The following is a 56,981-nucleotide window of genomic DNA, read 5'->3' as shown; positions in this document are numbered from 1 at the left end:
TTTTCTCATTTACTCAAGCTAAATATCAATTCAATTGATGACAGAATTGCTCTCGCCTTGTAGTTCATCATCTCGGCTTAACTTCTCATGCAAGGCGGTTATTTTCTCCTAGTTTCTCACAATTACCTCCTTTCGCTCAAATTTTTCAATAAAAAAGAATTAAGGAAAACATTTTTCACTCAAATAGAGATTAAAAGTTCTTCTTAATTCTATAGTTCCAAACTAGGATTGTTTTGTTTTGAAATGGTAATATGCACCGAGCATCCCTGCTGTATTTTGGTGATGGGCAAATTCCAATCGTGTTTTTTCAGCTAGACTTGGTACCAAGGCCGCCTTCAAGGCTGTGCGGATCTTTGGTTTGAGGATAGCCTCTTGCCCCATGATACCACCACCTAGAATGACCACCTCTGGATTGGCAACGTAGCAAATATTTGCCAGACCTTTTCCTAGATAGTCTACCATTCGGTCAATGCCAGCCATACAGATCTTGTTTCCTTCAGTAGCTTCCTTAAAGATGCGTCGGCCATTCCACTGGTCAACTGAATCTCCATGAGCTGCTGCCACATATTCTACCAAGGCTGTCGTAGAAGCTAAGTCTTGGAAAGCTCCATCCTGCATGTGCATATAACCGACTTCACAGGCTGAATTGCTAAAACCATGGAAGACTTTCCCATCCATAATCAAGCAACCACCGATACCTGTTCCAATGGTCAAGCAAAGTGTCACACTCGCTCCCTTTCCTGAACCAGATACTGCCTCAGCAAGACCTGCACAGTTGACATCATTTTCAATTTCGCAAGGAATCGAAAAGTTCGTCTCGATTTCCTTCTTGAACTGGGTTCCTGCGTAGTTAGGAATTTGTGGGCCGGCATAGAAAATCTCACCCTTATCAGGATCCACCATTCCCGCTGAAGAAATGGCAACACCTGCTACTGGGCCTTTTTCTAAATAGCTGGCTACGATATCTTTGGTCTTTTGCAAGATATGAGGGCCGCCCTTATGCGCCTCTGTTGGCATTTCATGCGATTCAACAAGTTGGCCTTCTTGGTCAATCAAACCATATTTGATGTTGGTTCCACCAATATCAATTGCAACGTAGTGTGTCATAAATACCTCCTTATGGATTAGAGGAAGCGCTCCTTGGTTTCACGAATCAAGGCTGCAGCTGCTTCTACAACTGGGCGATCTTCTTCGGTTACTGGCGTCAATGGTGAACGAACTGAACCAATGTTAAGTCCTTCATTGATTTTCAAGACTTCTTTGATGACACCGTACATATTTCCATGTGCAGAAGTGAGTTTGCCAATGATTGCGTTGATAGCGTATTGCAATTCACGAGCTGTTTCCAAGTCTTTCTCAGCAATCAACTGATTGAGTTTCAAGAAGAGTTCTGGCATAGCACCATAAGTACCACCGATACCAGCTTTGGCACCCATGAGACGACCCCCTAGGAATTGTTCATCTGGACCATTAAAGACGATATGGTCTTCTCCACCAAGGCTGACAAAGGTTTGGATATCTTGAACTGGCATAGAAGAGTTCTTAACACCGATAACACGAGGATTCTTCAACATTTCAGTATAAAGACTTGGAGTCAAAGCAACACCTGCTAATTGAGGAATATTGTAGATCACATAGTCTGTATTTGGTGCTGCAGAACTGATATCGTTCCAGTATTTGGCAACTGAATACTCAGGCAAGCGGAAGTAAATCGGCGGAATCGTTGCAATAGCATCTACTCCCAAACTTTCCGCGTGGCGAGCAAGTTCCATACTATCCTTTGTATTGTTGCAGGCAACGTGAGCAATGATGGTCAATTTCCCTTTAGCAACTGCCATGACTTCTTCCAAAATCAACTTGCGGTCTGCCACACTTTGGTAGATACATTCACCAGAAGAACCATTGACATAGAGGCCTTGAACACCCTTATCAATAAAGTATTGAACCAAGGCACGCGTACGCTCTGGACTGACTTCTCCTTGATCATCATAACATGCGTAGAAGGCTGGAATGACACCTTCGTATTTTTTCAAATCTGACATAGATTTTCTCCTAAGATTTCTTTTTTTCTGCTGAGAGCAGTTCTATTTTTTACAAGTTTAGTATACACCTTGTGAAAATCGCTTTCAATATCTTGTATACACTTAGATTTTAGTTTCTACTTGTATTTTAGAAACTGTAACGATTGAAAGTAGTTTCAGAAACAAGCCATCCTACTGGTATTTGGCGAAAATTTTCTCCATCAATCCTGCTTGGAGAAAGACTAGCAAACCAAAACCAAAGAGGATAAAGGCCGATCCACCCAAAAGGAGAGTGAAGGCAGATAGATAGAGAACCATCACTATGAGAAAGAGAATGGCTAACATGAGGAAGAACCATGGAAAGTTAAAACTTGCCAAGATAAGCCCTTTTTGCAACACTTCTTTCCATGACAAATCATAGCGCGCAGCGATGGGATAACTAGCCAGCATCACCAGAGTGAGGAAGATGAGAATTCCCAAACAAATAGCTTTCACAAGTTGGAAAGGCAAAGTTGTCTGTCCCCAGAAGAGGTAGAGATCTAGAAAGCTTAATGACACAATGCCCAACTCTAGCAAACCTAACTGGAAACCCAGTTTCAAATTTTGCTTGAAAGCTCTCAGATAGGTTCTGAAAACAGGTACTCGCCTGCTTCTCTTAATCTCAAACACGGTTTGGTAGAGGCTGATTTTTGCCACTCCAATCGTTACGATGGGCAAACAAGAGACGACAAAAAGAAGATTGGCTGTGGCGATATCCAAGGCCTTCTCACTGAAACGCATGAGAAAGTTATCTGTATCAAATGCTGCCTTGATAAGGCTTACTCCTTTTTGTGCCATGTTTGCTCCTCCTGATTCTTTTAATCAATCAAAATTTTAAAGAGATATTTGCGAACCTTCTCTTCCATACCTGCATAGCCATTTGGCTGGTGCGGTTCTCCTGGGAAGAAAATCGCAAAATTGTGATAACCCAACAATAGTGGGTAGCGTTCATGACAATGGACAAAACCAATGTCGCTCGCTTCATCGAATGCTACCGCCTCGTCTTTGATACGTGAACCGTAGCTCGAATATTCATGCCCTTCTACCAGCAAATGCAAATCTGCATAGTTCTTATGATGCTCAAATTGATCATTTTCAGCTTGATTGAGGACATTTTCCTGCACAACTAGAAAGACCTTGTCCCCGTCAATCTCATACTTACCGAGTTCGAAAGAATCCTTACGGTGCTGATAGAGATAGTCGATAGCCTTGTCTAGATTGGGATGGATTCCCTTGTAAAAGGCGATGTTTTTCAAATCGTCAAAAATCATACTGTTTCCTTCGTTTCTGATAGTTAACTAAAATCATAGATTAAGTTTATAAGTGTCTGACAAAATCTCTAAGGCAAGAAAATACCCAACATTTTGTAGACACTTATAACTCTATATTTCCATAGCATGTCAAGACCACTTCCGCAGCCTTGATATACTAGTTTACTTTTCTTATCCCTTAACCGCTCCCATAGTAATCCCTTGAGTGAAGGATTTTTGGAAGACAAGGAAGACTGTTACGATTGGCACGGCTGCAAGAGCTGCACCCGCCATGATCAAACCGTAGTTGGTCGCCATTTCGGCCTGCATGGTCGCAACCCCGAGTGAGATGGTCAAGTTTTGACGTGAAGTCAACATAACCAACTGCATAAAGTAGTCGTTCCAAGTATTGATGAAGGTAAAGATTGCAAGGGCTGCAAATCCTGGCTTCACGATAGGGAAGGCTACGCTCCAGAAAGTACGAATCTCACCACAACCGTCGATTTTAGCTGATTCAAGCAATTCTGTAGGGATATTTTCACTGAATTGTTTCATGAGGAAGACCCCAAATGGCCATCCAATCAAAGGCAGGATAACTGCCCAAAGTGTATCGTGAATTCCCATGAAGTTGACGATACGTACTAATGGTACAAGGACAACTTGTTTTGGAAGAGCCATGGCAGCGATAAAGACTGCAAAGAGGATGCGTTGACCATAGAAACGTTTCTTAGCCAAGACATAACCTGCTAGAGAAGAGGTTGCACAAACTAGGAACATGGTTACCAATGAGATAAATACAGAGTTCCACATCCACTGCATAGCAGGGTTTTGCACCATGAGTTGTTGGAAGTTTTCCATGGTTGGCATTTTAGGAAACCACTGTGGCGGAATCATGATGGTATCAGGCTGTGATTTGAAGGCCCCTGTCAAGATCCAGTAGAATGGAAAGATGAACAGTACGGTCAACAAGAGCAAGATAATCGTTGAAATAACAGTGAAAGCTGTTAAAGGTTTCTTTTGTGTAGGTTGCATAACTGTCTCCTTTCTTTAGTATTCTACGTCGTTTCCGAGGATCTTGAATTGAGCAAAGCTGACAATGGCAATCATCACTGCCAAGAAGACACCGATGGTATTTGCATAGCCGTACTCTGTCAATTGGAAGGCTTTTTCGTAAAGGTAGTACATGAGTGTACTTGTTGAGTAGTTTGGACCACCAGATGTCAACAACTGAATCAAGGCGAAACATTGGAAAGAGTTGATGGTCGTAATAATTGCGATGTAAAGAGTTGTTGGAAGAAGGCTAGGCCATTTGATCTTCCAGAAGACTTGGAATTCAGTCGCACCGTCTACACGCGCTGCTTCAACTAGTGAGTTGTCAATATTTCCCATAGCAGCGATATAAAGGATAATCGGTTGACCAACAGATGTTGTCAAAAGGATAATCATAATCGCCATCAAAGCCCAGTTTTTATCTCCCAACCAAGAAATGTTTTGGCTGATGATATGGCTTGACTTAAGGACAAAGTTTAGAATCCCTGATAGGGGGTCATAGATCCATTTCCATACAACCGTTACGGCAACACTACCTGTAACTACAGGAAGGAAGAATACGAAACGATAGAAAGAACGGGCAATGGCATTTTGATGATAGGTTTGAGATGCTACAAAGAGCGAGAAGAGAACCACAATCGGAACAGATCCAATAACCAGGATAACGGTATTGATCAAAGACTTCATAAAGACAGGGTCTTTAAACATGCGAATGTAGTTGTCAAAGCCTACAAACTCAAATTTAGTCATGGAGTAGTTAAAGAAACTTGTAATGAATCCCATAATCATAGGAGCCAAGACAAAGATGACAAAGAAGAATAACACTGGTGCTAGGAAAGCGTAGGAAATCACTGTTTCCCGCATACGAATTTTATTGACTTTCACAGTCGGCACCTCTCTTTCAAATAGAATAGTTTTTGATTTTCTTGAACTGTTTTAAAACCAAAATGAAATTTTTTAAGATTCGCTTATGTAAGAACTTCATTTTAATTTCGTGACAGTTCCTACTATTTCAAACAAAAGTCCCCCTTTTCTTACACCATAGTGCACAGGGAAAAGGGGGGAATCAATCTGACTTAGTGCTTATTGTTTTGTAGCTTTTTTGATGGTTTCGTTAGCTTTTTCAGTGAAGGCTTTCAAAGCATCCGCTGGTTTTTCGTCACCATTTGACACAGATTGCAACATTGGGAACCAAAGTGTTCTCATTTCAGCAAATCCATCGATTGTGTTATAGTATGGTGAGTAGTATTTAGTCCAGCTGCTGATTGTTTCCATACGTTTGTCATCATAAAGTTTGCCAAATGATGTACGAACTGGGAAGGCACCTGTACGAACAACGTCTTTAGGACCCCATTCTTTGTCATCTGCGATGAATTGAACGAATTTCTTAGCTGCTGCGACTTTCTTGTCGTCTTTGTTGTTAAATACTGCAAATCCGTTTACAAGGTATTCAAGAGATGGTTTACCAGAGTCTGATGGGAATGGCACTTCTACCACGTCTACCTTACTTGCTTCCAAGAGTTTAGCTTGGATACCGTTTTGAGCTGGTGCCCAAAGGATTGTGTATGAAGTTTGACCGTTGGCAAAGTTTTGGATGTCTGCTCCACCGTCAAATTGTGAACCATTGTTCAACAAACCGTCTTTGATCCAGCTAGCAGCTTTTTCAAGACCTTTGACGAATTTAGGATCGTCAGTTGTATATTTGGTTACATCTTTATCTGTTACAGAACCGCCATAAAGGTTTGCGATGAAGGCACGTGTTCCTTGGTCTCCCCCTTGACCAGAACTGAACAATGAACCTGGTGTATACCCTTTATCTTTAAGCGCTTTCAAAACTTTTTCAAAGTCATCAGTTGTCCAACCTTCTTTTACAAGGTTTGCAACTCCAGCATCTTCCAACATTTTCTTGTTCATTGCCATGTAGAATGGAGCTGAACTGATTGGATACATGTAAGCTTTGTCTCCAGCCTTACTTGCTTGTACGATGTTTTCGTTGTTCACATCTTTGACAAATTCGTCTGTGAAGAGGTCGTTCAACTCAGCCAATTTACCGTTTTTACCGTATTGAATGATACGCCCTGGTGCGTCAAAGAGTACGTCTGGCGCTGTTCCTGCTTCGATAGCTGTTGTGATCTTTTCTGGACCTGACTTGAAGTCGATGGTTTCCAATTTCACTTTTACATCTGGATTTGCTTTTTCAAAAGCTTCGATGATTGATTTTTCATAAGTTCCAACACCATCGCCAGTTTTTTCTTGTGTGAAGACTGGGAATGCCCACCAAGTGATTTCTGTTTTTCCGCTATCGCTACCAGATTTTCCAGCATCTTTACTTCCACCAGAATTCCCACAAGCAGCAAGGCCAAGAATCGCAGCACCTGCAAGTACTGTACAAGCTAGTTTTCTAAATTTCATTTGTATTCTCCTAATTAATAAGCGTGTCCATATTGGATAGTGAGTAAGCTTCTATTTGTATACGTTTTCATTTTATCCGACGCATCGACCACTCTCCTCTTTTTTGAGATTGTGTTATTTAAGACCGGCAACAAAGCGCTCCGTAATCTCTTTTGGTCTAGTAATCGCTCCACCGACAACGATGCCTCGCACCCCATATTCAAGGATTTGTTTGGCTTGTTCTGGTGTATGAATTTTCCCTTCAGCGATGACATCCACCCCTGCTTCACAAAGTTTTTTGATCAGTTCAAAGTCTGGACCATCTACTTTTGGACTGTAAGAAGTATAACCTGATAAGGTTGTTCCAACAAAATCAATTCCTGCTTCGACTGCTGCTAGCCCTTCTTCAAAAGTACTGGTATCAGCCATTAAGAGTTGATGAGGATATTTTTCTTTGACTTGTCGGATAAAGTCCTGGATTTCCAAACCGTCGTAACGTTCACGTTTGGTACAATCCAGAGCAATGACCTCTATGTCTAGTTCAGCCAATTCATCAACTTCTTTCATAGTAGCTGTAATGAATGGCTCCTGTGGCGGATAGTCACGTTTGATAATCCCGATAATCGGGAGTTTCGTAACCTCCTTGATCTCCTTGATATCACGAACACTGTTTGCTCGGATACCGACTGCTCCACCTTGCTCAGCCGCTTTGACTAGCAAGGGGATAACCCCTCCCGCTTCTGTGTAAAGCGGTTCGTGAGGAAGTGCCTGGCAAGAGACAATGATTCCATCTTTGATTTGTTCAATCAAGGCTTCTTTGCTAATCTGTGGCATCCTCTTTCCTCCCTTTCTTGTTCTTATGGGCTTATTATATATCATTTGTTAAGCGCTTTCAATAGTTTGTAGTGGAATAGATTTCAGTTTCAAAACTATTTTATAGAACAGACTATCCTGAAAGTAGTTTCAGACATCTTAGAATTTCTTATTAGCACACCTTGAGCCGAAAGAAAAAGATAGCAGACTGAAAAACCTGCTATCTCCTTCTATTTTTACAAAGCCAAATGATTATAATTATTCTCTTACTTTTCTCTCTTTTTCCCCATTGCAAACAAGCTAAGGAAGAAAGCTGCTAATCCTAGTGAGGCAAGGAGGCCACTCTCCTTGTTCCCTGTATCAGGAAGTGTCTGCTGAGCAAGAGGGGCTTTGTAAGTATAATCTTCTGCAGCAAGAGTTACAAGCGAATCAATTTCCTTGTATTCTGCGATTTCATGCACAGCTGCCTCAGCGCCATTCACACCACCTTTGTACTCTGGTACTTCATGGACTGCGGCTTCAACAGCATTAACTCCGCCTGTGTATTCTGGCTTCTCGACTGTTGGGGCTGGCTCTTCGCCGGATGTCCCTAGTGGGCCTGTGTGCTCTGGGACTTCATGGACTGCGGCCTCAACAGCATTAACCCCGCCTGTAAATTCTGGTTTTTCAACTGTTGGTGCTGGTTCCTCACCTGCTGTACCTAATGGACCTGTATACTCTGGAATTTCATGAACAGCTGCCTCTTCACCATTTACACCGCCTGTGAATTCTGGAACTTCATGAACCGCGGCTTCACTTCCGTTCATTCCATTCGAAAGCTTAGTGCCCGCTACAGAGACTGGTAAATTATGCATACTTTCAATAGCACCTTCTGCCAGACCTGTAACTTTTTGACCCATATCCTCTGAATCTATTGTAAATAGGAGGGTTTTTGTGTCATACTGGGTCATGAAACGTGCTGTTTTACCGTTTGCCAATTGAAGGGTTGGTGCCTTGTTGACCAATACTTCCGAATCAAACTCCATAGCAAGGATGCCTGGCCATTTTTCAATCGCGTATTTCACTTTTGCTTCCTTAGGAGAAATCCAATCCTTGGCTAAGAAATCCCAGTTGAATTTCTTATAGGATAAAGTATAATCGTTTTGATTGCCATCCGCATGCTCATAAAGCAAACCATATTCGCCATTTCCGAGTTCTTGGAGTGAGTTGTAAGCAAACTTACCACTTTGTATAGGATTGTGTTTCAACCATGTCAACTCACCATTCTCCTCAACGCGAGCCAGGTGAACCAAACCATTGTTGCGTCCAGGACCACCAGCATTGCTGAGTAGAATGTATTCCTTTCCTTCATGCATGGTGTGAATAGCGGACATTTGAACATAAACGTCTTTTACTTGAGGATAACGTTTGATTTCCTTATCCCACGTTGCTCCCCCATCATGACTGGTCGCAACCTGAAGATCGCCAGTCAATCCACGCATAAAGAGCTTGAGATCCCCATTATTCAACTGAACAACAGTTGACTCCGTATTTTGGGCACCTGGATTATTCATGGTTGAAGAGTGAATGGTTTGGTTGCCTACTGGACGGTTATCATTAACTGCTTCACCTGCTTGCCATGTTTCACCATGATCATCTGAATAAATTACACGAGATGATTGAGAACCACTTAGGTAGGAAACGTTGTTTGTTGTATAAACTGGAATCACCAGTCTTCCCTTATGAGGTCCTGTACGCAAGGCAATCCCCGTACCAGGTCCAGTTCCTAGGAAGTGCATCCAATCTTTCCGAATCCCATGAGTAATATCTTTTGGTGCAGACCAAGTCTTCCCATCGTCATCACTGTAGGACATCCATAGGTAGTTGGTATTGGAAACTCTAAAAATATTCTTCTCGCTATACTCAAAATAAATATTTCCGATTAGCTCATTCCCTTTATACAAATCTCCCTTATCGCTGTAGGCTGGTTTTTTAGGGTCAACGACAACACGATAATCTGTCTTTCTATTTTGAGGGTCGAAAACCTCTCCGTTTTCTCGAATCGTATAGCGACCTGATTCTCCTTGCTTATATAAAACTTGATAAACTTTATCTCCCACTTGTTCATAAGCTTTCGGAGCTTGCCCCGGCAATGAAAATACTGTCTTACTCTCAAGGAACATGTCATAAATTGCAAAAATTCTCTTTGTTTCAGGGTCTTGTACCAAGGCCATATCAATATTGACTGGAGATGGCCAATCTGCATGTTTAGCGTGCTCATTGTCACGAGGATTTGAGATTACGATTCGGTCTCCCCATGTTTTTCCATTATCTGAGCTGCGACGAACAACCATCCCAATATCTCCCCAGTCAGAATGGTGCAAACGTCTTTCATCCGTTCCAGCAATCAGCATTCCTTTATCAGTCTTGAGAAGAGCTGGGATACGATAACTCTTGATACCATCTTTATTTGGTTGATTGTTCCTACCACCTTCAAAGACGTCTTCTTTCTCAGTGACTTTTGCTCCCTCAGGAAGTTTCTGTTCCAATTCACCTCTTTCAAATAATTGACTTCGTGTTTGAACTTCATCTGAGCTTAAAGCACGATCGTAAACAGTTAGGTTTCGTACTTGTAGGTTTGATGACCAAACAGTTTTATTGCCCCGTTTGGTTGCTCCAAGTTGAGCTTGATTAACATCTGGCATATCTTTGATAAAGTTACCAGATTTTAGACTTGTTCGGGATAAGACACCGTTCACATAGAGACGAACTCGACCATGAGGTAACTCTGCTGTCGGTTGTTCGACAGTAAAGGTCACGGAATTCCATTGTCCAGGGCGAACTTTCAAAGGAGCATCTGTATACTTATCATAGAACTGCTCCCCGTTAACGCCACGCCCTTCAATAAGAGCTGTATTATCAAGGACCGACATAGTAAAGTACTCATTTTCCTTGGTGTCACTGGATACAGAGAAGAGATTGTAAAAGCGTGGAGCTGATGCATCTGGTTTGAACTCCATGTGAACTGTAGCGTTTTGAAGTTGCTTTAGTTTATCTAGTTCACTTGATAAATCAACTCTCTGACCATTTGCTGCATTGGTTTCAACATCTTCTTTTTCAAGGACAGGATTAGCATTTTTTAAATCTCTTGAGTAATAGTCACGAGGAATAGCCCCCTGATCCTCTGATTCCTCTTCCTTATTTGCTTCTTCTGCAGGGGTTTCCGTAGAGGATGGGGTTTCTGACTCTGCACTCTCATTTTTTTTCAAATGATCTTGGTCCACCTCAACGCCGTTGTCTTGAGCTGCTGCCAATTTACCAGCCAAATCCTTATCCAAATGAGCAAGATCTCCCGAGGACGCTTCTTTTGGCAATTCTGATAAACCTTGACCAGGTTCGACAGTTTCTGTATTGGCCCCTGCTGCATTGGCTTGCTCTTGAGCTAAGACTGAATTTGCTCCAAATACAACTGTACCAATTAGTACAGAAGCTGTTCCAACTGCAAATTTTCGAATTCCGTATCGCTGTTTCCGATCTAAAGATTTGTAATTCATATTTGTCCTTTCATTTTCCACAAAATAAAGCGCTTTCTTTTTTTCTTAAAATTTTTAGTGCCTCCAACTAAACAAGTAAAAAGAAAGTAACCGACTGAATGAGACCTCCCATTCTTCAAACGTCCACTGCTCTTACTCTCTGACCAAACAGCGGAAATTTTCCTCCTTTCGCACAATGTCTTTCCCTTATTACACAATAAACTTTGAACTTTATAGCTAAATTGATATAGAATAGATTCTACTTTTAAAACTATTTTAATATTTCAAGTTTCCTGAAAGTACTTTTCGATTTTGGAAAATAAAAAGGGAGCTCAAGGCTCTCTTAAACTTATTTTTTTACATAGGAGAAAGGAATCTCACTACCACAGAGCCAGTTGTAGACTTGGTCATTAATAAAGACATTCATGGCTTCGTGGGCATACTCAGGCATGATTCGATAAGCCTTATCACAGGTCAGACGGTTGTAAATTGCAAACTGGGTAATGGGATAGCAAACATCGTCATCCAAGCCCGTAATCATCTTGACCTCACCTTTAATACGATGGGCAAGATTTTTCACATCGATATAGGCAAGAGTCGCCATGATTTCCTCCTCTGTTTCATGGAAGGGATCGTGAAACTTGAAATATCGGAAGAGTTCATCATAGGCTTCACTGGTATTGCCAATCTCAAGCACTCGTCTAAAGTCTGACAAGAAGGGATAGATGGCAACTGTTTGCTGAATGCGAGGATTGAGCGCTGCTGCAACCAACGCTAAAGCTCCTCCTTGTGAAGCACCATAGCTAGAAAGTCTTTCCTCATCTACCTGAGGCAGACTGGCAACAATTTCAACCAACTGGTAAATATCCAGATAAACATCCTTATAAAAGAGATGCTCACGACCTTCCACAGCACCACGGATGATATGCCCCTTCACAGTATTTCCAAGAGGAGAACGCAAGCCGTCTTGCGAATAGCCCGACTGGCCCCGCACATCCATGGAAACAACACCGTAACCAGCCACAGTATAGGCCAGCATGTCAGCCCAATCCCAGCCACGTCCCATATAGCCATGGAAATGGAAAATTAGGGGAACTTTTCCCTCAGTCTTTGGAAGGACGACGCGTGCATAGACCTTGCCTTCATTAGTTCCCTCAAAAGTGAGCTCAAAGCACTTGACTCGGGGAATGTGGAAATCTCTTTCCTCCAACTGGTAGGCTGGAAGAGTGGAAACTTTTTTTAATTCCTCATCCCAGAAAGCATCAAAGTCTTCTGGAACCTCATCCCGTCCTTTATAAGTCTTAATTTCTTCTAACAAAGCTGGATTTTTCATAGCATGCTCCTTTAGTTTTGTAATCGCTATCACAACTGTAGCATATCTAGGAAAGCAATGCAAGAAAGAATGCTAAATAGAAAGTGATTTTAGATTCTCTTTCCTCAAACCTATCGTCTGAAAGTAGTTTTAAAAATAAAGAGAACGTTTCCGCTCTCTGTGTATCAATAGGTGCTAGCTCCTTTCTCTAGTTTGACGGTTTGGAATTTCTTTTGGTAGGTCACTTTTATAGTCATGAGAAAGTCCTCGTTTCTTTTTGTTGACACTATTATAAGAAATAATCCTAAAAGCTAGCTTAACATTTCCTTAGAGAAAGCTTAATCCAGATGTTCTCTTTTTTCTAGATGGAGAGCAATCATCCGCCATTCTGGATCCTCTTTCCAACCTTCTATAGAACTAATGTAGCTGGCAACCTTCCTGGCTTCTTCTAAAATTGGAAAATCTTCAATGATATCCGCCACTTGAAACTCTGGAAGTCCTGACTGTCTGGTTCCAAAAATCTCACCCGAACCACGCATTTTCAAATCTTCCTCCGCAAGGACAAATCCATTGGTGGTTTCTGTCATGATGCGCATGCGGTCCTTCCCAGAGTCAGTCTTGGGATTGGCAACGAGAACAGCATAGGACTGCTTGTCTCCCCGACCGACACGACCTCTGAGCTGGTGAAGCTGGCTGAGACCGAACCGATCGGCATCCATGATAATCATGACGGTCGCATTAGGAACATTGACCCCAACCTCGATAACCGTCGTCGAAACCAGAATATCCGTTTTTCTCTCTTTAAAATCCTGCATGATCTGGTCTTTTTCGTCACTCTTCATCTTACCATGTAGCAGAGCAACCTCTGCCTTTCCTGCAAAATGAGCTGTCAACTCCTCAGATAAGGCAATGGCATTTTTCAGATCCAGAGCTTCAGATTCTTCAATCAAGGGAGAGATGACGTAGGCTTGAGAACCTTTTTGAATTTCCCCCTCTAACCAAGTCAGCACCTGAGGTAGTTGCTCATGCTTGATCCAACGTGTCACAATGGGTTTTCGACCCGCAGGCATCTGGTCGATAATGGAAACATCCATATCCCCAAAGGCTGTGATGGCCAAGGTTCGTGGAATGGGCGTCGCCGTCATCATGAGGACGTCTGGATTGTCTCCTTTTTCACGTAAAATACGCCTTTGCCCCACACCAAAACGGTGCTGCTCATCGATGATAATCAAACCAAGACGAGCATAATCCACCCCATCCTGAATCAGAGCGTGAGTTCCGATAATTAAATCAGCCTCACCCTTGGCAATTGTTTCCAAGACTTCTCTTTTTTCTGCAACTTTTAGGGAACCTGTCAAGAGGGCGAGTTTCAAATCTGGAAAGAGACTCTGCAAACTCTCAAAGTGTTGCTCTGCTAGGATTTCTGTCGGTACCATGAGAGCAGCCTGGTAGCCAGCCGTCACCGCCGCAAACATGGCCAAGCCAGCGACCACCGTTTTTCCGCTCCCCACATCCCCTTGTAGGAGACGATTCATGTGGTGGTCAGACTTCATGTCGGCCAATATTTCCCGCAAACTCTTTTCCTGAGCTTGTGTCAGGGGGAAAGGCAGATTTTCTTTGACCCTAGTCAAATCATCTTCCGACCAATTCAGAACTAGACCGCTTCCCTGAACTCTATTTTCAGACTTGAGCGTCTGTAACTGCATTTGAAAGTAAAAGAGTTCCTCAAACTTGATGCGACGAAGGGCCTGCTTGTATTCTGTCAAATCCTTAGGAAAATGCATAGCACGAACGGCCTGACAACGGGACATGAGTTTGTATTTGTCCAGCAAAGACTGGGGAAGATTTTCCTCTATCAAGAGGTCCAACCCCTGATCAAAGGCTGTCTTAATGACCTTGACCAGCCCTGACTGACTGATTCCCTGAGCCAGACGATAGACAGGCTGGAGGTCATCTTCCACCTGAGCTAGAACCTTCATCCCAGTCAGACTAGCCTTGGCACGATCCCATTTCCCAAAAACGGCAAGGGTTGCTCCCAACTCTATCTTATCAGCTAGATAGGGTTGGTTAAAGAAATTCACCGCAAAAACGACTTCTCCCTGCTTGAGGCTAAAGCGCAGACGATTGCGCTTAAAACCATAATACTGGACACTGGCAGGAGTCACGACCTGACCAGAAAGAACAGCCTTTTCGCCATCTTCCAGATCTAGGACCTGCTTGGTCTTGAAATCTTCATAACGGAAAGGAAAGTAGAGCAAGAGGTCTTGCAAGTTTTCAATTCCTAATTTGGCGTATTTCTCTGCTGACTTTGGCCCCACACCAGGCAAGACATGCAAGGGTTGATGTAGATTCATGCTCCACTCCTTTCTTTTTTAATAATATTCTCTCGGAATGCGATCACTGAGGAGACAAACCACCTCATAGTTAATGGTTCCACGGTAGGTTGCTACCTGACTAGCTGTGATTTCCTGGTCACCGTTTGAGCCAATTAAAGTTACTTTTGTTCCTAGAGGGTAAACCTTAGGCAACCGAATAGTGATTTGATCCATTGAAACCCGACCGACGGTTGGGCACGCTTGTCCATCTACCAAGACGGAGAAATTCTGCATGTCTCGTGTCCAACCATCCGCATAACCGATTGGCACCGTCGCAATGACTTGCTCACTATCCGCCTGATAGGTTGCCCCATAGCCCATGCAAGATCCAGCGGGAACTGTCTTGACATGGACCAGGGCAGACACCAACCTCAAGGCTGGTGTCAAATCATAGGGCAAGTCCAAGACATCTCCGCTAGGATTCAGCCCATACATAGCATCTCCCATACGGACTGCATTGAAAATAGTCTCTGCATGCCAAAGGGTCGTTGCCGAATTGCTGGCATGTACTAGCTCTGGCACTTCCTTCATGCTTGACAGAATGGTTTTAAATCGTTCCAACTGGACATTAAAATAGGCATCTGATTCTTCATCTGCAGTAGCAAAGTGGGTAAAAATCCCTTCAACACGAGCACCGTATTGTTGGAGCAAGTCTTGAGCCAGATCAGCTTCACTGGTCTCTCTAAAACCAATCCGTCCCATTCCTGAATCAATCTTGAGGTGAACAGTTAAGCCTGCTAGGTCTGCCTCCCTAGATAAGAGTGTTTGAATCCACTCCAATCCTGCCACTGTCAAGGTGATATCATATTCTTTAGCTAGGGAAACAGCTTCTAGTTCAGAAACTCCTAAGATGAGGATTTTCTTGTTTATACCTGCTTGACGCAACTCAATAGCTTCATCGATATTGGAAACGCAAAAGCCGTCAACATCATCTTGAATCGCCTTGGCAACAGCTACCGCCCCATGTCCATAGGCATTGGCCTTGACCACTGCCCACTTGATCGTTCCTTCAGGGATATGAGCCCCCATTTGCTGAATATTTTGTCGAATGGCTCCCAGATGAATCAGAGCCTTGGTTGGTCTATGTGGACTAGCTTTCATGATTTTCCTCCAAAATGACACTGGCTGTCACAAACTGGTCTGTATGACTGATCGACAGCCAAATCTTTCCTGAAAATGGTGACTGACTAAAATAGGGAGCCCCTCGTTCATTGTTCAAAACTTCCAAATCCTGAAAGGTCAGTTTGCCAATCCCAGTTCCCAGAGCCTTGGAAAAGGCCTCCTTAGCTGACCAGCGACCTGCCAAATATTCGATTTGTCTGCGCCCTTTGAGACTGGTAAAGCGCTCCATTTCCTTAGTGGTTAGCACCCGCTTAGCAAATCCTGTGTGCCGTGTAACTGCGCCTTCTATCGAAGCCAATTCTTCGATGTCAATTCCATATCCAACTATCATTCTCATCAAAAGGAGTTGAGATTCCCCCAACTCCATCCTTTTCACTTATTTTGTTAAGGTAGTATAAATTTCTTCTACCAAGGCTACTGTATTTTCCCAACCTAGACAAGGGTCAGTAATAGAGCAACCAAAGACCTCTGGTTGGTTTTGGCGACCATCTGCTAGGTATGATTCGATCATAAAGCCTCGAACCGTCTTTTTAATCTTTTCATTCCAGTCACGATTCAGCAAGGCTTGACGAACAATGCGAATTTGTTCCATATACTGCTTACCTGAATTGTCATGATTGGTATCGATGATGATAAAAGGATTTTCAAGCCCCATGTTCTCATAACGATCGATGGCATTTAAGAGGGTTTCATAGTAGAAATTGGGCTCATTTTTACCATATTCGTTCATGGCGCCACGAAGGATAACGTGGGCCAAGGGATTTCCTGAAGTTTCCACTTCTTGACCATGGTAAAGGAAGGTTTGCTTGTTTTGAGCTGCATAGATAGCATTAAACATAACTCCAAGGTTCCCAGATGTCGGATTTTTCATCCCAACTGGAGCATCAATCCCAGAGGCTACAAAGCGGTGTTCCTGGTCTTCTACTGAACGAGCTCCTACAGCGTGGTAGCTGACTAGATCATCGACCAAAACGAGATTTGACGGATAGAGCATCTCATCAGCCGTCGTCAAGCCCGTTTCGGTAATCACACGGTAGTGGAGCTGACGAACAGCCTGCAAACCATTGATGAGACTAGGCGCTTCGCTGGTATTTGGTTGATGAATCATGCCTTTATAGCCATCTCCATTGGTACGAGGTTTAGCCGTATAGACACGCATCACGATAAAGATTTTATCCGCAACTTTTTTCTGCAAGTCTGCTAAGCGACGAGCATATTCAAGCACTGCTTCTTCATCGTCCGAAGAGCAAGGTCCCATCACCAAAAGGATTCGGTCATCCTCACCCGAGATGATGGCTGCCAACTCTCGATCTCGCGCTTCCTTATAACGCAAGGCTTCAGCTGACAACTGGGTCGCAGCCTTGATTGCTTCAATATCTATTTCTTGACCTTTTTCGATAAATGCCATCTTATTCTCCTAGCGTTTGGTAGATTTCGCGAACAAGTGCTTCCGTATTGTCCCATCCTAGACACGGGTCCGTGATAGACTTGCCAAAAACTTCAGGTTCATTTTGACGTCCATCTTCCAGATAGGACTCAATCATAAAACCACGAACATATTTTTTGATTTTCTCATTCCAGTCACGGTTGATCAAGGTCTGGCGTACGATACGGATTTGATCCATGTACTGCTTGCCTGAATTGTCATGATTGGTATCGATGATGATAAAAGGATTTTCCAAGCCCATCTTTTCATACTGGGCAATGGTATCCATCAAATTGTCATAGTAGTAGTTAGGAATATTTTTCCCGTATTCATTCAAGGCACCGCGAAGAATGGCGTGGGACAAAGGATTCCCAGTTGTTTCCACCTCTTTACCGAGGAAGAGGAAACTCTGTTTATTTTGCGCTGCATAAATCCCGTTAAACATAACATTGAGATTTCCAGATGTTGGATTTTTAAATCCTGTTGAAAAATCTGCTCCACTCGCTACAAAACGGTGTTGCTGGTCCTCAACTGAACGAGCCCCAACTGCCATATAAGAAATCAAATCATCCACCAGCGGAAGATTTTCAGGATAAAGCATCTCATCCGCTGTTGTCATACCCGTCTCGATAATCACACGGTAGTGTAGCTGACGAACAGCCTTGATCCCATTGATCAAGCTAGGAGCTTCTGTCGCATTCGGTTGATGAATCAAGCCCTTATAGCCATCTCCATTGGTACGAGGTTTAGCCGTATAGACCCGCATGACCATAAAAATACGGTCTTTGACTTCTTCTTGTAAGTTAGACAAGCGCTTGGCATACTCGAGGACTGCCTCTTCATTATCAGATGAACATGGTCCAATGACCAAGAGAATACGCTGGTCTTCCCCACGGATGATGGCTTCCAATTCCTGATCACGTCGGTTTTTTCTCGCAAGAGCCGCTCCTTCTAATTTAGACAAGGCGCGAACTTCTTCAATGTTAATTTTAGGACTTTTAGCTGTAAATACCATGATTCATCTCCTTATAAAGCAAACGGACACCAAGTAAAAATGTATTTTCACCAGGTATCCGCCTGTATCTTATCTCATATTATTGTCTCTTACCATGACAGTTCTTGAATTTCTTACCTGATCCACATGGACATTGGTCGTTTCGTCCGATTTGGCTCAAGTCCACATCTTTTGGAAGCTGAGTCTGCTGCGCTGCGATATTACGAGTCGCAGTTGTACTGATATTGTGTTCAGTTTGAGGACGTTCCTGTTCGTGGATTTGTGCTTTCATCATCAAACGAGTCACATCGAACTCAATCGATCCGATCATGTCGTTAAACATGCGGAAACCTTCTGCTTGATATTCTACAACAGGGTTGTTTTGGGCATATCCACGAAGACCAACAGCATTTCGCAACTGATCAAGAGCATCAATATGGTCTGTCCACTTGTTGTCTACAACACGTAAAATCAAGACTTTTTGGAATTCTTTCACTGCATCTTCATCACGAAGTTTAGCAACTTGGCTATCATAAACCTTCAATGCACGTTGATACAGCTCATCTTTGATGGCTTGATCTGACAGACCTGCAAGATCTGAGCGGCTGATTGAATCTTCTGGAAGTAGGTTGTACTTAGCAAAGTTCAAGATTGCTTCCAATTTTTCATCTTCTTTTGAACGAGCATGTGCATCTACGATTCGTCCAATGGTACGGCGGATCATAGCATGAATCTCAGGTGCCAAGTCACGGTCGGCAGTAATGACATCATAACGTTGTGCATAGATAATCTCACGTTGTTCACGCATAACGTCGTCGTATTGAAGAACCTGTTTACGTGTATCGTAGTTATTCCCCTCAACACGTTTTTGAGCCGCTTCCACTTGACGCGTTAACATACGGGATTCAATGGCTTCATCAGACATGTTGAGTCGTTCAAAAATACCTTTCAAACGCTCTGAACCGAAACGTTTCATCAAATCATCTTCAAGAGACAAGTAGAATTGCGACTCACCTGGATCTCCTTGACGTCCTGAACGTCCACGAAGCTGATTATCGATCCGGCGGCTCTCATGACGTTCTGTACCAATGACGCAAAGTCCACCCAATTCACGAACCCCTTCACCAAGCTTAATGTCGGTACCACGACCGGCCATATTGGTTGCGATGGTAATCGCACCACGCTGACCAGCATTCATGATGATTTGAGCTTCTCTGTAGTGGTTTTTCGCATTCAAGACTTCGTGAGGAACACCTGCTTCGACCAATTTCTTAGAAAGGAAATCACTCGTTTCAACGGCAACAGTACCTACCAAGACTGGCTGACCCTTTTGATAACGTGCCTTCACATCTTCAACCACGGCCTTGAATTTTGCATCAAGGCTAGCATAGAGAAGGTCTGAGTGGTCGATACGTTGAATTGGACGGTTGGTTGGGATTGGGATAACACGAATGTTGTAAATTTCGCGGAATTCTTCTTCTTCTGTTTTACCAGTACCTGTCATACCTGCCAATTTCTTATACATACGGAAGAGGTTTTGGTAGGTGATAGAAGCTGAAGTCTTAGTTTCGTCTTGGATTGGCACACCTTCCTTGGCTTCAATCGCCTGGTGCAAGCCATCAGAGTAACGGCGACCTTCCATGGTACGACCTGTAAATTGATCGACGATCAGGATTTCTTGCTCTTCACTAACCACATAGTCAATATCAAGAATCATGATATAGTTGGCACGGAGGGCATTGTCGATAAAGTGAGTAAGAGCCACATTTTCAATATCGTAGAGATTTTCCAGTTTGAAGTAGCTTTCAGCCTTATCAATCCCTGAATCAGACAAACCAATAGTCTTAGACTGAATGTCGATGATATAGTCATCTTTGTCCAAAGATTTGACAAAGTGATCCGCCATATGATACAGCTGACTAGTTTCCACAGCATTGGCTCCTGAAACGATCAAAGGAGTACGAGCTTCATCAATCAAGATCGAGTCAACCTCATCGACCAAAGCATAGTTGAGCGGACGCTGTACCATGTTTTCTGCCCGAACAACCATGTTGTCACGAAGGTAGTCGAAACCAATCTCTGAGTTGGTTGAGTAGGTGATATCGCAAAGATAGGCTTCTTTCTTCTCCATTGGTGACTTAGCAGCCAAATTAATCCCTACTGACAAACCAAGCCATGAGTACAATTCACCCATCTCAGTCGCATCACGTTCCGTTAGATACTCGTTGACTGTTACTACGTGAACCCCTTCACCTGCAAGGGCATTGAGGTATACAGGCATCGTCGCTGTCAAGGTTTTCCCTTCACCTGTACGCATTTCTGGCACATCTCCATGGTGGAGGACAATCCCACCCATGACCTGAACTTTATATGGGAAAAGTCCAAGAACACGCTTGGCAGCTTCACGTACTACCGCAAAAGCCTCATAGAGCAATGAATCCAGCGATTCACCCTTATTGTAACGTTCCTTAAATTCATCTGTTTTTGCTTTTAGCTGGTCATCCGTCAAGGCTACCATCTGATCTTCATATTTGAGAACCTTGTCTGCCATCTTTTCCAGACGACGAAGTTCTCCTTTATCATTTTCGATAATCGTTTTTAAAATATTAGCCATTATTTTCCTTACTTTAGATTCTGAATATTTTAGAATGTTCTTTTAATTCTAGCACATTTACTCTTAATTTTCAAGAAAGAATCCGCGTTTCAACAGGGAAAAGAGGCTGACTTCTAGGTCAGCCTCTTAGCTTTTTATGGACTACATTTCACACAAAAATTTAATTGCCAAGCAGAGCTGGCAAAATTCCAAAAATCAGGAAAAGATTGATCCAGAAGGCCATGCAAAATAGCACTCCAAAGAGGAAGAGACTCATCTTTTTAGTCAGTGCTGAGAAAAAGATTGCCAATACACCAAAGACGACAAAGAGTTTTTTCATGATGAAGAAATAAACCGAAACTCCTCCTATTTGCAAATCCCATGGAAGACAAAAGCTCAGCAGCCATAACAAGCAAATCGTAAGAATGTAGGTTTTGTAGTATTGATGAATGAACTGCTTTATTTTGAACATCGGAACCTCCTCTAAACTTTAGCTATTGATGGATGTCCTCGTTTTGTTCTCTTGTTTCAGCTTGAACATTCTCTTTAAACAAGCATATATTTTCCAGTCATTCACAAGAGACAAAAAAACTAAAAGGAACCATATCCCCCAAATTGTTAAATCAGCAGGATTTTTCAAGACAAAATTGAAAATCAAAAATGAAAAAACTGTAAAAGCGATACTGAACAAAGCCCACAGAGGGAGGTAAATCCAGTAAAAGTAATAAAAGATTGCGAAATATTTCCTATTTTTGTCTGCCTTCTCAATCCAATGGAAAAAATAAAAGTAAGGTGACAAAACCAATAGCTGCAGAAGTCTTTCCAGCATAGCTTCTCCAAGATTTCTTTTTATTTTATTATACCAAAAAAACCTAGAAAAGACTTTCCAGGCTTGAGTTTGAAATCACTAGTCATGCTAGAGAAATCCCTCTATTCATAGGCTGATTCACTTTATTGACTTGATGAAGATGTTCCAAAATCGACCTTAGGAACTGTCTTGGCTTCTTCTGTTTCTTTAAAGGTTTCAGCTTCTTTAAAGTTCATCATATTCGCAAAAAGCACGGTTGGAAAACTTCTCAACTTTTGATTGTACTCGGCTGCGACTTTATTATAATCCTTGCGTGCTACAAAGATACGATTTTCACTTCCTGAAAGTTCCACCATTAGTTGCTCAACATTTTGATTGCTCTTGAGTTCTGGATAATTCTCCGTCAAGGAAATCAAGCGGGAAAGAGCAGAGCTCAATTCTCCCTGAGCCTTTTGGTTTTCTTCCGAAGTTACTGAGCTACTACCGATTTTAGCTCTAGCATCAGCAATCTTGGTAAAGACTTCGGTTTCATGATTCATTTGTCCTTTAACAGACTCCACCAAGTTACCAATCAAGTCCGAACGACGTTGGAGGGCTGTCGATACATCGGCCTGAGCCTGCTCCACCTTAGTCTGTTCACCAACCAGACCATTATAGGTCGTCACTGCGGAACAACTTCCCAGAACTAGTAGTCCAAAGAAGATCGCCACTATTGAGAGAATTACTTTATTTTGTTTCATATTAAAACCTTAACACTTTCTTTTATCAACTTTTCTGAGAAAATACTCAGATTTTAAATCAATTTCCCAAATTTTGTTTTTATTTTTAATTAAGGAGTGAACTGTTGCAAAGGGAGTCACCTTACTGTATGGAAAAATCAGTTTGTATTCTATAAACAATCACTCACCAGTCATCAGACGAACCGCCACCATCGAAGCCACCGCCGTCCCAGCCACCAGATGAGTCGGAGCCTGAGTCAGACCAAGAGGAACCTGAGTCTGATGAGTCACCGCCCCACCAGCCACCGCTAGAATCATCGCGACGAGAACCACCACGACCTCCAGATATAAATACGATAATCATCACGATGAAGTAAATGAGAACTCCAAATCCGAGGACTCCGTCATCGAAGCTACTTTTTCGATTCCGTCTCGAAGAACTCCTCTCATCAGCATACTTTTCAATTTCTCTTAAGCGACTAGGATTAGTAGCATAGTCGTAACTACTTTTAGAACTTGAAGAAGTCGTACTCGAGCCACTATAGAATATGTAGTTGAGATTATTTACTATTGAGAGAACTCCATTATTATAGTCTCCCTTTTGAAAATAAGGGCGTGCTGTTGTCAAGAACCTGTGAGTCTGATAGTCTGTGATCTTACTGGCCACATTATTACTGGTTTCAATCCGTGATTTTCTATCTTGGACTGCTACGACGACCAAGGCACCATGGTTATCTCCCGAGTAGCCAATCTTCCAAGCTCTAGCTGTTTCATTGGCGACTGTTTCGATTGTTTCTCCATCTAGGCTTTTCACAACGTAAACGCCTATTTGGAATTTTTCTGTTTTTTGACTATTTACCTTGTTCAAGCCTCGAATCAGTCTGATTGCCTCCTCGGTTAGATAATGATCCGGGTCATAAATCCCATACTCAGGTTTTTCAAGTGCTGTGAATGCTGACAAGAAGAGAAAGACCATCAACAATCCAAGCAAGCGAACCAACAAACTATTTTTAAATAATCTGATTCTTTTCATAATAACCTCCCTGATAAAGGAAAATTGATTTAAGGAATTATAGCATTTTGATTTTTACAAAGAAAGTGCATTTTCATTACAAATAGATTACAAAAGCTAGGAAAATGATTGAATTTTAATGACAGATTTCTCCTCCAATTTGATAGCTTCTTTTCTTCCCTTTTAGATAGAAAAAAGAAGACCTCACAGTCTTCTTTCAATTTATTTTTATAGGAAAACAAGCAAGGTTTACTTGCGTTTTCTTGCAATCAAGTGAATCGGTGTTCCCTCAAAGACAAAGGCCTTGCGGATTTGATTTTCCAAGAAACGCAGGTAAGAGAAGTGCATGAGTTCTTCTTCGTTGACAAAGATGACAAAGGTTGGTGGCTTGGTTGCCACTTGGGTTGCGTAGAAAATCTTGAGGCGTTTTCCTTTGTCTGTCGGTGTTGGATTGATAGCAATGGCATCCATGATGACATCGTTCAAGACAGCTGATGGGATACGGGTATTTTGACTTTCACTGATTTGCTTGATCATCTCAGGCAATTTATGGAGACGTTGCTTGGTAAGCGCGGATACAAAGACAATCGGTGCGTAAGGCAGGTATTGAAACTGCTCACGGATATCTTCTTCCCATTTTTTCATGGTGTGGTTGTCTTTCTCAAGAGTATCCCACTTGTTGACCACGATGATCATCCCTTTACCTGCTTCGTGGGCAAAACCTGCGATACGCTTGTCGTACTCACGAATACCTTCTTCGGCATTGAGGACCATCAAGACCACGTCAGAACGATCAATGGCACGCATAGCTCGCATGACAGAATATTTCTCCGTATTTTCATAGACTTTACCAGACTTACGCATACCAGCTGTATCAATCATGGTAAACTCTTGGCCATCCGCATCTGTAAAGTGGGTATCAATGGCATCACGCGTTGTTCCAGCTACTGGACTGGCAATCACGCGGTCTTCTCCCAAAATAGCGTTGATCAAGCTAGATTTTCCAACGTTAGGACGGCCAATCAAGCTAAATTTAATCACGTCTGGATTTTCTTCTTCGACTTCGTGTGGTAGATTTTCGACGATGGCGTCTAACACATCCCCTGTACCAATACCGTGGACAGACGAAATTGGCAGCGGTTCACCCAAGCCTAGCGCATAGAAATCAAAGATATCATTTCGCATCTCAGGGTTGTCAACCTTGTTAACGGCAAGGATAACAGGTTTATGGGTCTTATAAAGTTTACGAGCTACGTACTCATCTGCATCCGTAATTCCTTCTTTCCCAGACACCACAAAGACGATGACATCGGCTTCTTCCATAGCAATTTCTGCCTGGTGCTTGATTTGCTCCATGAAGGGAGCATCGACGTCGTCAATCCCTCCAGTATCAATCATACTAAAGGAACGATTGAGCCACTCACCCGTTGCATAGATACGGTCACGTGTCACACCCTCGACATCTTCTACGATTGAGATCCGCTCACCAGCGATCCGATTAAATAGGGTTGATTTCCCAACATTGGGACGTCCCACAATGGCAATAGTTGGTAAGGCCATGTTTTCTCACTTTCTACAATAACTTTTTCTGTTCTAGATTCTTCCGAGTTGAACGAGGTTCGGCTTGACCGAACTGCTCTGCCAAACGCTGACTCCAAGAGGTTGTCGCACGCGCACCAGCATAGTCTGCCTGAACTTTGTCATAGTCCAAAATCGCTTCAACTGGCTGTTCTTGGTATTCTTCTTCAAAAACTACTTGGTTCAAAGGCAGTCTTGGTTTGACATCATGTTGTTGGTTTGGCACGCCAAGGGCAATCCCAAAAACTGGGTAGGTATAGTCAGGCAGGTTAAAAAGCTCTGCCACTTCTTCCGACTTGTAACGGACCAAACCGATAATCACACCACCATATCCCAGACTCTCAGCCGCAAGCAGGGTATTTTGACCAGCAAGAGCCGCATCTACCGAGGTGATGAGGAGACCTTCTACCCCTTGAGGTTGGAAAGTATCTGTATGAAGGCTTGCTCCCTTTTCAGCTCGATTCAAGTCACCAACAAAGAGCAAAAAGGCTGCTGACTGACGAATGGCTTCCTGCGGAACCAATTCATAAAGAGCATCTTTCTTCTCCTGACTGCGTACAAGAATCACAGAGTAGGATTGGAAATTTTTCCAAGATGACGCCATTTGTCCAGCAGTTAAAATCTCGTCCAAGTCTGCTTGAGGAATTTCTTGCTCCTTAAAGCGACGAACTGAAGTATGAGCTTTCATCAGTTTAATGGTTTCTGTCATCGGCGATTTTCTCCTTCTAGTCTTGTTTCCTCTGCTAAATAACGGATTCGTTCCATGACCCGTCTAGCTTCCCAAGTCTCATCATTTCCATTCTTTCCTTTGGCAAAATGTTTTTCCAAATCTTGGAAACTAAAGTTGGAAGTAAAGAAGGTCGGCAAATCTTCCTGCATGCGGTACTGGAGAATAACTTGGAGAATCTCATCACGCACCCAAGGAGTCGACTGCTCCGCGCCAATATCATCCAAGACCAAGACTTCAGCTAACTTGATCTCATCTACCAAGGTCTTCACAGATCCTTCACCGATGGCATTTTTCACATCAATGACAAAACTTGGATAGTGGAGAATGGTTGTTGAAGCACCACGTTTTTCAGATAGGTCGTGAGCCAGGGCCGCCATCATGAAACTCTTACCGACACCAAAATCTCCGTAAAGATAGAGACCTTTTCGGATACTAGGGTAAAGGTCAACAAAGGCATAGAGTCTCTCAAAAATTGGCAAGCGTCCTAGATCATCCAGGTCAATCTGAGCCAATTTCGCTTTCTTGAGACTTGCTGGTAGATTGATCAACTTAAGGCGATTCTTGATTGCCGCCTCTTTTTCAGCCGCGATTAGTTCAGGTGTTTCTTCATAAGACACATCCGCATAACCGTGATTCATGACCAAGATAGGCTTGTAGCCACGCGCTATATAGTCCGCATCCCCACGAAGAAACTTGTCCCGTTCTGTAATATATTGGTTGAACTTGGAGATGCTACGATTTAACTCCTCTTGGTTGAGGGATTCTTTCTGGATAAAAGCCGCTACATCGGGGTCCTTCATGATCTGCTGGACCAAGTCCTGATACTGAAAACGACTTGTCTGACGTTTGATTACATCACCAACACTTTCCATCTAGTCTCCTCCTTCTTCTAATCGGGCTAACATTTCTTGTTTTTTGCGTTCTAGTTCCAGACGAGTTTCCTCACTGGTTTGATTTTTATATTCTGGATTGCTCCACTTGGGAACATTGGTCTTAGTCGAGCTAGTTTTCGATTTTTGGTCTTCCTGACCTTTTTGCTGACGCTCTCGAATCCGAAGCACAGCTTCTTCTGCTGTTCGAATCTTACGATAGGCATAGTCGTTGGCAACTTTCATAGCATATTTTTCATTGACATTGGCCGAATCAACCTTGTTAAAGGTTAAAAGTAAGACGATATTGATGACTTCGTCCAACAAGCCTAAAGATGCCATCTGGTGAAGGAGTTCTCTTTCACTTTGGGTGATGTTCCCCTTACGCGTTTGCTTGATTTCCGCTAAAAAGTGCAGGGGAGTTTTATTTTTGGCTTCCCTGATAATGGTCATTTCTTTGGGGCTAAAGTCAGAAGATACCTGCTTTTGTGCTATCTTTTCACGCATGCGTTTGACTGCAATAACCTGAGCTACCGCTGTCGCCTTGGCTAATTGATAGGTTTCAAACCAGGTCCATTTTTTTTCATCTGCGATGGCAAACAATTCCAAAACATCCGCCTGCGCGTCTTTAAAACGCAAGCCATCTCGAGCCATCAGACGCTGGAAATGTCCCAAGTCAAAATCATTTTTCATCTTGATTTTAGACTCGATTGGAGTCACTTCTTCAGTCAGGTTTGGAAAAACTTGGCTCAAGGAAACAGAAAGTGCTTCTCCCTCACTTGGAACCTGCTTCATAGTAGAAACAGCTGTATCACCAATCTTTTTCTCCAATAGTCTGCTATAGACAGAATGACTTAAAAAATCCTGAATAGGTAGGGGAGGATGTAGCTGCAATTCATAGACTTCCCCCTTCTGATAAAGAGTCAACAGATCCACAGCAGATAAGATTTTAAAAGACTGGAGGAGCGTATTCATCCCGAAATTCAAATGATTAAGAATGTTAGCAAAAAGGTGTTCCTTTTGCCCACCATCCCAAAAGGTAATGGCATATAGATAGAGGCTCAGTGCCTCCTGACCGATAATCGGGAGGTAGCACTGCACCAGAGAAGAGGTATCTTGCGACACCCGATTATTCTTTAGAAAAGAAAAACGGTCATTTGGCTTCATTTACTTTTCCTTTTTCTTTTTAGAGGACTGGGTAATCTGCTGGAGCAGACTCTCCAACTCACTCACATCCTTAAAGCTACGGTAAACACTAGCAAAACGAACATAGGTAATCTCATCCAGCTCTGCCAATTCTTCCATGACTAAGGCTCCAATGTATTCACTTTGAATCTCGTTCTCACTGCGACTACGGAGTTTTTGCTCGATACGATTGACCACCATGTTGATTTCATCACTCGAAACAGGGCGCTTCTGAGCTGAGCGGATAATCCCATTAAAGATTTTATCTCTTGAAAACTGTTCTCGTGTACCGTCTTTTTTGACGACAACCAGCGTTCGTTCTTCAACTCGTTCATAGGTTGTAAAACGATGCTGACACTCGTCGCACTCACGTCTTCGACGGATGGTATTTCCTTCTTCGGCTTGACGGCTATCAACAACACTAGACTTGGTAGCCCCACATTTTGGACAACGCATGCTTCTCCTCCTTGTCGTTTTCTTTTCATTATACCATTTTTTGAGCAATTCCCAAAACAATTCTTATTTTTACTTGACAAGTTTTTTGTTTTATTGTATTATTTAATTAGAACAATAAAGAAAAAGAAAGGAGACTATGATGTCCTGGTCATTTGATAATACAAAACCCATTTATTTGCAGATTATGGAAAAAATCAAATTACAGATTGTTTCCCATGAACTGGAACCCAACCAACAGCTCCCAACCGTAAGGGAACTAGCGAGCGAGGCTGGGGTCAATCCCAATACAATTCAGCGCGCCTTGTCTGATCTTGAGCGCGAGGGCTTCGTTTATAGCAAGCGGACTACTGGTCGTTTTGTCACTGAGGACTTAGATCTCATCGTTCAGTCCCGCAAACAGCTTTCTGAGGAGCAACTGAAAAACTTTGTAACGGGCATGCTTCAATTCGGGTATCAAAAAGAAGAACTGCCAAGTGTGCTTAGCGAATACATCAAAGGAGTGTAAAATTATGACATTACTAGCATTTGAAAATGTATCCAAATCCTATGGGGCTACAGCAGCCCTTAACAATGTTTCCCTTGAGATTTCCGCTGGAAAAATCGTCGGGCTTCTCGGTCCAAACGGATCTGGAAAAACAACCTTGATCAAGCTGATCAACGGACTTCTCCAACCAGACCAAGGTCGTGTCCTCATTAACAACATGGATCCGAGTCCTGCTACCAAGGCCATTGTCTCTTATCTACCAGACACGACTTATCTGAATGAACAGATGAAAATCAAAGAAGCACTGACCTACTTTAAAACTTTCTACCAAGATTTCAATCTTGAGCGGGCTCAGCACCTTTTAGCAGATCTTGGCATTGATGAAAACAGTCGCCTCAAGAAATTGTCAAAAGGGAACAAAGAAAAGGTTCAGCTCATCCTCGTTATGAGCCGTGAAGCTCGTCTCTATGTGCTCGACGAACCGATTGGTGGTGTGGATCCAGCTGCCCGTGACTATATCTTGAACACCATCATCAACAACTACTCACCAACTTCAACTGTTTTGATTTCTACCCACTTGATTTCAGATATTGAGCCGATCTTGGACGAAATCATCTTCCTAAATAACGGAAAAGTCGTCCGTCAAGGAAATGTTGATGATATTCGTTATGAGTCAGGTGAGTCGATTGACCAGCTCTTCCGCCAGGAGTTCAAAGCTTAGTTAAAGGAGATTATTATGTTTTGGAATTTAGTTCGTTATGAATTTAAAAATGTTAACAAATGGTATCTAGCTCTCTACGGTGCTGTGCTTGCAATTTCGGTTTTGATTGGTGCATCCATTTCTGGCATTAGTCAGACCTACACTAGCTATGGTAATGATCCCTACTATCTGTTAGGCTTTCTGATCTTAGTTTTTGGTGGGCTCAGCGTTACTCTCTGGATCGCGACTATCTTTCTAATCGTTCGACGCTTCAAGGGAAGTGTCTACGATCGTCAGGGCTATCTTACATTGACTCTGCCCGTCTCTGAACACCAGATCATCACCGCCAAATTACTGGGTGCTCTCATTTGGTCAATCATAAGCTATATTGTATTTATCTTGAGTATCATTATTATCTTCTCACTCACCCCTGTAGTGAAAGATTTGCCGCTCCTCTATCGATTTATCTCTCCTTATCTCGGTTACGGTTGGCTCTATGCCCTCTCTCTTCTGGTGGGTTCAATTACTTGGATTTTATCTATTTACCTTTGCATCTCAATTGGTCAACTATTTAACGAGTATCGTACCGCTATGGGAATTTTAGCCTATATCGTGCTTAACATCGTGATTGGCTATATTTCTATCTTCTTCCGAATGGATTATGATTTTAACCTCCTAATTAGCGTTGATATCCTCAAAGATTTCATTCTAGCAATTATCTACTACCTCGGAACCTACTATATCTTGAAAAATAAGGTTAACTTGCAATAAAAAATGCCCAGCTAGAAAGCTGGGTTTTTCTTTAACTCAATATCAAACTGGCTACAATGGGGCTGACAAAAACATAGAGAATACCAGTGACACCGATAGCCAAGCCACCCATGGCGCCTGCTACAGAGCCATATCGAAAGGCGGTTCCCGTTCCGACTGCGTGGCCTGTTCCTCCAAGGGAAAGCCCGACTGCTACCGGATCATCAATTTTCAACCACTTCAAAAGGGTTGGTCCAATCACACTGGTCAAAATCCCAGTGGCCACTACGACGACCAAGGTCACAGTCGTCAAACCTTGCAATTTTTCTGTGATTCCCACTGCCATGGCGGTTGTCACTGACTTGGGAAAGAGAGAAATGGCTAGGAAAAAGTCCATGCCAAAGATTTTGGCCACTATGGCAGTGAAGCTAGTATTGACAACTACTGCTAGCAGACTACCAAAGAGAATACTCCGAGCATGGTGCTTCATCAGGTGAAAACTTTTATAAAGCGGAATCCCTAGAGCCACTGTCGATGGGACTATCAAGTTATTCAGATAAACCCCACCTTGGTAGTAATCTTGGTAAGAAATACCCGTCGCCTTAAGAAGGATGATAATAAAAATTGCTGACAAAAGCAAAGGTGTTGTCAAAGGATGGGGAAAACGTCTGTAAATCAGCATTCCCACTAGATAAGCTAGGATAGATAATGCAATCCCAAACAGAGGATTGGATACAAATTCACTCATTTGGCATCTCCTTTCTCATAATCTCCCTCAAACCGTCTCTTGATGAACTGAACCACTAGGGCGATGAGGATAATGTTGATGACAGCCGCAAAAAAGACAATCAAGACAATGGGCAAGAGATAGGGGGCAATCACATCAAACTTTTCCATGATTCCCACTGCTGGTGGCAAAAAGAGAATGGTCATATTAGCCAGCAGAAAATTCCCCACCATATTGACATGCCTGGTCCTCAGCCACTTGAACTGCAGGGCCAGAAAGAGAATGATTAAGCCAATAATACTGCCTGGTATGGGCAGATGAAAGAAACTGGAGATTCCCTCACCGATTAGAGAAATCACAAAGAGAATCATTAATTGAACATATAACTTCATCTCAAACTCCTTGAAATAGAATTCTTGCATACCAGTTTACTCTTTTTTCAGAAAATTTCAAGGAAATATCGAAATTTTTCTTTCTTGCAAGGATTAGCTAAAAGTAGTATAATCATTGCATGCGCAATCATCTTATGTTACAAAGACAGTCAGCAATGATTTTGTGATTTTTACTTTGAAAAGAAAGGAGAAAGCAATGACCTACTTAGAAAAATGGTTTGACTACAACCGCCGTCAAAAGGAAATGGAAACTATGTTGGAAGAAACCATCGCCCAGCAGAGTGAACAAAGGCTGACCTTAAAAGAGTTTTACCTGCTCTACTATCTGAATCTAGCTAATGAAAAGTCCTTACGGCAGATTGACCTGCCAGATAAACTCCATCTCAGTCCGAGCGCTGTTTCTCGAATGGTGGCCCGACTAGAAGAGAAAAACTGCGGTTTGCTTAGTCGCCGATGTTGCGATCAGGATAGACGGGCTAGTTTTATCTGCCTGACTGACGAGGGACAGACAACTCTGGCTTATCTACAAAAGGTCATCGAAGAAAGACTGGAAATGAATCTTGACTTCATTTCTTAATCAGATTTTTTTAAAAAAGTTGCGTGCGCAATCATTTTTCTTGACATTCCTCTGTTCAAGGAGTACAATAAAGTCAAGATCGAATAAAGGAGTTTTATATGATCGAAATTACCTACCTAGACGCCAGCAAACAAGAGAGAACCATGACTTTCGAGTCTTACCAAGACTTTGAACGTTCTCAACAAGCCTGCCTTATCGGCGTCGCGGATTACTACACTGTCCAAAAATTAACTTACAATGGTCATGACTTGGACTACCATGGGACTTATGGAGATGTCTTCTTCTATCTCATGAAACAAGATTTAAGCCAATATAACTAAAAAAGGAGAAATACTATGGCAAAAGCAATTACAGATGCAACATTTGAACAAGAGACAAAAGACGGTTTGGTCTTGGTAGACTTCTGGGCAACTTGGTGTGGTCCATGTCGCATGCAAGGTCCAATCTTGGATAAATTGTCTGAAGAACTTTCAGAAGATATCTTGAAAATCGTTAAAATGGACGTTGATGAAAATCCAAACACAGCTCGTGCTTTTGGAATCATGTCTATCCCAACCCTTCTCTTCAAGAAAGACGGCCAAGTGGTGAAACAAGTTGCTGGAGTACATACTGCAGAACAAATCAAGGCCATCGTTGCTGAATTGAGCTAATCACGAAACACTCCCACTCAAAATGGGAGTGCTTTTTTTGTTTGCATAGAAAAAGTCCTGTTCCTCAAACTGAGGACAGGACTCCTTTTTCGTTTCTTAGTCTTCTGTTCCAAGGCAGTTTTTCGCAACAAGAGCTGCAAGTACACCACCAACGATTGGAGCAAGGATGAAAATCCAAACTTGTTGAAGAGCTGCGCCACCAACCAATACAGCAGGAGCCAAGCTACGAGCTGGGTTTACTGAAAGTCCAGTGATGTTCAATCCCACAAGAATCATTGCCATCAAAGACAAACCGATTACCAAACCAGCAATCGCGCCATTTCCTTTGCTTGCTGATGTTACAGTCATGATAACCAAGACAAATAAGAAAGTTGCAATAACTTCAAACAAGAAACCACCAAAGACAGTGACACCGTTTGCCAAGGCATTTTCACCAAGACTAGCAGTTGACATTCCTGAGTTAGCCAAGAGGAAGAAGACCGCACCTGACGCAAGGAAAGCTCCAACTACTTGTCCAAGGATGTAGTTTACAAGCTCAGAAGATGACAAACGCTTATTAATAAACATAGCGATTGAAACAGCTGGGTTCAAGTGCGCACCTGAAACAGTTCCGATTGAGAAAGCTGCGACTACGATTGCCAAACCAAAGGCAAAAGCAATTCCAAGGTGTCCAAGACCCTCTGTACCATTTCCAAAAACAACGGCTCCTGTTCCGATGAACACAAGCATAAACGTACCGATTAATTCAGCAACAAATTTTTTCATGATAAGTCTCCTTTTTTTAAACTATGTATTAGTCTATCAAAAGAAGGAAAGGGTTTCAAGAAAATTGACTGGAAAGTTATTTGAAAATCATGAAATGACCGGCTAATTCCTAGTATTGAAAAGATTGAATAGCTTCTTTCAACTCATCTTGTAAAAAGTTTTTCTGATCAAGTTTGATATAGACTTCCAACAGACAGGATCTGAAATTGGAAAATTTCTGGAAATCATTTGCTTCTTTCAGGGGAAATTCGACTGTTTGCAGCCAAGCAGTGAGTAGAGACGTTTCGATTTTCCCTCGTAAGATTGGTTCATAAAACGCTCTGGCTAACCGCCAATCTTCATCATTTGTAAAACGAATATCAACTCCTTTAAAGATTTTCCCAATGATTTCAAATGCTTCGGCTATATCTGACTTTGGAAAGCTAGGATGGCATATAACTTCCGTCAAAAGATCAGCCCCATGCGCAAAAGCGTGAACCCAACCATACTGATGAGAGTAGCCCGTCGTCTCTTTTTCCTTTGTAAGATAGTACAATCCTTGATTTAGCATGGTAGCCCTGATAGGAGAAGACAACTGCTGGTAATAAAGTGATTCCTTAGTACCATCGCAGGACAGTAGATTGGCATAAATAAGCGCCCTAAAAGAACGTTTAAGAGCCGAAACTCCTCTACTATCAATCTCCTTGTATAGTCCTTCATCAGAGGAGACCTCTTCTGAGATAAACTGAAACTGCTCAAGGGAAAACAACTCTTCTTGAATCCCTCTAGCCAAACTCGTAAAAACAAGTTCGTCTCGAATTTTTGGAGAGGCATCTCCCAAGTGCTCAAGCAACCACTGAATTTCTTCTCGGCTATAGCTTGGTTTTTCTTCTGTCACTTTTCTTTGTAATACTTGATACATCCCTAGTACCTCTGGATTTCTATTAGCTTATCAAAAAGTCATCCGAAGATGACTTTCTTTCTTATTCTGTTTTCGATGGACGTTTTCCTGCTGCAATTGCATCTGCTTCTGTCATCTCAACAACGTTAGCTTTATTAGTTTTTGAAGGCATTCTATCCTTACTATACCAATAAACTTTTGATTTTCCATTGTTTGCAACATAGACAATTCTATCTTGCTGTTGAGCTTTGGTTTCAGCTTCCTGTGCAATTCTTTTTTCTTCCTCTTTTTGAGAAATTGATGATTCAACCGCACCTATCCTATCAAGCAACTCTGTCTTTTTGTCGTTATTTTCAATCTGATTAACTGTTTCTTTAGCAGACTTCACTTGACTCGCATCTTGACTTTCTTCCAATTGTTTGACTAAGGTTTCACCTTTTTCTTGCAACTCCTTTGCAGCTTTTTCTTTGGCAATTCTCTCTTCTTCCGCTTTTTCTTTAGCTTTTTTCTCTTCTTCGATTCGTTTTGCTTCCTCTATACTAGATGAAGTATCCGTGGTTGAAGCTGCCGAAGTAGTAGATGTCGTAGTCTGCTTAGTTTCTGATTGAGAAGATGAAATTTTCTTTGTGACTGTTGGGGTTTGAAGAGCAACCGCAACAAAACTGACAATGAAAAGCCCTATCATTAGATTTCTTTTTCGAATATCTGGCGATTTCTTTACAAAATACCAAATACCAACTCCGCTCAAAACAAGATAGAGAGTAGGCAAAGCAATCAATAAAATGATGCCTAACAAGACTAGGCCTATTTTGATAAAGAGCATTCTTTGGGGATTTTGTTCCAGCCATTTTTTGATTCTATTCATATCGTTCTCCTAGGAGTCTGTCTAAGCCCTACTCCCCCAACTCAGCACTGTAGGCGATAATCTGGTCAACTGTGTCTGACAAGAACTGGATGGTATCACGGAGTGGTTTGTCTGTTGAGATGTCCGCTCCGATAATCATGGCTGACTCAAGTGGTGTTTTGCTGCCACCTGATTTGAGGAGATTGAGCCAGTCTCTAGCTCCAGTCTCAGAGTTTTTCAGATGGAGGTAACCCGCAGTCGAGATGACTAGTCCGGCTGAGTAAGTGTAGCTATACAAGCCCATGTAGTAGTGAGCTTGGCGCATCCAAGTGAGTGCCGCATCGTCGTCAATTTCAATGGCATCTCCCCAGAAATCCGTCAAGACTTCCTTCATAATGCTGTTAAGCTTGCTTGCTCCAAAGGTTTCTCCCTCTTCAATCAATGTATAAACCTTACGCTGAAAGGCTGCTTCCAAGAGGTGGGTGATGAAATTATGGAAGTAGGTATCTGTCAAGCGGTGAGCAAGGGCAAAACGTTTTTGACGCGGGTCATCAGATTGGTGCTCCAAATAATCACTGAGAAGCAATTCATTGAAGGTTGATGGCGCTTCAACATAGTAGGTCGACATATGGGCATTGAAGTAGCTTTGGTGATTATCTGAAAAGATAAATTGACCAGAATGCCCAATTTCATGAATCAAGGTATAGACATCACTCAAACGACCTGTCCAGCTCATGAGGACATAAGGGTGCACACGATATGGATCCGCCGCATAACCACCAGAATCCTTGCCACTATTGGCAGCGAAGTCCACCCAGCGTTCTTCTTGATAGCGCGCAACTTCCTGACAATATTCTTGTCCCAAAGGTTCTACTGACTTCATGACCAAATCATAGGCATCATCAATAGTCACTTCTGGATTCAGGGCGCTGTCCAAGTCCAATTTCCAGTCTGCAAAAGTCATCTTTTCAAGACCATTGACCTTGGCAACATGCTTGAGGTATCTCTGAGCAACTGGCGCAAAGTCCTTCATGATGAGGTCAATCTGGCGGTCAAACATGGCACGGTCCACTTCTTGCTCAGCTAGAAGATAATCAAAGACCGAATCATAGCCCTTCATATCTGCCAACAATTTCTCAGACTTGACCTGAGCTAGATAGGCTGCTGCAGCTGTATTTTGGTGCTTACGAAGGCCTTCTGAGAAAGAACGGAAAGATTTCTCACGAACCTCAGCGTCCTCGTGGTTTTGGTAGAAGTTTTCGTAGGTCACAAAGCTGTTTTTGTAGATTTTTCCATGGGCTTCAAAGTCAGCCATTTCAAAGTCCCCAGCTCGCATCTTAGTGTAAATATCCTGTGGGCTGTAGAAAACTTCACCGAGATTGGTCAAGGCCTTCTCCACATCAGCCCCTAGGTAGTGGGCTTTTTTGATTTTGGCCTGACGAATGGCTGCTGTCAAATGTGGCAAGTCACCCAAACGATTCAAAACTTCTTCATCTGCCGCCACCAAAGCGTCGTCAAAGAAGGTCAAGGCTACACTAGCATCTGTCTCAAATTCCATACCAGCTTGTGCAATATTGGCAAATTCTTCATTGCTATAGTCTGTAGTCTGCGGCATAAAGGCATAATTGCCAATATGGTTCATCTGAATGTAGATTTGCTCCAATTCCGCAAAGGCCTTCTCAAAATCTTCAAAAGTGTGAAGATTGCCCTTGTAGTCACGGCTAAATTGATTGATGTCTTCGCGCGTTTTCTCAATTGCACGCAAGAAATCCTCACGGTCTTGGTATAGGGCTGTTAAGTCCCAAAGTTCCTTCTCTGGAAATTCTGAACGATGTTTTTGTTCCATTTTCTTCCTCTTATTTCTCTAATTCTACTAAAACACTAAGGGCTGATAAAGCATAAAGCGGTGCTGTTTCTGCTCGTAAGATACGAGGGCCAAGTCCTGCCAAGACAGCTCCTTTAGCTTCAAAACTCTCGATTTCTGCAGGTGATAGGCCACCCTCTGGTCCAAAGATAAAGAGCAATTTGGCTCCTTTTTCAAGACCAGTGACTGCTTGCAGAAGCGCAGCGGTTTCTCCCTCTTTAGCCGACTCTTCATAGGCTACGATGATAGAGTCAAACTGGTCCAGCTTAGCTAGAAAATCTGCTTTTTTCTCGAAAAGCTGGATACTTGGGACCAGATTACGCTTGCTTTGTTCTGCCGCTCCAAGGGCGATTTTTTCTAGTTTTTCAACCTTTTTGCCCAATTTCTTGCCATCCCACTTAGCAACTGACCAATCTGCAGGAAAGGCCCAGATTTGACTGGCTCCTAGTTCCGTCACTTTTTGAGTGATAAACTCGAGCTTGTCTCCCTTAGGAAAACCAGATGCGATGGTCACTTGGATTGGCAGTTCCACATTGTCAGCTAACTCTTCCACTAGTTCAAACTGACGAGCTTCCACATCCAGCACGCGCGCCAAGCGCTTGACCCCGTCATCAAAGACTAAAGTCACCTCATCATCTTCTTTCAGGCGCATGACCTGAAACATGTGCTTGCTGGTTTCCTTGTCCTCGATGGTCACAGGTGAGATAGCACTTCCTTTGACAAAATACTGCTGCATGCTAGCCTCCAATCACACCTGAAATATCCTTGGTTTTCTTAAAGACACAGGCATTCCATTCCCCTTGAATCATGTGAGTTTCAAGGAAAAATCCAGCTGACTCAGCCGACTCGCGCACCATGTCCCACTTGTCCTTGATAATGCCACTCATGATCAGGTAGCCTTCGTCCTTGACCAAACGATAAGCATCCTCTGTCAGATGAATGAGAATATCCGCCAAGATATTAGCCACGATGACATCTGCCTCAATCTCCACACCCTTAAGCAAATCTCCTGCCGCTACATGGATATTTTCCATACCAGGGTTGAGCTCAATATTTTCCTGAGCAACACGAACCGCCACATCATCCAGGTCATAGGCGAAAATTTCCTTGGCACCAAGTAGCGAGCTAGCAATAGAAAGAACACCTGATCCAGTTCCTACATCAAGCACCGTTTCACCACCACGAAGAACTTGCTCCAAAGCAAAAAGGCTCATCTTGGTCGTTGGATGCGTTCCAGTCCCAAAGGCCATACCAGGATCCAGCTTGATAATCTTTTCTCCCGCAGTCGCCTTATAGTCTGTCCATGACGGCACAATGGTCAAGTCATGGGTGATACGAGCTGGTTCATAATATTTCTTCCAGTTGTCTGCCCAGTCTTCCTCAGCCAAGGCAGTCGTTCCCATCTTGACCTCTCCTAAATCCATAAAATCTTTTAATTCTAGGAGACGAGCCTGCAAATCTGCCTCAACTACTGCCACATCAACCGTTTCAGGGTAGTAGGCTGTCACTACGATTTCTTCTTGTTGCTCAACCTCTGGGAAAATCTCGCCGAAGCGATCCACATTCCCCACATAGTCCATACTATCTTCGATCGCAACACCTTGCGCTCCCAGCTCAATCAAGAGATTGGAGACCAGCTCCTCTCCCTCACGCTTCACCGTTACTTTTAACTCTTGCCATGTTTCCATCATTAAGATACCAAGCCCGTAAAACACAAGGCCAAAATAGGAAACTCTCTGAAGACGCTTGTGTCTAAGAGAAGTTTATCTTTTTGGCACAGTGTTTAGGGCGGGTTCAGTTTAGAAATGTAACCGAACCATCCTTTCTATTTGTCAATCAATTTTTTCATGTAAACCATATCCATACCTTCTTTTTCAGGCTCGATATGGGTTTGACGGTAGCCATTTTTCTCATAAAAGGCGACCATGCCCGCATCCTGTAATACCGTACACAAATCCCACTGTTTAATCGTTGGAAATTCCTTTTCCAGTAATCTCAATCCCTCAGAACCATAACCTTTTCCTTGATACTGGGGCAAAATCGCTGCCGTTCCCAACCAAGCCTCCGTCAATTCCTCATTGGTCTGAACTCGTAAAAATCCGATATTTTCGTCCTTTTCTTTCAAAAAGTAGTAATAACTATTGGGACGCTCAACCAATTTCCACTTGATTCGTTCACGATCCTCTAGGTAGGGATCATACTCATCTTGGTATTTTTCATAGACAGCCTTAAAGCTAGCCCTTTGAATTGCAATTACGGTTTCTAAATCCTCTGCTCCTGCTCGGACAATCTGAATCATACTACTACCCCCAAATACACACTCTCTCAACTAGTACTTCTATGCTCTTCCACACGCTGTTTTACTGACCCTTAAATTCTTCAATCACATCTGTGTAGTGCTCTTTCATTGCACTATGAATCTGCTGTTTAAAAATACCAAACATAAGATAATAAACAAATAGAACAATTCCTGCTAACAGTATCAAAAGTAAAAAATATACTGAAAGAGGCAGTACGAGACCTCCATCACTCAGTAAGGGTATAACAAGCATTAATACCCAAATAACAGCCGTAGAAATCCCAGCTACTTTCATACCACTTTCTCTCTGCTTCTTTAACTTTAAATATTCCATATAGATGAATGTAGCTTCTTCTCTAGAATATTGTCCAGTTTTTAGTTTGCGTTTAACTTCCTTATTTAACGTCGTTGTTGCAATTGCAAAAATCATTTTACTTCCTCCATATAATCCCTCACTCTATCCTGCAACTGGGGCACGACCTTATCTGAGCCAAGAAATTCGTCAATGCTCATCAGTCTATAGCCCTGTCCTTCATCGCCAAAGACGATACTATCAAACTGTTCCTGCGTTAACTTGCCAACTAGAAAGACGGATTCCTTCCCCTCAAAAAGCATGCTGGGATAAACCTTACTCCAAAGCAGGCAATCTTTAGTCAGACGAATTCCCAGTTCCTCAAAAACTTCACGCGCTGCGCACTCGAAAGGACTTTCATCACCTTCGCGCCCACCACCTGGCAGTTCCCACATATTGGGCCATGGAATATTTCCCTTGTCATCACGCAAAATGGTCAAAATTCTATCATCACAAAAGAGGGCAATTTTACAACCTGTAAAATCAGAAATTTCTATTTCCATATCAGACTCCTTCAGCTAATGCCTTTTCCAGCTCTGCTAACCAGTTTTCATAATAGCGTTTCTCGTCCCGTAGCATTCGGCTGCTATTCATTTTCTGTCTAGCAATCTTCATAGCCTTGCGAGTTTGAGCTATATTTTTCTTTACCTTAAATTGATACCAGGCTTGAATCATCTGCACATCTGCCATTTTTAGAGATAAGAAGGACTTAACACTTCGAATACTTGCATATTCCTCCGCCTTCTCATTATCACCTTCTAGCAAGGCGATTTGAAGAAGGTACAGCTGGCAAAAAGTTTCAGACAGCGAGTGTTCTGTTCTCTCTAGTAAAGATTGAAATAGCTTTTTAGCTGTCTCTAAATGACCATCCAATATGAAAACCACTCCCTCAAGAGTTTGAATACTTTCTGCAAAGCTCCCACTTGCATCCTCAGAAACAGGCATGATAAAGTCTTTCAAATCATACTCTTGAGGAGCAAGCAAAGTTTGGGCAGAATGCCTCAACACCAAGTAAGCGTATTTGGTATTTTCAGGATGTTGTAGCAATTCCCAGATTTTCGCTCCATCGGTAATGCCGACTGGCAAGGCGTTGTTTAGGAAGAAAGACAAATTAAGAAAAATCCAAGTACTAGCAAAATACCAGCTTTTTGTCAAAAATCCAAACAATATCGCCAATAATATCAAGCTGAGATGAATCATCAAACCTCCTGAAAGCATCAGAATGATTCTTTGATCGCTTTCGTCCTCCTTTAAACCAATATACTGAGCACCAACATTTTTCATAACGGCTGTTCGACTAAGATGAAACCTGCCAGACTTTTTGGTCAAAAGAAAATGTCCTAATCCAAAAGCTACCAGTCGATAGCCTGTCAAGTAACCACAAAAAGCATGACCCAGCTCATGAAGAATAAAGATTAAATATATGCTTAGAAGAGCGAAGGTATAACCAAAAGTAAAGACTAAAACTGCGGAAGACCCCAACTCTGCAAATGCGATAGTGCCACAAGCAAAAGCTAGCATAATAAAGGCAAAAGCTAGCACATAAACCAAATACGTCCCAAATTTTTTCATACTACCTTCTCCAAACTCCTAGTATCTCGGATAAGGATAAAACTCTCCCTCTTCCAAGCCGACTTTTCCTTCTTCAAAGACTTCTTGGTTCCATTCCATGACGAACTCTTCTGCTTCTGGGTCTTCCAAAAAGTCCATGAGCGCATCTAGTCCAACCTCGGCAGTATCTTTAAGGAAAAGCGCAAAATAGGCTAAGAATTCACGTGAAAAACCTTTTTTAGGCAGGTAAGGGATAACAGTCAAATAATCTTCCTCATTAACAGTTGACTTGGCAGGATTGTAAAAAAGTACCGCTTCCTCAAAGAGAATATCGTCTGACGACACCTCTCCGTCTTCATCCACCATCTCCACTCCTGTAGCGTTTTGCGCTTCCAATAGAAAACTCACTTCTACCGCGTGGTTGCGCTTGTCCCAACTAATCTCATAATCAAAGGGAAAGTTCTTGTCCAACTCTTCCTCTAAAACATCTAAAAATCCGTATGTTGCCATTTTGTCCTCTTTCTATGCGACTCTTTAATCGCCCCGAATGCTCGGAAATATGCTAAAATAGATACTACCATCTTACCACATATACATCAGAAAATCCATGTTAGAAAGGACTACTATGCCAGACAATCTCGCGCTTCGCATGCGCCCAAAAACCATCGACCAGGTCATCGGTCAGAAGCATCTGGTCGGACCTGGAAAAATCATCCGCCGCATGGTGGAAGCCAATCGTCTGTCCTCCATGATTCTCTACGGACCTCCAGGAATCGGAAAGACCAGTATCGCCTCAGCCATCGCTGGAACGACCAAGTATGCCTTTCGGACCTTTAACGCGACAGTTGATAGTAAAAAACGGCTACAAGAAATCGCGGAAGAGGCTAAATTTTCAGGTGGACTAGTTCTGCTACTGGACGAGATTCACCGTCTTGACAAGACCAAGCAAGACTTTCTACTTCCCCTCTTGGAAAGTGGTCTGGTCATCATGATTGGGGCTACGACTGAAAATCCTTTTTTTTCTGTCACTCCAGCCATTCGTAGTCGCGTTCAAATTTTTGAGTTGGAACCTCTGTCTAACCAAGAAGTCAAAGAGGCTCTACAGATAGCTCTAAGTAACCCTGAGCGTGGTTTTGATTTTCCAGTAGAACTAGATGAGGATGCGCTGGACTTCATCGCAACCTCTACAAACGGAGACCTGCGCTCTGCCTTTAACTCACTGGATTTGGCTGTTCTTTCTACCCCTGAGAATGATAAGGGCATTCGCCATATCACTCTAGACATCATGGAAAATAGTCTTCAGAGAAGCTACATCACTATGGACAAGGATGGAGACGGTCACTATGATGTTCTATCTGCCCTGCAAAAGTCTATCCGTGGCTCAGATGTTGATGCCAGTCTTCACTATGCTGCCCGCTTGATTGAGGCTGGGGATCTGCCAAGTCTCGCTCGTCGCTTGACCGTTATCGCCTATGAAGATATCGGTTTGGCCAACCCTGAAGCCCAGATTCATACCGTGACTGCTCTGGATGCTGCCCAGAAGATTGGGTTCCCAGAAGCCCGCATTCTCATTGCCAATGTCGTGATTGATTTGGCCCTTTCTCCAAAATCCAACTCAGCCTATGTAGCTATGGATAAGGCACTTGCTGACCTCAAAACATCAGGGCACTTGCCTATTCCGCGACACCTGCGTGATGGACACTACAGCGGAAGCAAGGAACTAGGGAATGCCCAAGACTATCTCTATCCACACAACTATCCTGGAAATTGGGTCAAGCAAGACTATCTACCAGAAAAAATTCGTAATCATCACTATTTCCAAGCAGAAGATACTGGTAAATATGAACGGGCTTTGGCTCAAAGAAAGGAAGCTATCGACCGTTTGCGAAAAATCTGAAATCCTTTTCAAAAAATTGCACTTTCCTCTTGATTTTTTTTGAAAAAGTGGTATTATATAAACATAGAAACGCTGTGGTGTACGACTTCACACTTAAGTGTTGACCGACTATTTTTTGTATTATTAGGGAAACAAAAGTCTTCTAACAGCATGTAGGCCGTCTCACACGGAAACAGCTTCAGTTAGAGCGAGTTGCCCACCTGCTTAATTGCGCGGGTTCAATACAAACCGTGAAGTTTCGGCACCAATACAGCTTTTTTCTTTGCCTCCTTAGCTCAGCTGGCAGAGCAGCGGACTCTTAATCCGTGGGTCACAGGTTCGATCCCTGTAGGGGGCATCTAAATACAACAGGAAAAAGCCTTGTAAATCAAGGCTTTTTTTGCTTGTCTATAACTGATTTACCCCATCATTTGTCCCACATTTTAAATCTATCTTTTCTTTTTGAATCAAATTACATCTTAACAAATAGTGTAAAGCCAGTTACTTTTGCTTTGATGCCATACAATATTTTCATGTAGAGAAGACAAATTTTATCTTCTCTTTTTATTTTCAAAATAATAAAAACTGATTTTCTTTTCATAAATCAGACTGAAACTTCCAAATTTTCCATTTTGTTTATTGACATTTCCTCTAAAAAGGTGTATAATATTTTTATTATCAAACTATACTATACTATATAGGGGGTATTGAAATGAAATTTTCTAATCGTTTACTGCTATTCCTTGCAGGAGTTGTTTTTGTCCTTTTAGGACTTTTCCTATTTACAAACCCAGTAGCTAATCTTGTTGCTTACAGCTGGTGGATTGCATTTGGTTTACTGGTTTCTTCTATAGCAGCTATTTTAGGCTATTTCTCTGTACCAAAAGAGCTTCGCTCACCAGCTCATCTTTTCCAAGGGATTGTTAATCTTCTCTTAGCTCTTTACCTCGTTGCCTATGGCTTTGTGACGCTGCCAGTTGTCATTCCAACTATTTTAGGAATTTGGTTAATTGTAGAAGCCATTATAGCTTTCTTTAAAGGCAATCGTTTGGGATTGATTTTCCCTATTATTGGCAACCATATCATGTGGATAGCGTTGCTTGCATTTTTACTAGGTCTAGTGATTTTGTTCAATCCAGTAGCTACAAGTGTCTTTGTCGTTTATGTCGTTGCCTTTGCATTTTTAATTGTTGGTTTCACCTATATCCTTGATGCCTTTCGTAAATAATCTAGCTGCCATTTTGGGCATATTAAAAAAGCTGGGAAGTTACATTCTCAGCTTTTTCTGTTGCTTCCTTAGCTCAGTTGGTAGAGCAGTAGACTCTTAAGCTATGGGGCGCAGGTTCGAGCCCTGCAGGGGGCATCTAAATCAACAGAAATAAGCCTTGAAACCAAGGCTTTTTTTAACGTCTAATAGCTTTTTGTAGAAAAGTATTTAAAAATAAAAGAGAAGAGAATCTCTCACTCTCTTCTCAGTATATCTTATTAAATTTAGTTTTTCTTAATCTACCTGATTTTCCTTTGCAACGACAAATTCTTTAACCAGTCGATAGATAACAGCAAATACGGGGGTAAAGAATATCATTCCAAGTAGTCCGAAAAGATTCCCTCCGATACTAGCAGCCGCAAGCGTGAAAATAGCTGGCAAACCAATAGACTGCCCTACAACTCTAGGATAAATAAGGTTTCCTTCAATCAGCTGTATAACTTGATATAGAAGAAGAGAAAGTAAGGCTTGAGTAGGACTCACTGTGAAGATAAAAATCGCTCCCACAACACAAGCAATCATAGGCCCTACATAAGGAATGAACGATAGCACTCCTGCAAAGATACCTGTCATTACTCCATAGGGTATCCCAAACACGCTGTAACCAACCGCTATCATAACTCCTATGATAACTGCTTCAATCAGCTGACTCATCAAAAATTGGTCATAAGTCTCTAGTGCTACTTGTCCAATGTAAGTCAACTTTATCACCACCTTCTCTGGAAGAAAAACTTTTAGAAGTCGACTCGTCATCGCTGCCAAATGTTCCTTACTGGATAAAAATAAAAAGGTGAAGACTATAATCAAAAAGGCATTCATCAAACTTGAAAAAATATTGCCGATATTACTAGTCAGACCTGATAAAAAACCTATCAAAGCTTGGCTAATAGAACTAGATTGTCCCTGTATGCCTGATACGATAGTTGACAACATGTCTTTGGTTACAAATTCCGAGCTGTCTAGCAATTTCCCAAGTTGAGTCAGGACTGTTGAAAGGACTGCTCCCAGCTGACTAATAGTCTGAGCAAGGGTTGGAAGCACCAAAACCAAAAGACAGATCACGATTAAGATAAGAGATAGGAAAACAAGCACCATAGCAATCGGACGGCGCAACCCTGCCTTTACCTTCATTTTAACTAGGAATTCTTCAATTTTTTTCATGGGAACATTGAGCACAAAAGCAATGACAGCACCATAAATCAAGGTAGAAGTTACTTCAAAGAGAGATACTGCCCCTGATATAAAGCTTGATGCATTCAGAATTACAAGAGTAACCAGCCCTATAAAAAGTATTAATGGGGTGTATTTTTTTACTAAATTCATAAATTCTCCTTAATAAACATGTTTAGATACGACTATACTATTTGGTTTTTCAAACTCTCGGTCAAGGTAAGCTTGGTAAGTTCCTGGTGCGATAAATCCTTTGGGTGAGAGGATATCGGTGCCAGCCTGACCGACTATGGTATCAGCCAAGAGCACACAGTTTGTAGATAAGACAAAGTAGGATTTAAACTTAGATTTGATAAATTTATAAAGTTCCCCATCTGTCTCATGTCTGATTTTATAAGCGTAGGTGTAGTCTTCCTTACCATCACCTGTCATGATTTTATCTGCACTTGGCTCCCATGGAATCGTCAGTTGTTTCAATTCAGCCAACTTTTTCTGAACTGCTTTTTCCATTTCAGGCGTCAAATCTATCCCATAACCAAAAAGCGTTTTTTGACTCTCACGTTTACATAGGTCAATGTACTTGTCACGATCACAGAAATATAAGACACCATCTCCTACCATGCCAAATAAGGTCTCAGAAGACGGATCATAGTTGCCATAAGAAATAACACGGCCTTGATAGCAGATATCCACATGACCAATTGCCGAAAACAGAGAGGTCTCAGCTGTATGAACAAAAATTTCAAGCTCCGCTGTCTTACCAGACTTCACCATTCCAAGATGGATATCCTCTCTCTCATCAGCATTTTCCTGCATGAATTTGTTGATTTTTGCTAAAGTTCTTGCAGGGATGAGAGCGGCTAGGACAATAGGTAAGCTAATTCTAATACGACGTTTGAGATGGTTTTTCCCAATTTCCCCTTCAAATAAGAAACCGTCACGGATATTGGACAGACCATAAAGGAAAAAATAAGCCCCTAATACAAAGAGTTGAAAGACAGAATTTCCTGTAGAGGACAAAAGACTAGTCCCACCAAGAAAAACTAGTACGAGTCCATCTAGTAAGAGACGAAAACGAGGTCGAATTTTGTTTTTGCGGTAGAGAACATAGGTGACAAGGTTAATACTAGCATGAAAAATCTGATAAACTCCAATCACAAGAGCCAAAATATAAATCGGCACATCCGTCGCAAGATTGGAGCCAAGCAAATATCCCAGCACTAACAATTTAACCAGTGCAACTCCCAAGGTATCCGTTGACTGGCTTTTTTTGAAAACTCTTAATAGCAAATCTACGACCGTTGCTATCCAAGCTAAAAACAGAACCAGGCGAATAACTGTTACTGGCAACCAAGTCCCCGTGACCATCAAGATGAGACCTAGCAGAACAAACAAGAACCCCTGAGCAAGTAATTTCTTACCTGTCAGACCTAAAGATAGAATTTTCGCCATATAAAAACCTTTCAACAATAAAAATTAAACACTCCGATTAAACTGACTAGTAAATAGCCAACACTACAAACAGCCTGTGCCAGCAACATATGGTGACTAGAAATGACTGTAATAATGTCACCATCTTGTCTTATGCACTTCTAAAATTTGTTATATTGATTAGAAACCAGAGCTTATAAAAACTAGCTAAACTCGAGAGATAGACACAATTGCGACGAAAAAATGTATAACCAATTCAACTTGTTAAGGTAAGAAAGCATTATTTCCAATCTATTAATTATTCATCTATTACCTATTATGACACAATATTCCCTATAGTTCAACTTTTTACTTGTTTTTATATTACACGGACTAAAAAGTTTTCAACAGTTGATTGCATTTGTTTTAATAAGTTTTAACCTTTCTTGGTTAGATAAAAAAAGAACCATACAGTTTAGAATCTGTATGGTTTTTGCCCCACTTTTGTCCCATTTTTAAATCATGACATTGAAAATACCTAAAATCACTTATATTTCAATATTTTTAATTGCTCTCAATATGAAAGTCCTTTCCAAATCCCTGTAGGGGGCATCTAAATCAACAGGAAAAAGCCTTGGAATCAAGGCTTTTTTGTGTAGTCTTAGCACTAAAAAACGATAGAAAAAGCGGCCCTTCTGTACTGACCCCAAAAGTTGGACAGAAAAAACCTAACTTTTGTGGCGCAGTTCATTAGCGACACATAAAGTTATTTAAGAATCTCTTTTTCTTTTATTGCTATTTTCTGTTATAATAAATTGTACTTCTAAAATAGAAAGGTCTTAAGATGACAACTCTTATTAAACATAAACGTGTAGAATTTTCAGAACTTTTTTATGACTTAGTTTTTGTTTTTGCAATTTCAAAAGTAACTACTTTAATCGACCATCTTCATAACGGTATTTTGACTTGGAATTCTTTCCTTGATTTTTTCATTGCTACTTTGGTTCTCATCGATTCCTGGATGATTCAAACCGATTATACCAATCGCTATGGAAAGAACTCTTTTTTTAACATAGTAATCATGTTTATCAAAATGGGAATTTTACTCTTTATAGCCAATATGATTGGACCTGATTGGCAACAATATTTTCATTATGTCTGTTGGGCTATTGGTTCATTAACCCTTACCTTATTTTTTCAATATTTGGTTGAGTTTTTTAAAAAATCAACCGATAATGTTCATCGGGAAAGTATCAAAGGTTTTCTATGGATAACAGGTCTACGAAGTTTAGAAATCTATCTAGCAGCTCTTCTTCCTATTTACGTTGGAGTCTATATCCTTTATGCTAGTATTCTGCTAACATTTATTATGCCAAGTATTTTGCTTAATAAAGATAAGCATTACCAGGTAAATCTCCCCCATTTAATCGAGCGCATCTCCCTTCTTGTCATTATTATGTTTGGAGAGATGATTACGGAGCTAGCTAACTTCTTTACAATCGAGAATTTCTCGATTTATTCGGTTCTTTATTTCATTATTATGATTTCTCTGTTCTTGTTTTATTTTGGTCAATTCGACCATGCTATTGATGAAAAATCTAATCAAAAGGGGCTATTTCTAATTTACAGTCACTATCCTATTTTCATTGGACTTCTTATGATGGCCGTTTCGATGAGTTTTCTTCTGAATCCTGAAGCTAATCGTCTCTTTGCAACCAGCTTCTCTTATATCGGATTTGGCCTCTTTCAAGCTGCTGTCCTAGTAAATGGGCCCCATAACAAACACTATCTTCGCTATTCGAAAAGTTACTACTGTGTCCAAGCGACACTCTATCTGACTGCCTTGATTCTCTCTTTAATCTTTGCTTCTAATCCTATAATAGTAGTGAGTATAACAACCATTTTAGCTCTAGCTATAACCATTCATTTTATTTATTTTTATATGACACAGAATAAAAAATATTCCAAATCTAACTGGGGATTATTTTAATGAGTTTATAACATAAAAAAGCTTTGGGAACCAAGGCTTTTTTTACTTTCTATCTCCCCTTTTTCATGATGTATTTTCGTATAGGTGTTTCAACCATTTGAACGATTTCAAATCCTTCTTTTTGGTAAAGATTGTAAGCTCTTTGATTTGCCTCGTAGACATTTAGAGAAATAGTATCTATGTCTTCATTTTCAAAGGCCAAACTAACAAATTTCCTTAATGCCTGGCTACCTAAGCCCTGTCCCTGTTTCTGGGGGTTGATAAAAAATCTCCCGATATGAAGATTCCTGTCTTCTAGCCTGATTTTCTGGATAAGCCCCACAAACTCTTGTCCATCAAAGATTGAAAAGATTCCTCCCAAATCTTGCAAGATTTGAATTGTTAAGGGAAAAGGAACCATTGTTCCCATCCATTGTTCTTGAAAGGATTTGCCAAGGGAGTTAGACCATTGGCATACGAATTGAGCGTTTTCTGTACTCACATTTTCTTCAAAACAAATTGTCATCTTGACCTCACTATCTTATCTATGTTTCTCCATTATACCACTTCTCCTATTTTTTACGAATAGATAAGTATGATTAATCTTTATTTTTTTCTTGTCGGGAGCATTCTCGCTTCTTTCTTGGGTTTGGTCATTGACCGTTTTCCTGAGCAATCCATTATCCAGCCAGCTAGTCACTGCGATTCCTGTCAGACTCGCTTGCGTCCCTTAGATCTAATTCCGATCCTCTCTCAGGTCTTCAATCGCTTTCGCTGTCGCTACTGCAAGGCTCGCTATCCTATCTGGTATGCCCTCTTTGAACTAGGCTTAGGACTCCTCTTTCTGACTTGGTCTTGGGGTTGGATTTCCTTTGGTCAAGTCATCCTAATCACTGCTGGCTTGACCTTGGGAATCTACGACTTTCGCCATCAGGAATATCCCTTACTGGTCTGGATGACTTTCCACCTAATCCTCATGGCCTGCTCTGGCTGGAATCTGGTTATGGTCTTCTTCCTTATCCTTGGAATCATGGCTCATTTTATTGATATCCGCATGGGCGCAGGGGATTTTCTCTTTCTAGCTTCTTGCGCTCTCATCTTTAATGCGACAGAGTTACTGATTTTGATTCAGTTTGCTTCGGCGACAGGGATTTTAGCCTTTCTCTCGCAAAAGAAAAAGGAAAGACTTCCTTTTGTGCCTTTCCTCTTACTTGCTGCTTGTTTGATTATTTTTGGTAAGCTACTGCTTGTTTGATAAAGTTCTCAATCGGCTCTCCTTGGTGGAGAGCTTTTACAATTTTCGAACCGACGATAACGCCATCTGACACCGCATTGAAGCGTTCTACATCAGCTTGGCTAGACACACCAAAGCCTGTCAATACAGGGATGTCAGCTACTTGATGCAATTGCGCCAAGTGCTTGTCCAAGTCTGCACGGTAATTGCCTGATTTCCCTGTCACCCCATTAATGGCAACCGCATAGACGAAGCCTTCTGCTCCTTCAATCAACTCTTTTTGGCGCTCAATTCCTGTCGTCAAACTAACTAGGGGAATCAAGGCTATATCTGCGTCTGCCAAAAAAGGCTCTACAAAGTTGGCATGCTCATGAGGCAGGTCTGGAATAATCAAGCCCTTAACCGCTGTATCTGCCAAATCTTTGACAAATTTCTCCACATCGTACTGAAAGAGGGGATTAAAATAGGTCATGATGACAAGCGGAACCTCAGTCTGAATGGTTTTCAAGGTTTCAACCAAAGCCTGAGTGGACGTCCCGCGAGCTAGACTGCGCAAGCCTGCTTCTTCAATCACAGGTCCATCTGCAACAGGGTCCGAAAAGGGAATGCCCACTTCAATAGCTGAAACACCCAAATCTTCTAAAAAGTGGATTGTTTCAGCGAGACCATCCAAACCTTTCTCATGGTCTCCAGCCATGATATAGGGAACGAAAATTCCTTTTCCAGCTGCTTTGATAGCGTTCAATTTTTCTGTTAAAGTCTTAGGCATGGGCTTCTCCCTTCTTTGCTGCATCTGCTTCTAAGCGGTCTTTGACTTGAACTACATCCTTGTCCCCACGACCGGATAGGCAGACAATTATAGACTTGTCTGGACCAAGTTCTTTGGCCAATTTCACTGCAAAGGCAATGGCGTGGCTTGATTCCAAGGCTGGGATAATTCCTTCCACACGAGACAAGAGTTGGAATCCTTCCAAGGCTTCTTCGTCAGTCACAGGAACATAGCTGGCACGTTTGATATCATGATAGTGAGAATGTTCTGGACCGATACCAGGGTAGTCCAAACCTGCTGAGATAGAGAAGGCTTCAAGAATTTGACCATGGGCATCTTGGAGCACATCCATGAGGGAACCGTGGAGGACACCTGGACGACCCTTGGTCAGGGTAGCTGCATGGTGCTCTGTATCCACACCAAGTCCTGCTGCTTCGGCCCCATACATGGCTACTGACTCATCTTCTACAAATGGATGGAAAAGGCCGATGGCATTTGAACCACCACCAACACAAGCGACTAGGGCATCTGGCAGGTCTTGGCCTGTCAAGTCACGGTACTGTTGTTTAGCCTCTCGACCGATGACACTTTGGAAGTCACGAACAATTTCTGGGAAAGGATGAGGTCCCAAGGCAGAACCAAGAATATAGTGGGTGTCATCGATATTAGCTACCCATGAACGAAGGGCTGCATTGACCGCATCCTTAAGCACTCGCGAACCATCTGTCACGGCCTCAACCTTTGCTCCCAAAAGCTCCATACGAAAGACATTGAGGGCTTGGCGTTTGACATCCTCTTCACCCATATAGATGGTACATTCCATGTTAAAGAGGGCTGCAGCTGTTGCAGTTGCTACACCATGTTGACCAGCACCTGTTTCTGCGATAATTTTCTTTTTACCCATGCGTTTAGCAAGCAAAACTTGTCCCAAGGCATTGTTAATCTTGTGGGCCCCTGTATGGTTAAGGTCTTCCCGTTTGAGGTAAATCTTGGCTCCGCCGATATGCTGGGTCAAGTTTTTTGCGTAGTAAAGAGGCGTTTCACGTCCTACATACTGGAGCAAAAGTTGATTTAATTCCTCTTGGAAACTGGGGTCTGCCTGACTTTCACGGTAAGCCTTCTCCAACTCCAAAACTGCTGTCATCAATGTTTCTGGGACAAAATGTCCGCCGAATTTTCCGTAAAATCCATCTTTATTTGGTTCTTGATATGCCATGCTTTACCCTCTCTATAAATCTTCTAATCTTTTCATGATCTTTTTGTCCATCTGTCTCCACTCCGCTCGATACATCTACTGCATAGGGAGTAAAGTGTTGAATTGCTTTTACTACATTGTCTTCATTAAGCCCACCTGCGATAAAGAAAGGCTGAGTTAATCCTGTCGTATCCAGTTGACCCCAGTCAAAGGTCTGGCCACTCCCAGCCACAGGGGCATCAAAGAGTAGATAGTCTGCCTGAGAATTGGGCACATGACCCTCTCCATCCACCTGCACAGCCTGAATACTGGCACAAGGTAAATCCTCAAACAAATCATCCCCTACCTGACCATGAACTTGAACCAAGTCCAAGCCAACCTTGTCAATCGCTTCTAGCAGTTCTGCCCGACTTGGTGAAACAAATACACCAACATTTTTAACATTAGCAGGAATGAGCTTTGCCAGCTCAGTAGCCTCTTCCAAGGTCACCTGCCTTTTACTAGGTGAGAAGACAAAACCGATGTAATCCGCCCCTGCTGATACGGCTGTTTCTACCGCTTCTTTGGTCGATAGTCCACAAATCTTAACCTTTGTCAATCTGCAACTCCTTGACTCTTTGAGCCACATCCTCTGCCTGCATAAGAGCTGTCCCTACCAAAATTCCGTTAAAGTACGGTGCTACTCGTTCCGCATCCTGCCCTGTGAAAATAGCAGATTCAGAAATGTAATAGTGACCTTTCTTAAAGTGCTGGGCCAAGTCTACACTGGTCTGTAAGTCGACCTCAAAGGTGGTCAAGTTGCGGTTGTTAACCCCAATAATCTCAGCACCAAGCCTGTGGGCCACTTCTAGTTCAGCTAGATTGTGGGTCTCCACCAAGACTTCCAGACCAAGCTCTGTCGCGTAGTCATAGAGTTCCTTGAGGCGTTCTTCTGACAAGGCAGCCACGATGAGCAAGATGACTGTCGCACCTGCATTGCGAGCTCGGATGATTTGCTTTTCATCGATGATAAAGTCCTTGTTGAGCGTTGGAATCTCTACCTGACTGGAAATCTCCCGTAGATAATCCAAATGCCCCTTAAAGAAAACCTCATCTGTCAAAACAGAAATCATTACTGCGCCGTTTGCTTCATAAGTCTGGGCCTGTTGCACAATATCCACATCGAGATTGATATCTCCCAGACTAGGGCTAGCTTTCTTGACCTCAGCGATTACCTGCAAACGGTCACGGTGATTCTTCAAAAATTCTGCCAAGCGATATGTCTGGCGCAAGGGCTGGATTTGCTCCAGCTCCATTTGCTCGACCTCACGCCCCTTCTGCTCTAAGATTCGTGCTAAAAATTCCTGACTCATTTTTGGTACTCCTGTAATAGTCTGAGTTTTTCAAGGGCCTTGCCACTAGCAATTACTTGACGAGCCAAGGCAACTCCTTCCTTGATACTAGCTACCTTACCATTAGCATAGAAACCAAGACCAGCATTTAAAACTGTCGTTTCCAAGAATGGACTTGGTTCGTTTTGAAGAACGCTGAGCAAAATTTCTGCATTTTCCTGAGCATTGCCTCCACGAATATCTTCGATAGCGTAGCCTTCCATCCCCAAATCCTCTGGAGTGAAGCTTGACAAGGTGATTTCGCCATTTTCAAGAAGAGCAATCTTGGTTGTTCCGTTCAAGCCAGCTTCATCTAGCCCTTCTGGTCCAGCAACCACGATGGCACGTTTGCGGCCCATATTTTTCAAAACCTGAGCGGTACTTTCTAGCAGTTCTGGACGACTAATGCCAAGCAACTGTGTTTCCAAGGCCATTGGGTGAATCAGTGGACCAGTCAAGTTCATGATTGTTGGAATTCCTAGTTCCAAACGAGCTGGCATGATGTATTTCATTGCTGGGTGCATATTTTTAGCAAAGAGAAAGACGATTCCAGTTTTATCGAAAACCTTACCTAGTTCAGCTGGTTTGAGATCCAGATTGATGCCCAATGCTTGAAGGACATCTGCCGAACCTGATTTAGAAGAAATCGAACGGTTACCGTGCTTAGCCATATGAATGCCACCACCAGCCAAGACAAAGGCTGCAGTTGTCGAAATGTTAAAGCTGAAGGACTTGTCTCCACCTGTACCGCAGTTGTCCATGGCATCATGAATTTCAGTTGGAATGTGTTGGGCATGCCCTCTCATAACTTGTGCAATGGCTGTGCGCTCTTCAGGTGTTTCCCCCTTCATCTTAAGGGCCAAGAGGAGAGAAGCAATCTGCGCTTCGGTTACACGCCCAGTTACGATACGCTCGATGACATCCGTCATTTCCACACCTGATAAATTTTCAAATTTTGCTAATTTTTCAATAATCTCTTTCATCCTAGTTTCCTCACTTTACAACCTTTTCGATAAAATTCCGAATAGAAGACAAGCCATCTGGCGTTCCGATACTCTCTGGATGGTACTGGAAGCCATAAATTGGAAGATTTTTGTGTTGAATTCCCATAATAGCTTGGTCATCAGTTGAACGAGCTGTCACTTCAAAGTCTTCTGGCATTTCTTCAATCAAAATGCTGTGATAACGCATGACTGGACGACCATCCTCAATACCTTGATACAAAACAGATGGCGCTTCAAAGCTGATATGGCTCTGTTTCCCATGCATGACTTTTGGAGCCAAACCTAGCTTCCCACCAAAGACTTCTGCGATAGCTTGGTGACCCAAACAAATCCCTAGAATCGGCTTCTTACCTGCAAAGTCACGAATCATGTCTTCCATCTTTCCAGCATCAACCGGCCAACCAGGACCGGGAGAAAAGACCAGACCATCTGCTTTTTCAGCTTCTTCATACAGCTTGGGATCATCATTTCTCAAGACCTGCACTTCTGTAAAATTCCCAATGTACTGCGCCAAGTTATAGGTAAAAGAATCATAGTTGTCAATCAATAAAATCATGGTCTTAGTTCTCCAATTCTAGTCATAGATTTAGCCTTGTTAATGGTTTCTTGGTATTCGTTTTGGGCAATAGAGTCATAGACAATCCCTGCCCCAGCCTGCACATAGGCTGTTTGATCTTTAAGAATCATGGTTCGGATGGCAATGGCCAAATCCATATCACCCGTCGCAGACAAGTAGCCGATTGCTCCTGCGTATACGCCTCGTTTTTCCGTCTCCAGTTCATAGATGCGTCTCATAGCTCGAATCTTTGGAGCTCCTGACACTGTTCCAGCTGGAAGTGTAGCTTTCAATGCATCCATGGCAGTGAGTTCTGGAAGCAAACGTCCCTTGACCACGCTGGTCAAATGCATGACATAGCGGAAGAGCTCCACTTCCATATACTTGGTGACTTGAACACTAGCAGTTTCAGAGATGCGACCAATATCGTTACGCCCCAAGTCTACCAACATCCGATGTTCTGCTGTTTCCTTCTCATCAGAAAGCAGGTCAGTCGCCAAAGCCTTGTCCTCTTCATCCGTAGCCCCTCTTGGTCGCGTACCTGCAATCGGGTTGGTCGTCACGATGCCATTTTTAACAGAAACCAAACTTTCAGGACTAGCACCGATGATTTGATAATCACCAAAATCATAGAAATAGAGATAATTAGATGGATTGGTCACGCGGAGATTTCTGTAGAAGTCAAATGGATTTCCAGTAACTTCTGCTGAGAAACGCTGGCTGAGCACGCATTGGAACATATCACCATTACGAATCAAATCACGAGCTGTTTCCACCATTTGCTCAAACTTCTGAGGAGCGATATGCGGTTTGAAGTCGAGAGGAGATAAATCCAAATCTTCAAATTCATTTGGAGCAGGAATGCGTAATTCCTCAAGCACTTGATTCAAGGCTTTTTCCAAATCCTCTTGACTGCGCTCGCTGTAAAGAGCATCTTCGATGACATGGATTTTTTCCTTCTTGTGGTCAAAGACCATGTAACTCTCATAGAGAAAGAAATGCATGTCTGGCGTCCCAATGGTATCTTGAGGGATTTGACCAATTTCTTCATAGAGCGAAATCATATCGTAACCAACAAAGCCAATAGCTCCTCCACCAAAAGGTAGATCTGAATGGTGCTGGCTCTTATGAGTCACTTCATAAAGGAAATCCAAGGGATCCCGATCAATCACTTGACCATTTTGATAAAGGACCCCATTTTCAAACTGAATCTCAAAAACAGGATTATAAGCTAGGATAGAAAAACGAGCGGTTTCCTTGTCTCTAGGAATACTCTCTAGGATCACCTTGTGTTGTCCCTTTAGGCGCATATAAGCCAAGATTGGTGATAAGACATCACCATGAATAATTCGTTCCATTGTAATTTCCCTTTCAGTTCTACTTCTAGTCCGTGGCGATTGTATGAAAAATCCCCACGCAAAATAACTTGCGTGAGGACGAAATTCGCGGTGCCACCTCAATTATAGGATTTCTCCTATCTCTCATTCCTGTCTCAGAAAGCTCCTGTAACAGGCTGTGCGATAAAGGGCACTCCCTTGAGAATTATGTTTTCTTCTCTCGTTTCAGATGGACCCAACCTTACAGCTTTCTCTGCTTGTTTCCAGCAACCACAAGCTCTCTGGGAAAGAAAGTACTGTAATTTTTCCATCTTTTATTTTTTAGCTTCTAGGTAGTCTGCAATCGCAGCTACGTCCTTGTCTCCACGACCAGAGACATTGATGATAATAATCTCATCTTTACTTAGTTTCGATGCACGTTTAACCGCTTCTGCGATGGCATGTGAACTTTCGATCGCTGGGATAATCCCTTCTGTCTTGCTGAGGAGGAGCAAGGCTTGAACAGCTTCTTCGTCTGTCGCTGCCACATATTCCACGCGACCTGAATCTTTAAAGTAGGCGTGTTCTGGGCCAACCCCTGGATAGTCCAAACCAGCAGAGATAGAGTAAACTGGAGCCAGCTCTCCGTCTTCCTTAAAGACTGCATAAGTCTTCATACCATCGACAATTCCGACACTACCTTTTGTCATAGTGGCTGCGTGCTTGTCTGTGTCAAGTCCATGACCGGCAGCTTC

At 42.3% G+C, this 56,981-nt stretch carries 59 protein-coding genes, 2 tRNA genes, 1 pseudogene and 1 other annotated feature (1 of these 63 only partly in view); of the genes and pseudogenes, 12 read left to right on the top strand and 50 right to left on the bottom strand.

Annotation, left to right across the window (positions count from 1 at the left end; translation table 11 throughout):
• Positions 1-33: 33 nt before the first annotated feature.
• From EJF26_RS10325 to nrdR, 26 genes and pseudogenes are all read right to left on the bottom strand, one after another.
• Positions 34-102, bottom strand: a pseudogene (locus EJF26_RS10325) (recombinase family protein); the annotation flags it as partial.
• 120 nt (positions 103-222) lie between these two features.
• The gene (locus EJF26_RS00625; RefSeq protein ID WP_000150242.1) at positions 223-1,107 is read right to left on the bottom strand and encodes an ROK family protein; all 885 of its coding nucleotides are present in this window, start codon (positions 1,105-1,107) and stop codon (positions 223-225) included.
• Positions 1,108-1,124: 17 nt separating this feature from the next.
• A complete protein-coding gene (locus EJF26_RS00620) occupies positions 1,125-2,042 on the bottom strand; it encodes a dihydrodipicolinate synthase family protein (RefSeq protein WP_001281473.1) in 918 nt (305 codons plus the stop codon).
• 171 nt (positions 2,043-2,213) lie between these two features.
• Positions 2,214-2,858 carry a YesL family protein gene (locus EJF26_RS00615; RefSeq protein WP_000057469.1) on the bottom strand — a complete coding sequence of 215 codons (645 nt, stop codon included), beginning with the start codon at positions 2,856-2,858 and terminating at the stop codon, positions 2,214-2,216.
• 20 nt (positions 2,859-2,878) lie between these two features.
• Complete coding sequence (locus EJF26_RS00610) at positions 2,879-3,331, bottom strand: NanQ anomerase/TabA/YiaL family protein (protein ID WP_000575430.1); 453 nt, start codon at positions 3,329-3,331, stop codon at positions 2,879-2,881.
• A 171-nt stretch (positions 3,332-3,502) separates the two neighbouring features.
• Positions 3,503-4,342, bottom strand: coding sequence for a carbohydrate ABC transporter permease (locus tag EJF26_RS00605; RefSeq protein WP_001183243.1), 840 nt, complete (start codon positions 4,340-4,342; stop codon positions 3,503-3,505).
• Positions 4,343-4,357: 15 nt separating this feature from the next.
• The gene (locus tag EJF26_RS00600) at positions 4,358-5,224 is read right to left on the bottom strand and encodes a carbohydrate ABC transporter permease (RefSeq protein WP_080563331.1); all 867 of its coding nucleotides are present in this window, start codon (positions 5,222-5,224) and stop codon (positions 4,358-4,360) included.
• Positions 5,225-5,443: 219 nt separating this feature from the next.
• A complete protein-coding gene (locus EJF26_RS00595; protein ID WP_000672109.1) occupies positions 5,444-6,772 on the bottom strand; it encodes an ABC transporter substrate-binding protein in 1,329 nt (442 codons plus the stop codon).
• 114 nt (positions 6,773-6,886) lie between these two features.
• Entirely contained in the window at positions 6,887-7,585 is a 699-nt protein-coding gene (locus EJF26_RS00590) for an N-acetylmannosamine-6-phosphate 2-epimerase (RefSeq protein WP_001135647.1), read from the bottom strand.
• Positions 7,586-7,830: 245 nt separating this feature from the next.
• On the bottom strand, positions 7,831-11,097 hold the full coding sequence (locus tag EJF26_RS00585) for an SIALI-17 repeat-containing surface protein (protein WP_001108140.1): 3,267 nt from the start codon (positions 11,095-11,097) through the stop codon (positions 7,831-7,833).
• A gap of 328 nt (positions 11,098-11,425) precedes the next feature.
• Positions 11,426-12,409, bottom strand: coding sequence for an acetylxylan esterase (locus EJF26_RS00580; protein ID WP_000795093.1), 984 nt, complete (start codon positions 12,407-12,409; stop codon positions 11,426-11,428).
• A gap of 317 nt (positions 12,410-12,726) precedes the next feature.
• The gene (gene recG, locus EJF26_RS00570) at positions 12,727-14,742 is read right to left on the bottom strand and encodes an ATP-dependent DNA helicase RecG (protein WP_001048725.1); all 2,016 of its coding nucleotides are present in this window, start codon (positions 14,740-14,742) and stop codon (positions 12,727-12,729) included.
• Between the two features lie 18 nt (positions 14,743-14,760).
• A complete protein-coding gene (gene alr / locus EJF26_RS00565; protein WP_000648060.1) occupies positions 14,761-15,864 on the bottom strand; it encodes an alanine racemase in 1,104 nt (367 codons plus the stop codon).
• Positions 15,854-16,216, bottom strand: coding sequence for a holo-ACP synthase (gene acpS, locus EJF26_RS00560; protein ID WP_025168942.1), 363 nt, complete (start codon positions 16,214-16,216; stop codon positions 15,854-15,856). Before acpS ends, alr begins: the two co-directional genes overlap by 11 nt.
• Before the next feature lie 45 nt (positions 16,217-16,261).
• Positions 16,262-17,293, bottom strand: a complete 1,032-nt coding sequence (locus tag EJF26_RS00555; protein WP_000864025.1) for a 3-deoxy-7-phosphoheptulonate synthase — start codon at positions 17,291-17,293, stop codon at positions 16,262-16,264.
• 1 nt (position 17,294) lies between these two features.
• Complete coding sequence (locus tag EJF26_RS00550) at positions 17,295-18,326, bottom strand: 3-deoxy-7-phosphoheptulonate synthase (RefSeq protein ID WP_000232184.1); 1,032 nt, start codon at positions 18,324-18,326, stop codon at positions 17,295-17,297.
• Positions 18,327-18,405: 79 nt separating this feature from the next.
• Positions 18,406-20,919 (bottom strand): preprotein translocase subunit SecA, encoded by a 2,514-nt coding sequence (gene secA, locus EJF26_RS00545; RefSeq protein ID WP_001274104.1) that lies wholly within the window; start codon positions 20,917-20,919, stop codon positions 18,406-18,408.
• Positions 20,920-21,079: 160 nt separating this feature from the next.
• A complete protein-coding gene (locus tag EJF26_RS00540) occupies positions 21,080-21,370 on the bottom strand; it encodes a hypothetical protein (protein ID WP_000472761.1) in 291 nt (96 codons plus the stop codon).
• 18 nt (positions 21,371-21,388) lie between these two features.
• The gene (locus EJF26_RS09980; RefSeq protein WP_000893553.1) at positions 21,389-21,727 is read right to left on the bottom strand and encodes a hypothetical protein; all 339 of its coding nucleotides are present in this window, start codon (positions 21,725-21,727) and stop codon (positions 21,389-21,391) included.
• A 122-nt stretch (positions 21,728-21,849) separates the two neighbouring features.
• On the bottom strand, positions 21,850-22,446 hold the full coding sequence (locus tag EJF26_RS00530; protein ID WP_000812473.1) for a LemA family protein: 597 nt from the start codon (positions 22,444-22,446) through the stop codon (positions 21,850-21,852).
• A 163-nt stretch (positions 22,447-22,609) separates the two neighbouring features.
• Positions 22,610-23,458 (bottom strand): TPM domain-containing protein, encoded by an 849-nt coding sequence (locus EJF26_RS00525; RefSeq protein WP_000822461.1) that lies wholly within the window; start codon positions 23,456-23,458, stop codon positions 22,610-22,612.
• A 228-nt stretch (positions 23,459-23,686) separates the two neighbouring features.
• Positions 23,687-24,997, bottom strand: a complete 1,311-nt coding sequence (gene der, locus EJF26_RS00520; protein ID WP_001207684.1) for a ribosome biogenesis GTPase Der — start codon at positions 24,995-24,997, stop codon at positions 23,687-23,689.
• A gap of 13 nt (positions 24,998-25,010) precedes the next feature.
• Positions 25,011-25,724 (bottom strand): NADPH-dependent oxidoreductase, encoded by a 714-nt coding sequence (locus EJF26_RS00515; RefSeq protein ID WP_000140829.1) that lies wholly within the window; start codon positions 25,722-25,724, stop codon positions 25,011-25,013.
• Positions 25,721-26,617, bottom strand: a complete 897-nt coding sequence (gene dnaI / locus EJF26_RS00510; protein WP_000446479.1) for a primosomal protein DnaI — start codon at positions 26,615-26,617, stop codon at positions 25,721-25,723. The genes EJF26_RS00515 and dnaI overlap by 4 nt, the downstream gene beginning before the upstream one ends.
• On the bottom strand, positions 26,618-27,781 hold the full coding sequence (locus tag EJF26_RS00505) for a DnaD domain protein (protein ID WP_000803916.1): 1,164 nt from the start codon (positions 27,779-27,781) through the stop codon (positions 26,618-26,620).
• Entirely contained in the window at positions 27,782-28,255 is a 474-nt protein-coding gene (gene nrdR, locus EJF26_RS00500) for a transcriptional regulator NrdR (protein ID WP_001203677.1), read from the bottom strand.
• A gap of 139 nt (positions 28,256-28,394) precedes the next feature.
• On the opposite strand from nrdR, the gene EJF26_RS00495 reads away from it, so the two are divergent.
• From EJF26_RS00495 to EJF26_RS00485, 3 genes are read left to right on the top strand one after another with little or no spacing between them, the layout of a single operon-like run.
• Positions 28,395-28,760, top strand: a complete 366-nt coding sequence (locus tag EJF26_RS00495; RefSeq protein ID WP_000119121.1) for a GntR family transcriptional regulator — start codon at positions 28,395-28,397, stop codon at positions 28,758-28,760.
• A 4-nt stretch (positions 28,761-28,764) separates the two neighbouring features.
• Complete coding sequence (locus EJF26_RS00490) at positions 28,765-29,460, top strand: ABC transporter ATP-binding protein (RefSeq protein ID WP_000173165.1); 696 nt, start codon at positions 28,765-28,767, stop codon at positions 29,458-29,460.
• Positions 29,461-29,475: 15 nt separating this feature from the next.
• Complete coding sequence (locus EJF26_RS00485) at positions 29,476-30,210, top strand: hypothetical protein (RefSeq protein WP_000498778.1); 735 nt, start codon at positions 29,476-29,478, stop codon at positions 30,208-30,210.
• A 31-nt stretch (positions 30,211-30,241) separates the two neighbouring features.
• On the opposite strand, the gene EJF26_RS00480 is transcribed toward EJF26_RS00485, so the two are convergent.
• Together EJF26_RS00480 and EJF26_RS00475 are read right to left on the bottom strand one after the other, a co-directional pair.
• Positions 30,242-30,937 (bottom strand): LrgB family protein, encoded by a 696-nt coding sequence (locus EJF26_RS00480; RefSeq protein WP_001288938.1) that lies wholly within the window; start codon positions 30,935-30,937, stop codon positions 30,242-30,244.
• The gene (locus tag EJF26_RS00475) at positions 30,934-31,308 is read right to left on the bottom strand and encodes a CidA/LrgA family protein (RefSeq protein WP_000781325.1); all 375 of its coding nucleotides are present in this window, start codon (positions 31,306-31,308) and stop codon (positions 30,934-30,936) included. Before EJF26_RS00475 ends, EJF26_RS00480 begins: the two co-directional genes overlap by 4 nt.
• A gap of 196 nt (positions 31,309-31,504) precedes the next feature.
• Between EJF26_RS00475 and EJF26_RS00470 the strand changes: the two genes are divergently transcribed.
• The 3 genes from EJF26_RS00470 (at position 31,505) to trxA (ending at position 32,535) form a co-directional block, all read left to right on the top strand.
• Positions 31,505-31,885: a MarR family winged helix-turn-helix transcriptional regulator gene (locus tag EJF26_RS00470; RefSeq protein WP_000221653.1), complete on the top strand. Its 381-nt coding sequence runs from the start codon at positions 31,505-31,507 to the stop codon at positions 31,883-31,885.
• Positions 31,886-31,983: 98 nt separating this feature from the next.
• A complete protein-coding gene (locus EJF26_RS00465; protein ID WP_000570264.1) occupies positions 31,984-32,205 on the top strand; it encodes a DUF4649 family protein in 222 nt (73 codons plus the stop codon).
• A gap of 15 nt (positions 32,206-32,220) precedes the next feature.
• Entirely contained in the window at positions 32,221-32,535 is a 315-nt protein-coding gene (gene trxA, locus EJF26_RS00460) for a thioredoxin (protein WP_001029577.1), read from the top strand.
• Positions 32,536-32,631: 96 nt separating this feature from the next.
• On the opposite strand, the gene EJF26_RS00455 is transcribed toward trxA, so the two are convergent.
• From EJF26_RS00455 to EJF26_RS00405, 11 genes are all read right to left on the bottom strand, one after another.
• Complete coding sequence (locus EJF26_RS00455; RefSeq protein WP_000714828.1) at positions 32,632-33,300, bottom strand: MIP/aquaporin family protein; 669 nt, start codon at positions 33,298-33,300, stop codon at positions 32,632-32,634.
• Between the two features lie 109 nt (positions 33,301-33,409).
• The gene (locus tag EJF26_RS00450) at positions 33,410-34,201 is read right to left on the bottom strand and encodes a DUF2785 domain-containing protein (protein WP_000285315.1); all 792 of its coding nucleotides are present in this window, start codon (positions 34,199-34,201) and stop codon (positions 33,410-33,412) included.
• A gap of 61 nt (positions 34,202-34,262) precedes the next feature.
• Entirely contained in the window at positions 34,263-35,045 is a 783-nt protein-coding gene (locus tag EJF26_RS00445) for a hypothetical protein (protein WP_001079823.1), read from the bottom strand.
• Positions 35,046-35,073: 28 nt separating this feature from the next.
• Complete coding sequence (gene pepF, locus EJF26_RS00440; protein ID WP_000435593.1) at positions 35,074-36,870, bottom strand: oligoendopeptidase F; 1,797 nt, start codon at positions 36,868-36,870, stop codon at positions 35,074-35,076.
• A 10-nt stretch (positions 36,871-36,880) separates the two neighbouring features.
• Positions 36,881-37,624: a 16S rRNA (uracil(1498)-N(3))-methyltransferase gene (locus EJF26_RS00435; protein ID WP_001188192.1), complete on the bottom strand. Its 744-nt coding sequence runs from the start codon at positions 37,622-37,624 to the stop codon at positions 36,881-36,883.
• Between the two features lies 1 nt (position 37,625).
• Entirely contained in the window at positions 37,626-38,576 is a 951-nt protein-coding gene (gene prmA / locus EJF26_RS00430) for a 50S ribosomal protein L11 methyltransferase (protein WP_025168944.1), read from the bottom strand.
• A 137-nt stretch (positions 38,577-38,713) separates the two neighbouring features.
• On the bottom strand, positions 38,714-39,187 hold the full coding sequence (locus EJF26_RS00425) for a GNAT family N-acetyltransferase (protein ID WP_000614822.1): 474 nt from the start codon (positions 39,185-39,187) through the stop codon (positions 38,714-38,716).
• A gap of 61 nt (positions 39,188-39,248) precedes the next feature.
• The gene (locus EJF26_RS00420) at positions 39,249-39,617 is read right to left on the bottom strand and encodes a hypothetical protein (protein ID WP_000575304.1); all 369 of its coding nucleotides are present in this window, start codon (positions 39,615-39,617) and stop codon (positions 39,249-39,251) included.
• Positions 39,614-40,042, bottom strand: a complete 429-nt coding sequence (locus EJF26_RS00415) for an NUDIX hydrolase (RefSeq protein WP_000401980.1) — start codon at positions 40,040-40,042, stop codon at positions 39,614-39,616. The genes EJF26_RS00420 and EJF26_RS00415 overlap by 4 nt, the downstream gene beginning before the upstream one ends.
• Position 40,043: 1 nt before the next feature.
• Entirely contained in the window at positions 40,044-41,111 is a 1,068-nt protein-coding gene (locus EJF26_RS00410) for a M50 family metallopeptidase (RefSeq protein ID WP_000713401.1), read from the bottom strand.
• A gap of 18 nt (positions 41,112-41,129) precedes the next feature.
• The gene (locus tag EJF26_RS00405; RefSeq protein WP_000257117.1) at positions 41,130-41,600 is read right to left on the bottom strand and encodes a DUF3013 family protein; all 471 of its coding nucleotides are present in this window, start codon (positions 41,598-41,600) and stop codon (positions 41,130-41,132) included.
• A 115-nt stretch (positions 41,601-41,715) separates the two neighbouring features.
• Between EJF26_RS00405 and EJF26_RS00400 the strand changes: the two genes are divergently transcribed.
• The 4 genes from EJF26_RS00400 to EJF26_RS00385 all read left to right on the top strand — a co-directional run bounded on the left by EJF26_RS00400 (position 41,716) and on the right by EJF26_RS00385 (position 44,329).
• A complete protein-coding gene (locus tag EJF26_RS00400) occupies positions 41,716-42,987 on the top strand; it encodes a replication-associated recombination protein A (RefSeq protein WP_001113237.1) in 1,272 nt (423 codons plus the stop codon).
• A gap of 264 nt (positions 42,988-43,251) precedes the next feature.
• Positions 43,252-43,324, top strand: a tRNA-Lys gene (locus EJF26_RS00395).
• A gap of 354 nt (positions 43,325-43,678) precedes the next feature.
• Entirely contained in the window at positions 43,679-44,194 is a 516-nt protein-coding gene (locus tag EJF26_RS00390) for a DUF308 domain-containing protein (protein ID WP_000672739.1), read from the top strand.
• 62 nt (positions 44,195-44,256) lie between these two features.
• Positions 44,257-44,329: transfer RNA gene (locus EJF26_RS00385), tRNA-Lys, on the top strand.
• A gap of 138 nt (positions 44,330-44,467) precedes the next feature.
• On the opposite strand, the gene EJF26_RS00380 is transcribed toward EJF26_RS00385, so the two are convergent.
• Both EJF26_RS00380 and EJF26_RS00375 read right to left on the bottom strand, forming a co-directional pair.
• Entirely contained in the window at positions 44,468-45,556 is a 1,089-nt protein-coding gene (locus EJF26_RS00380) for an AI-2E family transporter (protein ID WP_001055023.1), read from the bottom strand.
• Positions 45,557-45,565: 9 nt separating this feature from the next.
• A complete protein-coding gene (locus EJF26_RS00375; protein ID WP_001062791.1) occupies positions 45,566-46,855 on the bottom strand; it encodes a hypothetical protein in 1,290 nt (429 codons plus the stop codon).
• Between the two features lie 802 nt (positions 46,856-47,657).
• On the opposite strand from EJF26_RS00375, the gene EJF26_RS00365 reads away from it, so the two are divergent.
• Positions 47,658-48,803, top strand: coding sequence for a low temperature requirement protein A (locus EJF26_RS00365; RefSeq protein WP_000209250.1), 1,146 nt, complete (start codon positions 47,658-47,660; stop codon positions 48,801-48,803).
• 49 nt (positions 48,804-48,852) lie between these two features.
• Here the strand turns inward: EJF26_RS00365 and EJF26_RS00360 are convergent, their stop codons facing one another.
• Positions 48,853-49,308, bottom strand: a complete 456-nt coding sequence (locus EJF26_RS00360) for a GNAT family N-acetyltransferase (RefSeq protein ID WP_000150789.1) — start codon at positions 49,306-49,308, stop codon at positions 48,853-48,855.
• A 69-nt stretch (positions 49,309-49,377) separates the two neighbouring features.
• Between EJF26_RS00360 and EJF26_RS00355 the strand changes: the two genes are divergently transcribed.
• Complete coding sequence (locus tag EJF26_RS00355; RefSeq protein ID WP_000609281.1) at positions 49,378-50,037, top strand: prepilin peptidase; 660 nt, start codon at positions 49,378-49,380, stop codon at positions 50,035-50,037.
• Here the strand turns inward: EJF26_RS00355 and trpA are convergent.
• The 8 genes from trpA to trpB (EJF26_RS00315) all read right to left on the bottom strand — a co-directional run.
• The gene (gene trpA, locus EJF26_RS00350) at positions 50,009-50,785 is read right to left on the bottom strand and encodes a tryptophan synthase subunit alpha (protein WP_001127005.1); all 777 of its coding nucleotides are present in this window, start codon (positions 50,783-50,785) and stop codon (positions 50,009-50,011) included. The genes EJF26_RS00355 and trpA overlap by 29 nt on opposite strands.
• Positions 50,778-52,001 carry a tryptophan synthase subunit beta gene (gene trpB, locus EJF26_RS00345; protein ID WP_000331249.1) on the bottom strand — a complete coding sequence of 408 codons (1,224 nt, stop codon included), beginning with the start codon at positions 51,999-52,001 and terminating at the stop codon, positions 50,778-50,780. The genes trpA and trpB (EJF26_RS00345) overlap by 8 nt, the downstream gene beginning before the upstream one ends.
• Positions 51,979-52,578 carry a phosphoribosylanthranilate isomerase gene (locus EJF26_RS00340; protein WP_000169922.1) on the bottom strand — a complete coding sequence of 200 codons (600 nt, stop codon included), beginning with the start codon at positions 52,576-52,578 and terminating at the stop codon, positions 51,979-51,981. The genes trpB (EJF26_RS00345) and EJF26_RS00340 overlap by 23 nt, the downstream gene beginning before the upstream one ends.
• Positions 52,565-53,332 carry an indole-3-glycerol phosphate synthase TrpC gene (trpC, locus tag EJF26_RS00335; RefSeq protein WP_000076565.1) on the bottom strand — a complete coding sequence of 256 codons (768 nt, stop codon included), beginning with the start codon at positions 53,330-53,332 and terminating at the stop codon, positions 52,565-52,567. The genes EJF26_RS00340 and trpC overlap by 14 nt, the downstream gene beginning before the upstream one ends.
• Positions 53,329-54,333 (bottom strand): anthranilate phosphoribosyltransferase, encoded by a 1,005-nt coding sequence (gene trpD / locus EJF26_RS00330; protein WP_000658688.1) that lies wholly within the window; start codon positions 54,331-54,333, stop codon positions 53,329-53,331. Before trpD ends, trpC begins: the two co-directional genes overlap by 4 nt.
• Positions 54,334-54,343: 10 nt before the next feature.
• On the bottom strand, positions 54,344-54,910 hold the full coding sequence (locus tag EJF26_RS00325; protein WP_000601935.1) for an aminodeoxychorismate/anthranilate synthase component II: 567 nt from the start codon (positions 54,908-54,910) through the stop codon (positions 54,344-54,346).
• The gene (gene trpE / locus EJF26_RS00320; protein ID WP_000439664.1) at positions 54,907-56,268 is read right to left on the bottom strand and encodes an anthranilate synthase component I; all 1,362 of its coding nucleotides are present in this window, start codon (positions 56,266-56,268) and stop codon (positions 54,907-54,909) included. Before trpE ends, EJF26_RS00325 begins: the two co-directional genes overlap by 4 nt.
• A gap of 71 nt (positions 56,269-56,339) precedes the next feature.
• Positions 56,340-56,565: a binding site (T-box leader), on the bottom strand.
• On the bottom strand, positions 56,562-56,981 hold the end of the coding sequence (gene trpB, locus EJF26_RS00315) for a tryptophan synthase subunit beta (RefSeq protein WP_000208446.1). 759 nt of this gene lie beyond the right edge of the window; only the last 420 of its 1,179 coding nucleotides appear in the window; its start codon lies beyond the right edge, outside the window — the gene reads right to left on this strand; its stop codon occupies positions 56,562-56,564. It overlaps the preceding feature by 4 nt.

Source organism: Streptococcus oralis subsp. dentisani (assembly GCF_007475365.1).
In the GTDB taxonomy this organism is placed as follows: Bacteria; Bacillota; Bacilli; order Lactobacillales; family Streptococcaceae; genus Streptococcus; species Streptococcus mitis_AX.
Note: the sequence above shows the minus strand (reverse complement) of the source record. Positions and strands in the feature narration are given on the sequence as shown.

What these genes read in the sequence shown, in the direction of transcription:
- EJF26_RS00480 (WP_001288938.1), bottom strand. Translation starts at nt 30,937, where the DNA reads ATGAGTGAATTTGTATCCAATCCTCTGTTTGGGATTGCATTATCTATC.
- pepF (WP_000435593.1), bottom strand. Translation starts at nt 36,870, where the DNA reads ATGGAACAAAAACATCGTTCAGAATTTCCAGAGAAGGAACTTTGGGAC.
- EJF26_RS00380 (WP_001055023.1), bottom strand. Translation starts at nt 45,556, where the DNA reads ATGAATTTAGTAAAAAAATACACCCCATTAATACTTTTTATAGGGCTG.
- prmA (WP_025168944.1), bottom strand. Translation starts at nt 38,576, where the DNA reads ATGGAAACATGGCAAGAGTTAAAAGTAACGGTGAAGCGTGAGGGAGAG.
- EJF26_RS00425 (WP_000614822.1), bottom strand. Translation starts at nt 39,187, where the DNA reads ATGATTCAGATTGTCCGAGCAGGAGCAGAGGATTTAGAAACCGTAATT.
- dnaI (WP_000446479.1), bottom strand. Translation starts at nt 26,617, where the DNA reads ATGGAAAGTGTTGGTGATGTAATCAAACGTCAGACAAGTCGTTTTCAG.
- secA (WP_001274104.1), bottom strand. Translation starts at nt 20,919, where the DNA reads ATGGCTAATATTTTAAAAACGATTATCGAAAATGATAAAGGAGAACTT.
- EJF26_RS00620 (WP_001281473.1), bottom strand. Translation starts at nt 2,042, where the DNA reads ATGTCAGATTTGAAAAAATACGAAGGTGTCATTCCAGCCTTCTACGCA.
- EJF26_RS00540 (WP_000472761.1), bottom strand. Translation starts at nt 21,370, where the DNA reads ATGTTCAAAATAAAGCAGTTCATTCATCAATACTACAAAACCTACATT.
- EJF26_RS00400 (WP_001113237.1), top strand. Translation starts at nt 41,716, where the DNA reads ATGCCAGACAATCTCGCGCTTCGCATGCGCCCAAAAACCATCGACCAG.
- EJF26_RS00375 (WP_001062791.1), bottom strand. Translation starts at nt 46,855, where the DNA reads ATGGCGAAAATTCTATCTTTAGGTCTGACAGGTAAGAAATTACTTGCT.
- EJF26_RS00610 (WP_000575430.1), bottom strand. Translation starts at nt 3,331, where the DNA reads ATGATTTTTGACGATTTGAAAAACATCGCCTTTTACAAGGGAATCCAT.
- EJF26_RS00470 (WP_000221653.1), top strand. Translation starts at nt 31,505, where the DNA reads ATGACCTACTTAGAAAAATGGTTTGACTACAACCGCCGTCAAAAGGAA.
- EJF26_RS00455 (WP_000714828.1), bottom strand. Translation starts at nt 33,300, where the DNA reads ATGAAAAAATTTGTTGCTGAATTAATCGGTACGTTTATGCTTGTGTTC.
- EJF26_RS00555 (WP_000864025.1), bottom strand. Translation starts at nt 17,293, where the DNA reads ATGGCATTTATCGAAAAAGGTCAAGAAATAGATATTGAAGCAATCAAG.
- EJF26_RS00590 (WP_001135647.1), bottom strand. Translation starts at nt 7,585, where the DNA reads ATGCCACAGATTAGCAAAGAAGCCTTGATTGAACAAATCAAAGATGGA.
- EJF26_RS00600 (WP_080563331.1), bottom strand. Translation starts at nt 5,224, where the DNA reads ATGCGGGAAACAGTGATTTCCTACGCTTTCCTAGCACCAGTGTTATTC.
- EJF26_RS00360 (WP_000150789.1), bottom strand. Translation starts at nt 49,308, where the DNA reads ATGACAATTTGTTTTGAAGAAAATGTGAGTACAGAAAACGCTCAATTC.
- EJF26_RS00435 (WP_001188192.1), bottom strand. Translation starts at nt 37,624, where the DNA reads ATGCAGCAGTATTTTGTCAAAGGAAGTGCTATCTCACCTGTGACCATC.
- EJF26_RS00465 (WP_000570264.1), top strand. Translation starts at nt 31,984, where the DNA reads ATGATCGAAATTACCTACCTAGACGCCAGCAAACAAGAGAGAACCATG.
- nrdR (WP_001203677.1), bottom strand. Translation starts at nt 28,255, where the DNA reads ATGCGTTGTCCAAAATGTGGGGCTACCAAGTCTAGTGTTGTTGATAGC.
- EJF26_RS00530 (WP_000812473.1), bottom strand. Translation starts at nt 22,446, where the DNA reads ATGAAACAAAATAAAGTAATTCTCTCAATAGTGGCGATCTTCTTTGGA.
- EJF26_RS00605 (WP_001183243.1), bottom strand. Translation starts at nt 4,342, where the DNA reads ATGCAACCTACACAAAAGAAACCTTTAACAGCTTTCACTGTTATTTCA.
- EJF26_RS00405 (WP_000257117.1), bottom strand. Translation starts at nt 41,600, where the DNA reads ATGGCAACATACGGATTTTTAGATGTTTTAGAGGAAGAGTTGGACAAG.
- EJF26_RS00625 (WP_000150242.1), bottom strand. Translation starts at nt 1,107, where the DNA reads ATGACACACTACGTTGCAATTGATATTGGTGGAACCAACATCAAATAT.
- alr (WP_000648060.1), bottom strand. Translation starts at nt 15,864, where the DNA reads ATGAAAGCTAGTCCACATAGACCAACCAAGGCTCTGATTCATCTGGGA.
- EJF26_RS00420 (WP_000575304.1), bottom strand. Translation starts at nt 39,617, where the DNA reads ATGATTTTTGCAATTGCAACAACGACGTTAAATAAGGAAGTTAAACGC.
- EJF26_RS00505 (WP_000803916.1), bottom strand. Translation starts at nt 27,781, where the DNA reads ATGAAGCCAAATGACCGTTTTTCTTTTCTAAAGAATAATCGGGTGTCG.
- trpB (WP_000331249.1), bottom strand. Translation starts at nt 52,001, where the DNA reads ATGGCATATCAAGAACCAAATAAAGATGGATTTTACGGAAAATTCGGC.
- der (WP_001207684.1), bottom strand. Translation starts at nt 24,997, where the DNA reads ATGGCCTTACCAACTATTGCCATTGTGGGACGTCCCAATGTTGGGAAA.
- EJF26_RS00410 (WP_000713401.1), bottom strand. Translation starts at nt 41,111, where the DNA reads ATGAAAAAATTTGGGACGTATTTGGTTTATGTGCTAGCTTTTGCCTTT.
- EJF26_RS00525 (WP_000822461.1), bottom strand. Translation starts at nt 23,458, where the DNA reads ATGAAAAGAATCAGATTATTTAAAAATAGTTTGTTGGTTCGCTTGCTT.
- acpS (WP_025168942.1), bottom strand. Translation starts at nt 16,216, where the DNA reads ATGATAGTTGGATATGGAATTGACATCGAAGAATTGGCTTCGATAGAA.
- trpE (WP_000439664.1), bottom strand. Translation starts at nt 56,268, where the DNA reads ATGGAACGAATTATTCATGGTGATGTCTTATCACCAATCTTGGCTTAT.
- trxA (WP_001029577.1), top strand. Translation starts at nt 32,221, where the DNA reads ATGGCAAAAGCAATTACAGATGCAACATTTGAACAAGAGACAAAAGAC.
- EJF26_RS00515 (WP_000140829.1), bottom strand. Translation starts at nt 25,724, where the DNA reads ATGACAGAAACCATTAAACTGATGAAAGCTCATACTTCAGTTCGTCGC.
- recG (WP_001048725.1), bottom strand. Translation starts at nt 14,742, where the DNA reads ATGAATCTACATCAACCCTTGCATGTCTTGCCTGGTGTGGGGCCAAAG.
- EJF26_RS00390 (WP_000672739.1), top strand. Translation starts at nt 43,679, where the DNA reads ATGAAATTTTCTAATCGTTTACTGCTATTCCTTGCAGGAGTTGTTTTT.
- trpD (WP_000658688.1), bottom strand. Translation starts at nt 54,333, where the DNA reads ATGAAAGAGATTATTGAAAAATTAGCAAAATTTGAAAATTTATCAGGT.
- EJF26_RS09980 (WP_000893553.1), bottom strand. Translation starts at nt 21,727, where the DNA reads ATGCTGGAAAGACTTCTGCAGCTATTGGTTTTGTCACCTTACTTTTAT.
- EJF26_RS00595 (WP_000672109.1), bottom strand. Translation starts at nt 6,772, where the DNA reads ATGAAATTTAGAAAACTAGCTTGTACAGTACTTGCAGGTGCTGCGATT.
- EJF26_RS00485 (WP_000498778.1), top strand. Translation starts at nt 29,476, where the DNA reads ATGTTTTGGAATTTAGTTCGTTATGAATTTAAAAATGTTAACAAATGG.
- EJF26_RS00325 (WP_000601935.1), bottom strand. Translation starts at nt 54,910, where the DNA reads ATGATTTTATTGATTGACAACTATGATTCTTTTACCTATAACTTGGCG.
- EJF26_RS00365 (WP_000209250.1), top strand. Translation starts at nt 47,658, where the DNA reads ATGACAACTCTTATTAAACATAAACGTGTAGAATTTTCAGAACTTTTT.
- EJF26_RS00445 (WP_001079823.1), bottom strand. Translation starts at nt 35,045, where the DNA reads ATGAATAGAATCAAAAAATGGCTGGAACAAAATCCCCAAAGAATGCTC.
- EJF26_RS00355 (WP_000609281.1), top strand. Translation starts at nt 49,378, where the DNA reads ATGATTAATCTTTATTTTTTTCTTGTCGGGAGCATTCTCGCTTCTTTC.
- trpC (WP_000076565.1), bottom strand. Translation starts at nt 53,332, where the DNA reads ATGAGTCAGGAATTTTTAGCACGAATCTTAGAGCAGAAGGGGCGTGAG.
- EJF26_RS00580 (WP_000795093.1), bottom strand. Translation starts at nt 12,409, where the DNA reads ATGAAAAATCCAGCTTTGTTAGAAGAAATTAAGACTTATAAAGGACGG.
- trpA (WP_001127005.1), bottom strand. Translation starts at nt 50,785, where the DNA reads ATGCCTAAGACTTTAACAGAAAAATTGAACGCTATCAAAGCAGCTGGA.
- EJF26_RS00415 (WP_000401980.1), bottom strand. Translation starts at nt 40,042, where the DNA reads ATGGAAATAGAAATTTCTGATTTTACAGGTTGTAAAATTGCCCTCTTT.
- EJF26_RS00585 (WP_001108140.1), bottom strand. Translation starts at nt 11,097, where the DNA reads ATGAATTACAAATCTTTAGATCGGAAACAGCGATACGGAATTCGAAAA.
- EJF26_RS00450 (WP_000285315.1), bottom strand. Translation starts at nt 34,201, where the DNA reads ATGTATCAAGTATTACAAAGAAAAGTGACAGAAGAAAAACCAAGCTAT.
- EJF26_RS00495 (WP_000119121.1), top strand. Translation starts at nt 28,395, where the DNA reads ATGTCCTGGTCATTTGATAATACAAAACCCATTTATTTGCAGATTATG.
- EJF26_RS00615 (WP_000057469.1), bottom strand. Translation starts at nt 2,858, where the DNA reads ATGGCACAAAAAGGAGTAAGCCTTATCAAGGCAGCATTTGATACAGAT.
- EJF26_RS00490 (WP_000173165.1), top strand. Translation starts at nt 28,765, where the DNA reads ATGACATTACTAGCATTTGAAAATGTATCCAAATCCTATGGGGCTACA.
- EJF26_RS00475 (WP_000781325.1), bottom strand. Translation starts at nt 31,308, where the DNA reads ATGAAGTTATATGTTCAATTAATGATTCTCTTTGTGATTTCTCTAATC.
- EJF26_RS00550 (WP_000232184.1), bottom strand. Translation starts at nt 18,326, where the DNA reads ATGGTATTTACAGCTAAAAGTCCTAAAATTAACATTGAAGAAGTTCGC.